The sequence below is a fragment of the Moraxella marmotae genome (assembly GCF_042219885.1).
Taxonomy (GTDB): Bacteria; Pseudomonadota; Gammaproteobacteria; order Pseudomonadales; family Moraxellaceae; genus Moraxella; species Moraxella marmotae.
The window spans coordinates 1-57671 of the sequence record NZ_JBHJHR010000002.1; the positions used below are offsets into that span (position 1 = coordinate 1).

The 57671-nt window shown below is 44.9% G+C and carries 51 protein-coding genes and 2 riboswitches (1 of these 53 running past the window's edge); of the genes, 28 read left to right on the plus strand and 23 right to left on the minus strand.

Annotation, left to right across the window (positions count from 1 at the left end):
• On the plus strand, window positions 1-689 hold a 689-nt coding region (locus tag ACFBZI_RS00275), incomplete at its 5' end, for an LLM class flavin-dependent oxidoreductase (RefSeq protein ID WP_375714483.1).
• 293 nt (window positions 690-982) lie between these two features.
• On the plus strand, window positions 983-2077 hold the full coding sequence (truD, locus tag ACFBZI_RS00280) for a tRNA pseudouridine(13) synthase TruD (RefSeq protein WP_375714484.1): 1095 nt from the start codon (window positions 983-985) through the stop codon (window positions 2075-2077).
• A gap of 331 nt (window positions 2078-2408) precedes the next feature.
• On the opposite strand, the gene ACFBZI_RS00285 is transcribed toward truD, so the two are convergent.
• The 7 genes from ACFBZI_RS00285 to ACFBZI_RS00315 form a co-directional block, all read right to left on the minus strand.
• On the minus strand, window positions 2409-2987 hold the full coding sequence (locus ACFBZI_RS00285; RefSeq protein WP_375714485.1) for a DUF4126 domain-containing protein: 579 nt from the start codon (window positions 2985-2987) through the stop codon (window positions 2409-2411).
• A gap of 207 nt (window positions 2988-3194) precedes the next feature.
• Entirely contained in the window at window positions 3195-3491 is a 297-nt protein-coding gene (locus tag ACFBZI_RS00290) for a polyhydroxyalkanoic acid system family protein (RefSeq protein ID WP_375714486.1), read from the minus strand.
• A 330-nt stretch (window positions 3492-3821) separates the two neighbouring features.
• Window positions 3822-4397 carry a dCTP deaminase gene (gene dcd, locus ACFBZI_RS00295; protein ID WP_375714487.1) on the minus strand — a complete coding sequence of 192 codons (576 nt, stop codon included), beginning with the start codon at window positions 4395-4397 and terminating at the stop codon, window positions 3822-3824.
• Window positions 4398-4545: 148 nt separating this feature from the next.
• Window positions 4546-6111, minus strand: a complete 1566-nt coding sequence (locus tag ACFBZI_RS00300; protein WP_375714488.1) for a Na/Pi cotransporter family protein — start codon at window positions 6109-6111, stop codon at window positions 4546-4548.
• 354 nt (window positions 6112-6465) lie between these two features.
• Window positions 6466-7200: an LrgB family protein gene (locus ACFBZI_RS00305; protein WP_375714489.1), complete on the minus strand. Its 735-nt coding sequence runs from the start codon at window positions 7198-7200 to the stop codon at window positions 6466-6468.
• On the minus strand, window positions 7200-7598 hold the full coding sequence (locus tag ACFBZI_RS00310) for a CidA/LrgA family protein (protein ID WP_375714490.1): 399 nt from the start codon (window positions 7596-7598) through the stop codon (window positions 7200-7202). Before ACFBZI_RS00310 ends, ACFBZI_RS00305 begins: the two co-directional genes overlap by 1 nt.
• A gap of 79 nt (window positions 7599-7677) precedes the next feature.
• On the minus strand, window positions 7678-8979 hold the full coding sequence (locus ACFBZI_RS00315) for an FAD-dependent monooxygenase (protein WP_375714491.1): 1302 nt from the start codon (window positions 8977-8979) through the stop codon (window positions 7678-7680).
• Between the two features lie 435 nt (window positions 8980-9414).
• On the opposite strand from ACFBZI_RS00315, the gene ACFBZI_RS00320 reads away from it, so the two are divergent.
• Window positions 9415-10533, plus strand: coding sequence for an MFS transporter (locus ACFBZI_RS00320; RefSeq protein ID WP_375716271.1), 1119 nt, complete (start codon window positions 9415-9417; stop codon window positions 10531-10533).
• A 218-nt stretch (window positions 10534-10751) separates the two neighbouring features.
• Here ACFBZI_RS00320 and ACFBZI_RS00325 read toward each other — a convergent pair whose 3' ends face one another.
• Complete coding sequence (locus tag ACFBZI_RS00325) at window positions 10752-12797, minus strand: UvrD-helicase domain-containing protein (protein WP_375714492.1); 2046 nt, start codon at window positions 12795-12797, stop codon at window positions 10752-10754.
• Between the two features lie 380 nt (window positions 12798-13177).
• On the opposite strand from ACFBZI_RS00325, the gene rsgA reads away from it, so the two are divergent.
• The 6 genes from rsgA (at window position 13178) to argB (ending at window position 17610) form a co-directional block, all read left to right on the plus strand.
• The gene (gene rsgA, locus ACFBZI_RS00330; protein ID WP_375714493.1) at window positions 13178-14296 is read left to right on the plus strand and encodes a ribosome small subunit-dependent GTPase A; all 1119 of its coding nucleotides are present in this window, start codon (window positions 13178-13180) and stop codon (window positions 14294-14296) included.
• Window positions 14297-14432: 136 nt separating this feature from the next.
• Window positions 14433-14846, plus strand: coding sequence for a rhodanese-like domain-containing protein (locus ACFBZI_RS00335; RefSeq protein ID WP_375714494.1), 414 nt, complete (start codon window positions 14433-14435; stop codon window positions 14844-14846).
• A gap of 266 nt (window positions 14847-15112) precedes the next feature.
• Window positions 15113-15370: a glutaredoxin 3 gene (gene grxC, locus ACFBZI_RS00340; protein ID WP_375714495.1), complete on the plus strand. Its 258-nt coding sequence runs from the start codon at window positions 15113-15115 to the stop codon at window positions 15368-15370.
• A gap of 39 nt (window positions 15371-15409) precedes the next feature.
• Window positions 15410-15865: a protein-export chaperone SecB gene (secB, locus tag ACFBZI_RS00345; protein WP_375714496.1), complete on the plus strand. Its 456-nt coding sequence runs from the start codon at window positions 15410-15412 to the stop codon at window positions 15863-15865.
• A 323-nt stretch (window positions 15866-16188) separates the two neighbouring features.
• The gene (gene dut / locus ACFBZI_RS00350; RefSeq protein WP_375714497.1) at window positions 16189-16653 is read left to right on the plus strand and encodes a dUTP diphosphatase; all 465 of its coding nucleotides are present in this window, start codon (window positions 16189-16191) and stop codon (window positions 16651-16653) included.
• 60 nt (window positions 16654-16713) lie between these two features.
• A complete protein-coding gene (gene argB / locus ACFBZI_RS00355; RefSeq protein ID WP_375714498.1) occupies window positions 16714-17610 on the plus strand; it encodes an acetylglutamate kinase in 897 nt (298 codons plus the stop codon).
• A gap of 205 nt (window positions 17611-17815) precedes the next feature.
• Here argB and ACFBZI_RS00360 read toward each other — a convergent pair whose 3' ends face one another.
• The 3 genes from ACFBZI_RS00360 to ACFBZI_RS00370 form a co-directional block, all read right to left on the minus strand.
• Window positions 17816-18532, minus strand: a complete 717-nt coding sequence (locus ACFBZI_RS00360; RefSeq protein ID WP_375714499.1) for a rhomboid family intramembrane serine protease — start codon at window positions 18530-18532, stop codon at window positions 17816-17818.
• Between the two features lie 48 nt (window positions 18533-18580).
• A complete protein-coding gene (locus ACFBZI_RS00365; RefSeq protein ID WP_375714500.1) occupies window positions 18581-19408 on the minus strand; it encodes an ion transporter in 828 nt (275 codons plus the stop codon).
• A 149-nt stretch (window positions 19409-19557) separates the two neighbouring features.
• Entirely contained in the window at window positions 19558-20103 is a 546-nt protein-coding gene (locus tag ACFBZI_RS00370; protein ID WP_375714501.1) for an NADPH-dependent FMN reductase, read from the minus strand.
• Window positions 20104-20518: 415 nt separating this feature from the next.
• Between ACFBZI_RS00370 and ACFBZI_RS00375 the strand changes: the two genes are divergently transcribed.
• Window positions 20519-21403 carry a LysR family transcriptional regulator gene (locus ACFBZI_RS00375; protein WP_375714502.1) on the plus strand — a complete coding sequence of 295 codons (885 nt, stop codon included), beginning with the start codon at window positions 20519-20521 and terminating at the stop codon, window positions 21401-21403.
• Between the two features lie 142 nt (window positions 21404-21545).
• On the opposite strand, the gene ACFBZI_RS00380 is transcribed toward ACFBZI_RS00375, so the two are convergent.
• The 6 genes from ACFBZI_RS00380 to ACFBZI_RS00405 all read right to left on the minus strand — a co-directional run bounded on the left by ACFBZI_RS00380 (window position 21546) and on the right by ACFBZI_RS00405 (window position 25189).
• Window positions 21546-22469, minus strand: a complete 924-nt coding sequence (locus ACFBZI_RS00380; RefSeq protein ID WP_375714503.1) for a DUF4377 domain-containing protein — start codon at window positions 22467-22469, stop codon at window positions 21546-21548.
• Window positions 22470-22785: 316 nt separating this feature from the next.
• On the minus strand, window positions 22786-23262 hold the full coding sequence (gene rplI / locus ACFBZI_RS00385) for a 50S ribosomal protein L9 (RefSeq protein WP_375714504.1): 477 nt from the start codon (window positions 23260-23262) through the stop codon (window positions 22786-22788).
• A 16-nt stretch (window positions 23263-23278) separates the two neighbouring features.
• Complete coding sequence (gene rpsR, locus ACFBZI_RS00390) at window positions 23279-23506, minus strand: 30S ribosomal protein S18 (protein ID WP_076556033.1); 228 nt, start codon at window positions 23504-23506, stop codon at window positions 23279-23281.
• Window positions 23507-23522: 16 nt separating this feature from the next.
• Window positions 23523-23924 (minus strand): 30S ribosomal protein S6, encoded by a 402-nt coding sequence (gene rpsF / locus ACFBZI_RS00395; RefSeq protein ID WP_375714505.1) that lies wholly within the window; start codon window positions 23922-23924, stop codon window positions 23523-23525.
• A 214-nt stretch (window positions 23925-24138) separates the two neighbouring features.
• On the minus strand, window positions 24139-24633 hold the full coding sequence (locus ACFBZI_RS00400) for a hypothetical protein (RefSeq protein WP_375714506.1): 495 nt from the start codon (window positions 24631-24633) through the stop codon (window positions 24139-24141).
• 235 nt (window positions 24634-24868) lie between these two features.
• Entirely contained in the window at window positions 24869-25189 is a 321-nt protein-coding gene (locus ACFBZI_RS00405; RefSeq protein WP_375714507.1) for a YcgL domain-containing protein, read from the minus strand.
• Window positions 25190-25587: 398 nt separating this feature from the next.
• A riboswitch (glycine riboswitch) is annotated at window positions 25588-25759 on the plus strand.
• 47 nt (window positions 25760-25806) lie between these two features.
• Window positions 25807-25928: riboswitch (glycine riboswitch) on the plus strand.
• A 79-nt stretch (window positions 25929-26007) separates the two neighbouring features.
• Between ACFBZI_RS00405 and gcvT the strand changes: the two genes are divergently transcribed.
• The 4 genes from gcvT (at window position 26008) to gcvP (ending at window position 31419) form a co-directional block, all read left to right on the plus strand.
• Window positions 26008-27111, plus strand: a complete 1104-nt coding sequence (gcvT, locus tag ACFBZI_RS00410; protein WP_375714508.1) for a glycine cleavage system aminomethyltransferase GcvT — start codon at window positions 26008-26010, stop codon at window positions 27109-27111.
• A 281-nt stretch (window positions 27112-27392) separates the two neighbouring features.
• Window positions 27393-27971 carry a hypothetical protein gene (locus ACFBZI_RS00415; protein WP_375714509.1) on the plus strand — a complete coding sequence of 193 codons (579 nt, stop codon included), beginning with the start codon at window positions 27393-27395 and terminating at the stop codon, window positions 27969-27971.
• 35 nt (window positions 27972-28006) lie between these two features.
• Entirely contained in the window at window positions 28007-28387 is a 381-nt protein-coding gene (gene gcvH, locus ACFBZI_RS00420) for a glycine cleavage system protein GcvH (RefSeq protein WP_375714510.1), read from the plus strand.
• A gap of 173 nt (window positions 28388-28560) precedes the next feature.
• Window positions 28561-31419, plus strand: coding sequence for an aminomethyl-transferring glycine dehydrogenase (gene gcvP / locus ACFBZI_RS00425; protein ID WP_375714511.1), 2859 nt, complete (start codon window positions 28561-28563; stop codon window positions 31417-31419).
• Between the two features lie 167 nt (window positions 31420-31586).
• On the opposite strand, the gene ACFBZI_RS00430 is transcribed toward gcvP, so the two are convergent.
• Window positions 31587-32789, minus strand: coding sequence for an Mrp/NBP35 family ATP-binding protein (locus ACFBZI_RS00430; RefSeq protein WP_375714512.1), 1203 nt, complete (start codon window positions 32787-32789; stop codon window positions 31587-31589).
• Window positions 32790-32979: 190 nt separating this feature from the next.
• Between ACFBZI_RS00430 and queA the strand changes: the two genes are divergently transcribed.
• Window positions 32980-34071, plus strand: coding sequence for a tRNA preQ1(34) S-adenosylmethionine ribosyltransferase-isomerase QueA (queA, locus tag ACFBZI_RS00435; protein ID WP_375714513.1), 1092 nt, complete (start codon window positions 32980-32982; stop codon window positions 34069-34071).
• 238 nt (window positions 34072-34309) lie between these two features.
• The gene (tgt, locus tag ACFBZI_RS00440; RefSeq protein ID WP_375714514.1) at window positions 34310-35458 is read left to right on the plus strand and encodes a tRNA guanosine(34) transglycosylase Tgt; all 1149 of its coding nucleotides are present in this window, start codon (window positions 34310-34312) and stop codon (window positions 35456-35458) included.
• 195 nt (window positions 35459-35653) lie between these two features.
• Here tgt and sodA read toward each other — a convergent pair whose 3' ends face one another.
• A complete protein-coding gene (gene sodA / locus ACFBZI_RS00445) occupies window positions 35654-36271 on the minus strand; it encodes a superoxide dismutase [Mn] (protein ID WP_375714515.1) in 618 nt (205 codons plus the stop codon).
• Window positions 36272-36526: 255 nt separating this feature from the next.
• Between sodA and ACFBZI_RS00450 the strand changes: the two genes are divergently transcribed.
• The 5 genes from ACFBZI_RS00450 to ACFBZI_RS00470 all read left to right on the plus strand — a co-directional run bounded on the left by ACFBZI_RS00450 (window position 36527) and on the right by ACFBZI_RS00470 (window position 41442).
• Window positions 36527-37249, plus strand: coding sequence for an FFLEELY motif protein (locus ACFBZI_RS00450; RefSeq protein WP_375714516.1), 723 nt, complete (start codon window positions 36527-36529; stop codon window positions 37247-37249).
• 228 nt (window positions 37250-37477) lie between these two features.
• Window positions 37478-38323, plus strand: coding sequence for a bifunctional demethylmenaquinone methyltransferase/2-methoxy-6-polyprenyl-1,4-benzoquinol methylase UbiE (gene ubiE / locus ACFBZI_RS00455; RefSeq protein ID WP_375714517.1), 846 nt, complete (start codon window positions 37478-37480; stop codon window positions 38321-38323).
• Entirely contained in the window at window positions 38323-39033 is a 711-nt protein-coding gene (locus ACFBZI_RS00460; protein ID WP_375714518.1) for an SCP2 sterol-binding domain-containing protein, read from the plus strand. The genes ubiE and ACFBZI_RS00460 overlap by 1 nt, the downstream gene beginning before the upstream one ends.
• Before the next feature lie 64 nt (window positions 39034-39097).
• On the plus strand, window positions 39098-40738 hold the full coding sequence (locus ACFBZI_RS00465; RefSeq protein WP_375714519.1) for an ABC1 kinase family protein: 1641 nt from the start codon (window positions 39098-39100) through the stop codon (window positions 40736-40738).
• A 197-nt stretch (window positions 40739-40935) separates the two neighbouring features.
• A complete protein-coding gene (locus tag ACFBZI_RS00470) occupies window positions 40936-41442 on the plus strand; it encodes an adenine phosphoribosyltransferase (protein ID WP_375714520.1) in 507 nt (168 codons plus the stop codon).
• A 174-nt stretch (window positions 41443-41616) separates the two neighbouring features.
• Here the strand turns inward: ACFBZI_RS00470 and ACFBZI_RS00475 are convergent, their stop codons facing one another.
• Together ACFBZI_RS00475 and ACFBZI_RS00480 are read right to left on the minus strand one after the other, a co-directional pair.
• Window positions 41617-41907, minus strand: coding sequence for a YeaC family protein (locus tag ACFBZI_RS00475; RefSeq protein ID WP_375714521.1), 291 nt, complete (start codon window positions 41905-41907; stop codon window positions 41617-41619).
• A 15-nt stretch (window positions 41908-41922) separates the two neighbouring features.
• Complete coding sequence (locus tag ACFBZI_RS00480) at window positions 41923-42897, minus strand: NAD(+) kinase (RefSeq protein ID WP_375714522.1); 975 nt, start codon at window positions 42895-42897, stop codon at window positions 41923-41925.
• 328 nt (window positions 42898-43225) lie between these two features.
• Between ACFBZI_RS00480 and ACFBZI_RS00485 the strand changes: the two genes are divergently transcribed.
• A complete protein-coding gene (locus tag ACFBZI_RS00485) occupies window positions 43226-43948 on the plus strand; it encodes a Bax inhibitor-1/YccA family protein (RefSeq protein ID WP_375714523.1) in 723 nt (240 codons plus the stop codon).
• A gap of 338 nt (window positions 43949-44286) precedes the next feature.
• Here ACFBZI_RS00485 and ACFBZI_RS00490 read toward each other — a convergent pair whose 3' ends face one another.
• A complete protein-coding gene (locus ACFBZI_RS00490) occupies window positions 44287-46917 on the minus strand; it encodes a heavy metal translocating P-type ATPase (RefSeq protein ID WP_375714524.1) in 2631 nt (876 codons plus the stop codon).
• A 502-nt stretch (window positions 46918-47419) separates the two neighbouring features.
• On the opposite strand from ACFBZI_RS00490, the gene mrcB reads away from it, so the two are divergent.
• From mrcB to purH, 4 genes are all read left to right on the plus strand, one after another.
• Complete coding sequence (gene mrcB, locus ACFBZI_RS00495) at window positions 47420-49807, plus strand: penicillin-binding protein 1B (RefSeq protein WP_375714525.1); 2388 nt, start codon at window positions 47420-47422, stop codon at window positions 49805-49807.
• Window positions 49808-50055: 248 nt separating this feature from the next.
• Complete coding sequence (prmA, locus tag ACFBZI_RS00500) at window positions 50056-50979, plus strand: 50S ribosomal protein L11 methyltransferase (RefSeq protein ID WP_375714526.1); 924 nt, start codon at window positions 50056-50058, stop codon at window positions 50977-50979.
• Between the two features lie 391 nt (window positions 50980-51370).
• Window positions 51371-51625 carry a DNA-binding transcriptional regulator Fis gene (gene fis, locus ACFBZI_RS00505; RefSeq protein WP_375714527.1) on the plus strand — a complete coding sequence of 85 codons (255 nt, stop codon included), beginning with the start codon at window positions 51371-51373 and terminating at the stop codon, window positions 51623-51625.
• A 312-nt stretch (window positions 51626-51937) separates the two neighbouring features.
• Window positions 51938-53539 (plus strand): bifunctional phosphoribosylaminoimidazolecarboxamide formyltransferase/IMP cyclohydrolase, encoded by a 1602-nt coding sequence (purH, locus tag ACFBZI_RS00510; protein ID WP_375714528.1) that lies wholly within the window; start codon window positions 51938-51940, stop codon window positions 53537-53539.
• Window positions 53540-53778: 239 nt separating this feature from the next.
• Here purH and ACFBZI_RS00515 read toward each other — a convergent pair whose 3' ends face one another.
• Entirely contained in the window at window positions 53779-54579 is an 801-nt protein-coding gene (locus ACFBZI_RS00515) for a TatD family hydrolase (protein WP_375714529.1), read from the minus strand.
• Between the two features lie 427 nt (window positions 54580-55006).
• On the opposite strand from ACFBZI_RS00515, the gene ACFBZI_RS00520 reads away from it, so the two are divergent.
• A complete protein-coding gene (locus ACFBZI_RS00520; RefSeq protein WP_375714530.1) occupies window positions 55007-56878 on the plus strand; it encodes a TonB-dependent receptor plug domain-containing protein in 1872 nt (623 codons plus the stop codon).
• Between the two features lie 235 nt (window positions 56879-57113).
• Window positions 57114-57671: the 5' portion of an adenosylhomocysteinase gene (gene ahcY / locus ACFBZI_RS00525; protein WP_375714531.1), read on the plus strand. The gene runs 816 nt beyond the window's last position; 558 of the gene's 1374 nt are visible here — the first part of the coding sequence; the start codon lies at window positions 57114-57116; the stop codon falls past the right edge of the window.

A 57671-nucleotide genomic window follows, 5' to 3' on the forward strand; every position in this document is an offset into this window, starting at 1 on the left:
ACGGTGATTTTAGGCAAGAAATTGCCGAACTGCGGAGCTATTTTGATGGCACGGCAGAGGTTAATGCCTATCCAGCCAAAAACGTAGCTGTGCCGTTTTATATTCTTGGCTCAAGCACCGAAAGTGCCTATTTGGCGGCAGAACTCGGTTTGCCTTACGCTTTTGCCTCGCATTTTGCCCCGGCGATGTTGGTTGATGCGGTGAACATTTACCGTCAGCATTTCAAACCCAGCCAATATCTTGCCAAGCCTTATGTGATCGTGGGGGTGAATGCGATTGTCGCCGACAGCGATGAAGAAGCCGAGAGTCTGGCAACCACGCAAAGCCAGTTTTATTTGAATGTGGTTACTAACGCCCAAAATAAACTGCAACCGCCGGCAAAATCCGATGATGCCTTGTGGGACGAGATCATTAGCTCCAACCGTTCCATTCATTTTGGCCCTGTGGATATTAGCGAGCTGAGCCAGCATAACAGTTATCGCCGTTTGGTGGATAAAATGACTGGCTATACGCTCAAAGGCACAAAGGAGAGCGTTAAAGCCCAGCTACACGCCCTGCAAACCAAAGTGGAATTTGACGAAATCATCGCCCAAAGTTTTATCTTTGATGAAGGTAAACAGGCTTATTCTTATACTTTGTTAAAAGAAGTGGTGGATGAGATAAGTCAAGGGTGTGGAGAGGAAGTGTAGATTTTTTGTAAATGCCGTCTGAAAACCTAAAAATCCGATTTTCAGACGGCGTTTTTATTTTTTTTCTTATAAAATTCTTTCAAAAACACAATTATTTATTTTTTAACAAACAAAGCAGTCAAAAAACCACAAACTCTACCAAAATATCATCTAAATTTACCTTTGGCAGTGCTTGTAATTTTAGCAATTTTAAACCAATAATAATATGCTAAAATACCAACCAAACCACCCGCTTTAATGATATTAAATATTATTTTAATATTCAGATTAATAAAATTTACCCATGGATTTTTATGAAATTATTACAACCAAACGCTCGTCCGATTCACTGTGCTGTGTTTAAACATGAGCCGGCGGATTTTGTCGTTACCGAAATCATGCCAATTGAACAGACGGGCACAGGCGAACATCTGTGGCTTTATCTTACTAAGACCAACCTAAACACCGCCTATGTCGCACGCCTGCTGGCGGATTGGGCGGGCGTGTCGGTGCGTGATGTCGGCTACTCTGGGCTAAAAGATCGCCATGCCATCACCCATCAATGGTTTAGCGTGCGTCTGCCCAGTCAGACACCGCCTGCGGTTGATTTTGCTACATTTGCTGCCGCCCATCTGGCGGATAATGAATCACTGACAGTAACCAAAAGCATCTGGCATAACCGCAAATTAAACCGTGGCACACACAAACAAAACGCCTTTGGCATTCGCCTGCGTACCATCAAAGGCGAGCGTGATGCCATCGAGCGGACGCTGACACACATCGCTCAGCATGGTGTGGCGAATTATTTTGGCGAGCAGCGATTTGGGCGTGATGCCAATAACATCGCCAAGGCTCAAGCGTTTTTTGATAAACTGCTCACCAGTAACAAGCCCTACCGCCCCAACAAAAAATTTGCCGAGCGTGATGGCTTGATGATTTCGGTGGCACGCAGTGTTTTGTTTAATGCCATGCTCACGCAGCGTGTGGCTGATGGCACTTGGGATACCGCCATCGCAGGCGATGTGTTCAATCTTGATGGCACAGGCTCGATATTTACCGACAGCATCACAGATGATATCCGCTTGCGTGTCCGTGCTTGCGACATTCACCCCACCGCCCCATTGTATGGCATCGGCACACGCCGTGACTGCGACACAGCACAGCAGTGCTATGATACGGTGCTAAATCAGGCAGAATTGGCGACTTTTCGCCATGGACTGGCACACATTCAAGCCAAATTGAGCTATCGCCCATTGCGGCTGATGGTGCAGGATTTGACTTGGTGCGATGATGGCGATGATTTGCTGATAAATTTTTGTTTACCAAAAGGGTCATTTGCCACCGTCGTACTGGACGCACTGGTAGAAAATCTGATTAGCAACCACCATGACACCGCCGATGATTCGTGATGATTGGCTTTGGGCTGTGTCTTGATTGATTTGACTGATTGTTTTGGCTGGTTTGTTTAATTGGCGAATTTGGCTGATATATTTAGCTTAGACTGATTTTTGGTTTTATTGTTAAAATTGACTAAAATCAATTAAGTTAAATGGTGGCTAACAGGCTAACACTTGGGTTTGTTTGATTGGTTATTTAAAAAATATTCAATACAGTATTTACAAAAATGCTTATAAAAATATCCAATGACTTGTTTTTATAAATCATTGGATAAAAATTTGATTATTTAGATTATTTAAAACCGCTTGATGATCAAATGGCTTGATAACATGCCCCAAAGTGCTACTTGGCAAATCGACGCTTGGCACGCAGCATCAGCCAAATCATCACCCCAGCGATACCAAGTAAAGCAAGCAGTACGCCCAGCACAGGAAACATCAGCGACGCCAGCGACAGCCCAATTGCCGCACCTGTCTCACCGATGCCGATGATGGGATTGGCGGTGCCTGCGGTGGTGGCAGTTGAGATGGCTCGAGTGGCAGCGGTTGTGCCTTTGATGGTTGTCGCCGCTCCACCACCAGCGACAATGGCTATCGCCCAAGTCATCGCTGGGCTAAAATCCGCCAAAGTACTTGCCATCACCAAAGTGCCTGCCACGCCTGCCAATGGCACAGCGATGCTATCAAGCAAATTGTCCACCACGGGTACCAAATAGCCCAGCGACTCAGTGGCACTTGCCACGCCCAAAATCACCAAAGCCGACAAACTGCCGACCCATTGCCAGCTGTCATTGAGCGGTACAAAGCCAAAATACGCCGCCAGCGATAGTCCAAACAGCGGCACAAAAACACGAAAGCCAGTGCTTGCCGCCAAGCCAATGCCCAGACAGATACTTATGATCATTTCGGTGCTAATCATCATGATAACGACCTTTTTGTGCTTTTGGTGGAGTGATGGGTTGTTGAGCTGATTTTGAGCATAACGCAATCACACATCATGCTGTTATGCTCATTAATCATGGTAAGAAGCTGGCAATTTGATCACTTATCTTTGATAAGATAAATTTAACAAAATCAGCAGCCAAATCTTTGATATTTGATATTTAACTTTGGACATTGGGCATTAAATTTAGGCTTTGGTGACAAAATATTTGTCCAAACCTTCCAAAATACCAGCACTGATTGCCCCTTTAAGCGGCTTGGCAAAAAAGCCCAAATCCGCTTCAAAAACAATTTTTTCGGCCGTCAAAGACGCTTTGGCATCCACGCCTGCCTTGCTGATGCTGGCAGTGTCCACGCCATCGCCTTCGACATAATTGATATCCAGCCCAAACCGCTCTTTGACATCGCCAAGCCATTGTTTGGCATAACTGCGTGCCGTCTGAAAATCAAAACTGTGCGTTCTTTCAAAATAAATATCGCTCATGGCTTTATCCTGTCTGTAATTTTGGTTAAAAAATAAACCAAAATGGTTAATAAACTCAAAAAGAAATTAAAATCAATGATTTTAAATAAAAATTAAATAAAAAAAATAAACAGCCAAACCGCAGTTTGGTATCCATGCTGATATTTTATAAAAAATCATCACTTATCGCATACCGGCATTGTCATGCTTTTGGTGTAGTTTTGTAATTTTGGCAACGGCAATGTATCGCTCATGCCTAAAATTATGCAAAAAATTGACCAAAAGCATAAATCAAACGAAAAAGCCCTTACCAATCACAACAAGGGCTAAAAGATTAAAACAACGAATGGCTTAGGTTTTAGGCAAGGTAACGCCAGTTTGACCTTGGTATTTGCCGCCACGATCTTTGTACGATGTTTGGCAAACATCATCAGCTGCCGACTGAAAAAACAGCATCTGAGCCACGCCTTCGCCAGCATAGATGCGCGCAGGCAGGTTGGTGGTGTTACTAAATTCTAGAGTAACATGCCCTTCCCACTCAGGCTCTAGCGGCGTTACATTGACGATAATCCCACAGCGAGCGTAGGTGGACTTGCCCAAGCAAATCGTCAGCACATCTCGGGGAATGCGAAAATACTCAACCGTGCGTGCCAAAGCAAAGGAATTGGGCGGAATGATACACTCATCACCGACAATGTCAATAAAGCTGCGTTCGTCAAAGTTTTTGGGATCGACGATGGCAGAATGCACATTGGTAAATACTTTAAATTCATTGGCACAACGCACATCATAGCCATAACTTGATGTGCCATAGCTGACCAATTTTTCGCCTTGGGCATTAAAACGCACTTGGCTCGGCTCAAATGGCTCAATCATGCCGTGCTGCTCGGCCATCTGACGAATCCAACGATCTGATTTGATAGACATTTTCTACTCTTTTTGATAATTTGGCTTATTATAAGGCATTTGGGCGAAATTTTGTAGCACCAAAATAAAAATCCGCCCAAGTTTGCTGTTGGCATTTATTGGTGATTTTATAACAATGATTTGAATTTTGACAAAGCCAATTTACCAATCATTTGCCCAATAGCATCACCATTTTGGCGGTGTGCTTGACCACTCGATCCAGCCAGCGGCGAGCGACAATCATCGCCAGAGCGTCGGACGCATGGTACTGCGTGTATGCCGAATGCTCAATAATCGATAGGCGAACATCGGTTTTTTGGGCTTTCATATCATCGCCAAATGATAAGAAACTCTCAACAAACTGACTGGGCAGATGCTGCGGCATATCCAACAAAAATGCCGTCAATTCTTCGTATTGATCGACCACACGAGACAGGTTTTCGTCAAAATCAGAATGCAGCACATCAATGTATGAACTGTTTAGCAAGTCTTCACGAATTACTCGGATATAAACCACCAGTTGCAACAGTGCCATCAGGCGTTCTTGGTCGGATTGGGCTTGTGGCACGGGCATTTTTTGCAAATACGCATCGACCTTTGCCAAGCAATCATCGAGAGCGGCGACGCTGATTTGACTGCCCATGATATGCCCACGGCAGGCTTGGATAAATTGCACAAAAGTGTCCGCTGTCGTCTGGCACAGGGCCTGTCTTGCCGCACCAATCGCCACCGCTGGCATCGAAAACAAACTTTCGTCCAAAAAATGCGTATTGTCAGCGTCCAGACGCTCAGGAATCAGCCGCTCAAGCATTTTTTGTAATTGGCGAGTAAACGGCATAAACAGCATCGCCCCCATCACACTAAATGCCGTATGAAAAAAGGCAATTACCAATACATTGTCCCAATCTGCCAAAAAAGACACCTGTACCAACCACAAAGTCAAAGGCATCAGTACAAAAAATGCAGCAACGGCGGTCAGCACATTAAACACCACATGCACCGCTGCGGTACGCTTGGCACTGACTGTCGCACCGATGGCTGCCAGCACCGCCGTGGCGACCGTGCCGATATTTTGACCGATGACCAATGCCAACGCTTGCGGCATATTAATCGCCCCACTTGCCAATGCTGCCAAAGTCGCCGTAATCGCCGCTGTCGATGACTGCAATAAAATGGTCATCACAATGCCAATCAGCACCAGCACAAAGCGAGTTGCCAAATCATCACTTGCCCAGCGGCTAAAATCCACCTGCCCTGCCACGCCTGCCATCGCCGATTGCAAAAAATCGATACTGATAAATAGCAAGCCAAAACCTGCCAACGCCAGCCCAACCAGTGCCACGGTGTTTTTGCCAAGCAATTTCATCATCGCACCGATGCAAACCATCGGCAATGCCACCATCGAAACCGAGAATTTTAGCCCAAGCAAAGCCACCAGCCAGCCTGTGCTGGTCGTGCCGATATTTGCCCCAATAATCACGCCAATCGCCTGCACAAAAGACAGCACGCCTGCACTGACAAAGCCAATGGTTGCCAAGGTTGTTGCTGTCGATGACTGCACAATCAGCGTAAACGCAATGCCAGAGAGCATTGCCTTGGTTGGTGAGCCAGTAAAGCGACCCAGCCACTGGTGCAAACTTTCGCCTGCCATCGCCTTTAGGCTGTCGGTCATCAGGCTCATGCCAAGCAAAAATAAGCCGATACCGCCCACCATTTGTATAATCATTTGTTGCATGATGTGTTGAGTTTATCTAAAAAAAATTGACAAGTTTTGGTTGATAAAATTGGATAAAAACAAAAAAAGTAAAAATTGCATCTGTCGCACAATGTATAACACAATGTATAAACTGGATAAATTATGCAAAATAAACTGCTCAAAACAAATCGCACAAATTACATCAATTGTACGAAATTTGCTCCAAGTTTGGCAAATTTTAACCCAAAAAATGAGATTTTTCTAGCAATTGACTTAAATAATAAGTAAATAATACGAATGATTTTATCTAACAAATCTAAAATCATTCATTGATAATTGATAATTGATGATTAATAATTAATCAATATTAATTAAAAAGCAAAATACAAGCAATTATCCAATCAACATCGGCACTAAAATCGGTGCTAAAAATGCGGTGATGACACCATTTAAAATCAGCCCCAAGGACGCATACGCCACAAAGCGTGAACCCAATTGCATGGAGCGTGCCGTACCCAGTGCGTGCGATGCCGAGCCAAGCGACAAGCCCACGCCCATCGGCAGCCGCAGCCTGCAAGCGTAAAGCACCCCCACACCGACAATCTGCCCCACCACGCCTGCAATCAGCACAGTCGCTGCCGTGATGCCAATCACGCCGTTCAAAGCGGCGGTTACTTCGATGGCAATCGGCATGGTGATGGACTTGACCGCAGCGGCGATGATACTGCCCTGACTGCCGCCCAACAATCGCACAATCATCGCACCGCTGACGATGCCAACCGTGCTGGCGATGATTTGCGATAATAAAATCGGCAACCACTGGGCACGGATTTTTTGCCACTGAATATACAGCGGCACGGCCAAACAGACCACCACAGGCTGCAGCCAAAAAGTGATGTAATTGCTGGCTTTTTCAAAGGTTTGCCAATCAATCTTGGCAAATTTTAGAATGCCAATCACCACGATGGTGGTGATTAAAGTCGGATTGATCAGCGGCTGATTGCTGCGAGCTCTTAGCCAAACAGTCAATTCAAACACGCCAATCAATAGCATCAGCAGCAAAAATGGGCTGGTCAGTAGCGTCTGATACCGCTGATAAACATCGTCAAACTGCCATGCATCAATCATCACACGCCCCTATGCTTGTCAGACAAATTTGCCGAGTTTGCCAAGCTGTGCCGAGATTTTTGTTGTCGTCTTAGCCAAGTGTACGAACCTGCCGACGATAACAGCACCAAAATGGTACTGACCGCCACCGCCACCAACAAAATCCAAAAATCATCACGGATAATGTGCAAATATTGCATGATAGAAATGCACGCAGGAATGACCAGTAGCACCAAATAATCCAGCAGTACTTTGGCAAATGTTTCAATCGTGGCAAGTTTGACCCAGCCCAATTGCAAGGCAACAAACAACACAATCAAGCCGATGATGCTGGGCGGCAGTGGCAAACCAGTTACTGCAATCACCACTTGCCCAACAAACAAACACGCAAAAACAATCAATATCGCCTTTAGAGCCATCGTGATACCTTTGGGGTTTTATTTTTAAGATTTTGTTTTTGAAATTTTGTTTCTAAAATTCTGTTTTTGGTATTTTGCGTTAGGATTTTAGCCCCATGGCATAGCTGGCAACCAAAGGCTTAATACCCGGAATTTTATCAAATGCCACCAAGCCAACATTGCGTGCAAATCGCATCACAGGATTTGGGTGGCAAAAACTGCCAACCACCGTATCACAAAACTTAATCACTCGTTTTTGGTCTTTTTGGCGGCGTTTTTCGTATTGTGCCAAGCGGTCATATTGCCCAAAATCCACCAAAGCATCTTCGTTTTGTGCTGCCGACAGCATATTGGCAAGCGTATAAGCATCACGCAAGCATAAGTTAAAACCTTGCCCTGCCACAGGGTGTAGCGTGTGTGCTGCATTGCCCATAATCACAAATCTGCCAGCCACTTGGCGATGTGCCAGCACTTTGGTCAAAGGATATGCCCCACGCTTGCCTGTGGCGACAAACTTACCCGCCTGCGTGCCAAAAACCTGCTGCAAAGTTGCCAAATAATATGCATCATCTTGCAAATAGCGATTTTCTTCACCTTTTGGGCAAATAAACACCACCGAACGGCGAAACCCTGCCGTCTGATCCGTGCCGCCATCGCCAATGCCATCGGTCAAGGGCAGCACCGCCAATGGCCCTGCCGAGCTAAACCGCTCAATGGCGATGTGCTGGTGTGGCTTGTCCGTCTGCACCACGCCCACGATGCCCACCTGCTGATAATCGTGGCTATCCACGCCGATATTCAAAAGCTGTCTGACCTTAGAATGCTGACCGTCGCACGCCACCACCAAGGCGGCACTTAGCACTTGGGTGGTGTCGCCTGACTGTATGGTAATGCTGGCAGTTTTATCATCTTGGGCGATGTCAATCACGCTTGTCCCATCGTGCAAGCTGATGAGTGCATTGTCCTTGACCGCCAATAGCAGCTGTCTGCCCAAATGAGCGTTTTCGATTACTTGCCCAAAACTCTCCACGCCTTCTTCGTCTTTTTTTAGCATGGCTTTACCAAAGCTGCCAAGCTCGCTGATCTGCACGGCATCAATCTGGCAGGCGTGGCTTTGTAATCGCTGCCACAGTCCAATCTCTTGATAAATCTGCACCGTGCGGCGTGATAAGGCGGTATTGCGACTGTCCAAATATTGGGTGCGTGCGTGATCTTCGTCAGGATCAATCACAGGATAACGCTGATGCTCAATCAAGGTGCTTTTTATCCCATGATGTGCTAGTAGCAAAGCAAAAGACAAGCCGACATTACCGCCGCCGACAATCAGCACGCCGTCACAAAACTGAGTGGCGGTTTGTTGGATAGCAGTTTGGGCGGTTTGTTGGTTTTGTGTTGTGTTCATTGTCATCATTTTCCCCAGATTGTGCATTTTAATCGCCCAATTTTAGCATTTTTTGGGGTGGTTTTGGGCATTTTGACAAACTTTGATGAAATTTGATGAAGTTTGGTGAAATTTGACGCATTTTGGCAAAAGCTGGTCAATGATTGAGCTGTTTATTTGGCGAATATTGCCCAATTTGTGGATAAGTTTGGATAAATTTGGCGTTTTTTTTGTTCAAATTTTTTTTCAAATTATCAAAATAGAGATAACCATCAAATCAACAACCGCCGATTACCCCATCGGTCATTGCCCGGCATGGCTTTGGGTGTGGCAGTGCTGTGGCAATCGTGCTACAATGTTACAACTTATCTTATTCCCAAAATTCAACAACTTATGAGCATAACCACGACAAACATCGCCAAAACGCCCAGTATTGGCGAAAAAATCACCGTTGCCATGATTGGCTTTTTTGCCTTTTTGCAAGTGTATTCGGTGCAGGCAATTTTGCCAGTACTGATAAAAGAGCTGTCCGCCACCGAAGTGCAAGCTGGTATGGCAGTTGGTGCAACGGTGCTGGCGATTGCTCTGATTTCGCCTTTTATGGGCATGCTGTCCGATGCTTTTGGGCGTAAGCCGTTTATTGTCGGCTCGCTGGTGCTGCTTGCCATTCCCACTGGTCTGATTGGCATTGCCGATGGTATCCATGAAGTGATGTTTTGGCGGTTTTTGCAAGGCATGAGTGTGCCGGGCATCACGGTGGTGCTGCTTGCCTATATCAGCGAAGAGTACAACCAAAAACTTGCCGAGATGATGTCGCTGTATGTCTCAGGCACGGTGCTTGGCGGCTTTAGTGGGCGGTTTTTGTCAGGGCATTTGGAGCATTGGATTGGCTGGCGGCATGGCTATCTTGTGATGGCGATTTGTACGCTGGCTGGGGCGATTTGGGTACTAAAAATGCTACCAAAATCACAAAATTTCAGCGTCAGCGAGAATTTTAAAACCGCCTTTGCCACCTTGTTTTTGCACGCCAAAAATCCGCATGTCATCAGCAGTGGCATCTTAGGAGCGTGTGTGCTGTGCAGTCTTGTAGGCTGTTTTACTTTTATCAATTTGCATCTGTCCCAGTCGCCCTATGAGCTGTCGCCTGCCAATCTTGCCAATATTTTTACCATCTATCTGATTGGCATGGTGATTACGCCGCTGTCTGCCAAATTGGTAACACGCTTTGGCATGATTCGTGCCATCTGTGCAGCGGTGCTGGTTTCGGTGGTGGGTATGCTACTGACGCTATGCTCACCGCTTTGGCTGATTATCACTGGGCTGACGCTGATGTCATCTGGCGTGTTTATCACCCAGTCAGCCACCATCAGCTATATGACCAGCCATGTCAGCCACGGCCGCTCGCTGGCATCAGGGCTGTATTATATGAGCTACTACGGCGGCGGCTTTGTCGGTGCGTGGGCGTGTGCCATTGCTTATGCTCATGGTCAATGGCTATGGACAGTGGGGCTGATTTTATTGGTGCAAATCATCGGTCTTGGCGTGGTGCTGGGCTTTATGCGGCGGCATGATTAGCGGTTGATTTTCTTGATTAAATTTGTGAAATAATTAGATTAATTTGATAATTTTTTTTTAAAATTTTATTAATTTGATTTGATACATTAAATTGATAGTTATTTTGAAATAAAAAGCCGTATCTTTATTAAGACACGGCTTTTATTTCAACAATGTTAAATGAAAAGTTTTTAAAATTTACCAAACAATCATCTGCCCAGCAATGATTTGCCCAGCAATCACGAACCGCCTTTTTTGGCAGCAAGCATGGCTTGGATATTTGCCAGATAATTTTCGGCGACTTTTTTGGGGTCTTGCGGCTTACCTTGGCGACCTTCTGCTTTTGGATAATTGATATGCTCCACAGGCAATTCGTCCAAAAACCGAGAAGGCGACACTTGGCGAAACTCACTGCCAGCACGGCGTTGTTTGGCATAGACCAAAGTCAGCTCAATTCTGGCACGAGTGATGCCGACATACATGAGCCGCCGCTCTTCTTCGATATTATCGGTTGTAATCGAATTGTGATGCGGCAACAAATTCTCTTCGCAGCCGATGATATACACATAATCAAACTCCAGCCCCTTGGCGGCGTGCAGGGTCATCAGATTGACCTTGTTGGTATTTTCTTCTTCTTGTTGCTGCTCAAGCATATCCAGTAGCACCAGCTTACGAATCACCGCTTCGATGGTCTTGTCGTCTTCGTCGTCGGCACGATTAATCAAAGCGGTAATGCTAGAGTATAACGCTTCGATGTTGTCCAATCGCCCCCGCTCTTGCTGCGGATTTTTTGAATCTTCTTTGATATAATCAATGTAGCCAGTCTCAACAATCATCTGACGCACCAACGGCATCGGATCGCTGTTATCAAACAACGCCTTGGTATATCGCTCGATAAATTCGCCAAACTCTTGCAAAGTGTTGCCCGCTTTATTGCCGACCGCTTCTTTGATGCCTGTGCGAGTGCAGGCGGTCAGCAGTGATACGCCACAATGCTGGGCAAATAGCCCCAGTTTTTCAAGCGTTGCCGAACCCATGCCACGCTTGGGCGTGTTAATCACTCGCAAAAACGCCGCATCGTCATCTGGATTGATGATAATTCGCAAATAACTCATCAAATCCTTAATCTCCGTGCGAGCAAAAAACGAAGTGCCACCAGAGATTTTATAAGGAATTTCTAATTGACGCAGCTGCGTTTCTAAGGCTCTGGCCTGAAAATTGCTGCGATATAGCACCGCATAGCGATCCCAAGTGTTGGAATTTCTGATGCGATGAGTCAAAATTGCTTTGGCGACACACTCAGCTTCATGAAAATCATTAGCACAAGTCATCACTTCAATCAGATTGCCATGCCCTTTGTCCGACCACAAAGCCTTTTCAAAAATATGCTCGTTATTGGCAATCACCGCATTGGCAGCACTTAAAATACGGTTGGTTGAGCGGTAATTTTGCTCAAGTTTTACCACAGTCAAAGTCGGAAAATCCTGCTTTAACAACGCCATATTTTCAGGCTTAGCACCCCGCCAAGTGTAGATTGATTGGTCGTCATCACCCACCACCGTAAAGCGAGCATTGACACCAACAAGCAGCTTAATCAGCTCATATTGGGCGGTATTGGTGTCTTGGTATTCGTCCACGAGCAGATAGCGAATGCGGTTTTGCCATTTGTCACGCACTTCTTTGTTTTCGGACAAAATTCGCACAGGCATCACAATCAAATCGTCAAAATCCACCGCATTATACGCTCGCAAATTTCGCTCATACATGGCGTACAGATGGGCAAACATCATTTTTTTGGGGTCGTCCAGTGTCTCTGCTGCCGCTTCTGGGTCGATTAAGTCGTTTTTCCAATCCGAAATCATCTTAATCGCCTTGCCGACCAGCTCACGACTCTCAGCACCGCTCATGTTATCACGCATCATCAATTCCATCAAAAGACGCTTGCAATCATCAGCGTCCAAGATAGAAAAATTGGATTTTAGCGGCGTGTGCTTAAGCTCAAATCGCAAAAATTGCAACCCAAACTGGTGAAAAGTCGATACCGTCAAGCCCCGTGCTTTTTCGCTTGGCAGCAGCTTTTGTACACGAGCCTTCATTTCACGAGCCGCCTTATTGGTAAAGGTCATGGCGGTGATGCGATCGGCAGGGATTCGACTTTCTTGGATCAGATAGGCGATTTTACGAGTAATCACCGAAGTTTTGCCAGAGCCAGCACCTGCCAGCACCAATAGCGGCCCTTGGGTGTGAATCATGGCTTCGTGTTGTCGTGGGTTAAGTTGGCTCATGGATACCTTATGATAAGTGTGATAAATTTGATAAGTACAATGAATGGCGAAGTTGCAAGATTGCCCAAAAGGCTATTATAAGAGATTTTGCCAACTTTCGCCAATGCTTAGGCATAATTTGCCACATTTACCACCATCACCTGCCGATGACGCTTGATTGGGGTGTTTTATTTGCCCATTTTTTTAGTTTTTATTTTTTTTATCAAATGAACAATCGCCCCCTTCTTTTTTTAAAAACCACAACAAGCCAGCCAATCATTGGCTAAATTTGCCGTTATCGTGCTTTTGTGTTACAGTGGCAGTTTTTATGCACTGTTGTGCTTGGGTTTACCTTTTAAATATCAAACTTAAATATCAAATTAAATCAAATCAGATAAATCATGTCTTTAATTCGCCGCCGCAAATTAACCAAACGCCAAGCTCGCCAAATCCAAGAAAATCAAAATAAAGATTTTGACGATGGCACGCTTGCCACAGGTGTTATCATCTCGCATTTTGGTAAGCAACTTGATGTGCAAATCACCACCTTGCCACAAATCATGGCGACAACTACCGATGATGATGCCAACAATCACGCCAGCAACCCTGCGGATAATCCTACCAAAACTTCAGCGATTGGTATTGGGCAAATTTGGCGATGTCATGCACGCACCAACCTACCCATGCTTGCCACAGGCGATGCGGTCAAATTTAGCCTAGACACCACCACAGGACTTGGGCGGATTGAGCAACTGATGGCTCGCAAACAGCTGATTACTCGCCCTGACCGCTACCACAAAGTCAAGCCAGTGGCGGCAAATGTCGATATTTTGGCAATTATTTTTGCCCCACTGCCAAAACCTGCGGTCAATCTCATCGATCGCTATTTGCTCATCGCTCGGCTAAATGGCATTGTGCCGCTTTTGGTACTAAACAAATCCGACCTGCTGGATACACACCCAGAAGCGGTGCAAATTGTCCAAGAATATCAAGCACTTGGGCAAAAATACGACTTTGAAGTCATCACCACATCGTCCGTCCAGCAAGCAGGTTTAAAGACGCTATCGGCTCACATTGCTGGCAAATTGTCCATCTTTGCAGGGCAATCTGGCGTCGGTAAGTCCAGTTTGATTAACGCCCTACTGCCTGATGCCGAGCAGTCCACCAATGTCATCTCGGCAAACTCACAACTGGGGCAACACACCACGACCACCAGTCGGCTACTGGCTTATGACCCTTGCCATCTGGATAAAGGCGGCATCATCGACACGCCGGGGATTCGTGAATACGGCATTTGGCATCTGTCGGCAGATGATATTTTGGCAGGATTTGACGAGTTGCACGATTTGCAAGGTCAGTGCCAATTTCGAGATTGCAACCACCACCAAAACGCCAAAGGCTGTGCGTTTTGGGCGGCAGCTCATCGTGGCGAAGTTCTGCCACGGCGGATTGAGAGTCTGATTGCTCTGATTGATGAAGCCAAAAACGGTCAAAGTGCGGTCAAACCTTCGGCAAAATAGTCGATTTTTACCATGATTTGGTCAATTTATCGGTCAGATTTGAAAATTAAGTGTAATTGGCAGGATTTTCAGTTATAATAATTTGACAATTTTTTGAGATAATTTTTGAGATTTTTTTATAAAAACGGAGTCTGTTTTGGAACGTTGGTTTGATTTTATGGGCAATCACCCTATTTTGTTCGGTCTGCTGATTCTGCTGGCGATTGCATTTTTTGCCATCGAAGGCAAACGCAGTGGGCGTAAAGTGCCACCAAGCGAGCTGGGCTTATTGGTCAATAATCAAAATGCGCGCATCATTGACATTCGCCCTGCCAATAAATTTGCCGCAGGTCATATCACTGGCAGCCAAAACATTCCTTTTAGCGACATCAAAAACCGCTTGGCAGAGCTACAAGGCATCGAAGTGCCAGTCATTGTCGTCTGTGATATCGGTATGCAAGCAGGTGCTGCCGTGCAGCTGATTAACCGACCCAATTTCATGCGTCTAGAAGGCGGCATTCAGGGTTATCAAGCGGCTGGTTTGCCATTGGTTAGTCCCAAGAAAAAATAAATTTGCTGGTTTTTAATTACTGTATTACAATTTTTAAATATTGATTAAATCTTAATTATAAATTGATTAAAAACAATCCAAATCATCAACTGGCTACCAACTGACTTGAAATTTCGATTGCTTGCCCTTACCTAAGTGATTGGTCAATGTTTGAATAAGTTTGGTTAATTTTTAAACTTTAAACATTGCAATGAGTGCTTAGATTTTAATTTAAGATTTAGATTGATATAAAATACCAAAATTGTATTTAAAAACTGGGATAATTTATGAAAACGGTTACCATTTATACCAAACCCACTTGTCCGTATTGTATTGCTGCCAAGCAGCTGCTGAACAACAAATCGGTCGCTTTTGACGAAATTAGCGTGTATGATATTTCACAAGAAACACGCCAAGAACTGTCGGTCAAAACCAACGGCTACCGCACTGTACCACAGATTTTTATCGGTGAGACTTTTATCGGTGGTTTTGACCAACTGAATAAACTCAACAACGACGGCAAACTTGACGAACTGTTGGCTTGATTTGCTCCATCGTTTAATTTTAAGTTTAAGGAAATGATTATGTCAGACGAACTAAACCAACCACAACTTGCTCTTGAGCGTATTTATACCAAAGACATTTCTTTTGAAGTGCCAAACAGCAGTGCTTTCACCAAACAATGGCAGCCAGAAACCGACATCAGCATCGCCACCAATGTCAATGATTTGGACGAAGATTACAAAGAAGTCGTGCTAACTGTCAGCATCACCACCAAACTAGAAGGCAGTGTGGCGTTCATCGCCGAAGTGCAGCAAGCTGGGATTTTCTTGCTAAAAAATATCCCAGAAACCGACTTGCCACATCTGCTACAAGCCTACTGCCCAAATATCTTGTTCCCATACGCTCGTGAAGCAATCAGCGACATCGTTACTCGTGGTAGCTTCCCACAGTTGCTATTGGCACCCGTGAATTTTGAGCAGGCTTACCTACAAAGCCAACTGGAAGCCGAAGCTGGTAATGAAGAAGGCAATGCCTAATCGTTAAGCTCAATAGCAAAAGCTCGATAAATTTGTCGGGCTTTTTTAATATCAAGGTTTTGGTTATTGGCGGTTTAATTTACACTCCAAATGCAATCTAAATACAATCCAAAAATTTAATTTGGCTTTTATCAAAAAGGCTTAGAAAAATTTGCATAAATGCCCCAATAATGATAAGTTTAGGGGTAAAATTTTAGGCTGCTTTTTTATTATCATTTGACGAACCATATTTGAAAAATTCTATTGATAAACGACATTTGATAAACTATATTTTATCTGTGGTTGATTGTTGTTTTAATTTAAATTTATAAGGCATAGGATTTATGAACAGCGTACAAGTTAAAATCTTAAACCCAAAAATCGGCACTGATGCCAATTTCCCCCTACCGACACGAGCCACTGACGGCTCAGCAGGCATTGATTTGCGTGCTTGCATTGATGAGCCGCTGACCATCGGTGCTGGTGAGACCAAACTTATCGGTACAGGCTTGGCGATTTATATCAGCGACCCAAATTTTGCTGGGCTGATTTTGCCACGCTCAGGGCTTGGGCATAAGCACGGCATCGTGCTTGGTAATTTGGTTGGCTTAATTGATGCCGATTACCAAGGTGAGCTGATGGTATCCATTTGGAATCGCAGCAATCAAGATTTTGTGCTAAATCCTGCCGAACGCATGGCACAATATGTCGTCGTGCCTGTGGCTCGCCCAAGTTTTGAGATTGTTGATGAATTTGGCGATGTCAGTGAGCGTGGTGCTGGCGGCTTTGGCTCATCAGGTCGCCACTAAAAGCAAAGCTGGGTCAAATTTGCCATAATGCCCAAAATTTACCAAAATAAGGAATGTATCATGTCTTTAAGCCTAGAAGATGCCAAACTGACCGCCGAAGTCATCACCACCGCCCTGCCCTATATCCAAAAGTATAAAGACAAGCTCATTGTCGTCAAATACGGTGGCAATGCCATGACTGATCCTGTGCTTGAAAGCTCATTTGCTCGTGATATTGTTCTACTAAAAACAGTGGGCATTCACCCTGTGGTGGTGCATGGCGGTGGCCCACAAGTGGACAATCTGCTGTCAGAGCTTGGCCGTGAGAGCGAACGCATCGACGGCATGCGAGTTACCGACAAAGACACCATGGAAGTGGTCGAGATGGTGCTGGGCGGTCAGGTTAATAAATCCATCGTTAGCCTGATTAATAAGCATGGCGGTCAAGCCATCGGCATGACTGGCAAAGACGCCAATCTGATTCGTGCCAAAAAGCTATACATGCAAAAAATCGATGACGAAGGTCGTCCGCAGGCAGTGGATTTGGGCTTTGTGGGTGAAGTTGAGTCGGTCAATAAAGATGTCATTGATATGCTGATTGCCAGTGATTTTATCCCTGTGATTGCCCCTTTGGGTGTGGACGCACACGGCAACACTTATAACATCAATGCCGACTTGGTCGCCAGTCGTGTGGCGGAGTTTTTGCACGCCGAACGCCTGCTACTCTTGACCAATATCAAAGGCGTGCTGGATAAAAGCGGCAATGTACTCACCCACCTAACCGCTCAAGATGTGGACAATCTGATTGCCGATGGGACAATCTCTGGTGGCATGATTCCAAAAATCGCTGGGGCATTAGATGCGGTTAAAGCTGGACTACAAAGTGCCACCATCGTTGATGGTCGAGTGCCGCATGCTTGCTTGCTTGAGATTTTTACCGAAGAAGGTGTTGGTACGCAGATTTTGCGTAATCATTGATAGATTGGGCTTGACGAATAATTCCACCCAAATTAATCTACATCTCATCAATTCAGACGATTTGTGTACAGATTTTTTTTGGGTGAATTTTCAGAGATATTCATGCCAATTTTATCAATATGGCAATTGGATATTGTTTTAATAAACCAAAAATTAGGCAATTGGCAATCTGGCTTTAAGATTGGTTTAAATTTTAGTTTTAATTTTACGCCATACCAATCACCGCCAAGATTTGCCAATGCAGCACATACCACAACAACCCAAACCCAGCTGCCACCACCAAAGATACACCCATCAGCCATCGACCTGCTGCTTGTTGTTTGTTTAGTGTATAAGCATGGACTCCGCCGAGCAGCAATCCCACCAAAAACCCACCAATATGCCCAGCATTATCAATGCCATCAATGGCAAAACCCATGGTTAGATTAACCGCCATCACGATTGCCAAACCTTTGGTGTTTAGCGGCACAGGTGTCGGCGAGCGAAACACCGCCAGCACCAACAAAAACGCCCCCATGCCAATAATGCCGCCAGATGCCCCTGCACTCACAGCTGGCATATTATCCACCAGCACCGCCTGCCAAGCCAGATAATTGCTCAAAAGATTACCACCAGCCACCGCAAGCACAAAAACCAACAAACTTTGTACCGAACCTACGATGACTTCAACCACTTGCCCAAAATAATACATCGCAAAGCCATTAAACAGCAAATGCAAGATGCCAATGTGCAAAAACCCTGCACTGACAAGCCGCCACGGTTCATCAAACATCGAGCGTGGCAAAAAATTGGCACCAAATGCCAACAAATCGGCCGTGCTTGGATTATCAATATTGACGCCCATCAGCCATTGAATAACGGCAAGCAGCACAAAACAAACAATCAGCCCCAAGGTCGCTGGCGTCAAACGCCACAATGTCATCAAATTCATCTTTTGTATTTGTGTTTTATATTTTTGGTATCTTATGTTTTAGATGTGCAAATCATGCCCACAACGGTCGCAGCATTTGGCATTGGTGGCGTGTCCAAATTTACCGCAATTTGGGCAAGCGATTGGTTGCAGCTGCGGTCGCATCGTGCGTGTCAATTCTGCGGTAAAAATCCCAGTCGGCACAGCAATAATCGCATAACCGGTAATCATCACCATGCTCGCTATCGCCTGCCCCATCGGCGTTTTTGGCGAAACATCACCATAACCGACCGTTGTCAAAGTAACCACCGCCCAATAAATCGACAAAGGAATGCTGGTAAAGCCATTTTCTGGACCTTCGACCACATACAGCACCGCCCCAAAGATGGTAACCAACAAAAGCAGCGACAAGAAAAAGACCGTGATTTTATATTGACTGGTCTTAAATGCCGCTGCCAAAAAGCCCGCTTGTTGCAGATAGGATTTTAGGCGAAAAACACGGAAAATCCGCAAAATCCGCAAAATCCGCACCACCAACAAATAATGCGTACCCACAAAAAACAGACTCAAATAAGTCGGCAACAACGCCAACAAATCCACCACGCCAAAAAAACTGGTCGCATAATGGCGACGGTTCGGCGATGAATACAGCCGCAAAATGTATTCAACGGTAAATAAAGCCGTAAAAATCCATTCGGCAGTAAAAAACAATCGACCATATTGCAAACGCACCGACTGTACACTGTCAAGCATAATAATCAGCACGCTGACGGCAATCGCCAACAAAATCAAAATATCAAACAGCTTGCCAGCAGGCGTGTCTGTTCCTTCGATAAGAATGTGAATTTTGTGTTTAAAAGAAGTTTTTTGAGAATTTGGCACTGGCATGACAACAAAAAGCTTTTTATATAAAGTTACATCTATTTTAGCCGAAATTACGCCAAATAGATAGCACCGCTTTGTAAAACAAAACAACCACCCTAAAAAGAGTGGTTGTTTTGTGATTGATTCGTGTTTTGTGAATGTGGTAGTACAAATTAGAATCGCTCAATAAACTTAGCAAAGTCATGGATAAAGCTGTTCAAGGTGTTTTTGGCTGGCTCAGACACCAGCTCGCCCTGTTCATCAAATGCCCCTGCAAAAATATCACCAATGTGTGCCGCAAAAGGCAAAGTTGGCATGTTTAACGCAGGGCCTGTGGCGACCACTCGCAGCTGGTCAGTAACACGAGCCGTCCCACGAGCATTGACACTGATAAGTCCCAATGGCTTGCCAGTCCAGACACTCTGCCCCACTGGGCGTGATGCCACATCGATGGCATTTTTTAGCATGGCGGACGGTGCACCATTATGCTCAGGGCTAATCCACAGCACCGCATCAGCAGCTTTGATGGCTGCACGCAGGCGAGTGTAAGCTGGCACATCTTGCTCGTCCAAATCACGGTCATACAGCGGCAAATCGTCAATTTGCACCAAATTCAACTGCAATGACGCTGGAGCGACTTTTTGCAAGTATCTGAATGCCCATTGATTGACGGAAGTTTTGCTGGCACTGCCAATGAGTACCGCCACTTGTTTTGTCATAAAAAACTCCAAAGCTGACTTTGGTTATTTTAATTAAAATAGCCAATCAGTTGTCTAATTTATTATTTAAATTATTTAAATTATTTAATTTTATTATCTAATTTTAAAGATATAAACAGATTAGCACCCAAATTAATCGCAATCAGCATCATCTTTATGCACACAGTATATCAAAAAATTCGTCATCAACAAGCTCATTTTAGCAAAATCATTTTGCAAATTTGCAAAGATAAATGATAAATTTTACTTGACAAAATAACAAAAATTATCTATTTTTTAAATCATTGTGGTTAATTTGGCCAAAAGTATTACCTATTTGATTGATAATCATTCGATTAAATAATAGCTCATGATTTGCTTTTTATGCGTTGAATGATTAAAATACTGTCAATCACACTTATTTTTGCAAAATATCATGTCAAATCAGCCCAGTTTAGATGACATTCGCCTTTTTGTGTCCGTGGTGCAGGCAGGCAGCCTGAGTCTGGCAGCGGACTTGACTGGCGTTTCGGTTTCACGCTTAAGCCGCCACCTGACCCAACTTGAAAAATCGCTCGGCACACAGCTGGTTAATCGTGGCAAAAAAGGCATCAGCCTAAACGAGTTGGGTGAGCGGTTTTTTGGCCATGCTCAAAATATGCTCAAGCAAGCCGATTATGCCATCAGCAGTGTCCATGAAGTGCTTGACCAGCCTGAAGGGTTGCTACGCATTTCGGTTGCCAGCGATGTTGGGCATTATTATCTACTGCCGCACATTGAGCAGTATCTGACCGCCCACCCCAAGGTTTCACTGGATATTAATCTGAATCAAAATAAAGTCAATATGATTCAAGACGGCATTGACATTGCCATTCGTGTGGGTATGATTAATAATGACAATGTAGTTGCCAGACCCATCACTTCGGTGGAATTTGGCATTTATGCGACGCCAGAATATCTGATGCAACACGGTACGCCAACAACGCCTGACGATCTGCATCGGCACAAAATCATCGCCCAAACGCTGAGTCTGCCTTGGTGGTTTTTCCAAGACAACCATGAAGTTAGGCACGAAGTTAAGATAGCACCGCCAGTTTATCTTGGCTGTAATGATTTTTTGATGGTCAATGAACTTATCGTTAAAGGTCTGGGTATCGGCAAAATGCCAAAGGTCGGTGCCGAGCAATGCGATAATTTGGTGCAAGTGCTGACCGATTGGCAAATACAACCCAGTACTATCTCTGCGGTTTATTATAAAAATCGTGGTGCAATCCCAGCGGTGCAAAGTTTTGTCAAATGGATAACGGCGATTTATCAGTGATTGAGTCGCACCATAATTAGACTGCGTTATCAAAATACACAAAAAAAACACCATAAGCCCAAGCTGATGGTGTTTTGTTTTATCTCAAAACAAGCTTTAAAATTTAAAAATTTTACCGAATTTAGCAATTGTTGGCTGAGTGTTATTTGGCAATATCCAATAAGTGTGCTTCAACCACCATGTCAAAGACATAATACGGATTTTCTTTACCGTCTGGGTTGTTATAGGCATTTAGGCGGATAATTTGGCGTTGGTCTTGCTGATGCTCAAAACCATGAATCTCACCATAAAAAGTACGCCACGCTCCTGAGCCAACTTTGATGCCCTTATCGTCATAATTGACATTACGCACTCTTAAGCATTGCTTATCATGCCCTGCCTTGTCCACGCAGTCAATCATCTCCGAATCAATTTCCCAAAACAGACGCACTGGCTCACCAAAACGCACATCATTTTTCATCATGCCATGGTAAGTGAGCATCTCCGCCCCTTTTTGTTGCACCAATATTGCGGTGTAATCATCAGGATTGGTTAGAATTTGCAAGCTTGCATCACCAAGTGTGGTGGTAAATTTGGCTTCAACTTCATTCAAATCAGGACTGTCGTCCATCGCAGGACAGCCCATCAGTGTTGAAATGCCGTTATTGGTCAGTTTGATGACGCCATTTTGGATTTGATAATTAACACGATGATGATTACAGCCCAAAGTATAAGACAGTGATGATTCACCAAAGCTCAAATATGCAGTGTGATTAGTAATCACCGCTTCATAACGCTGAATTGCTGCCCCTTGCACTTCTGCCGAAACCAACTGCCAATTGTAGTTGGCAAGCACTTCGGCAGTGGCTGGCTGATACGGCTTATCATCTGCTGTCATATTGGCATACATGCCTTGTGCAAGCAGTGTTTTTGGTGATTTCTCGCCCTGCTGTCCTTTCATGTCATGCACCGCACCATTGACCGCATCACCAACATTATAGCAGGCGGTAAAAGCAATACTGGTAGCAAAAACACCAAAAATGGCAAACAAGGTTGTAAATCTGGACTGAAACACTGGCAATTTCATAATCGTTATCTTATCGGTTGGCGTATCATTCGTGCGTTGGCTGTAAAATTAAATTAAAATAAAAATCAAGCAAAAATTCAGTAAATAAAACTGATATCTACATAATAATATTTCTTGATTATAGCATTTTTTGTTAGGATATTTTTCTGCGTTTTGTACTGATTTATGAAATAAGTTGTAGCTTTTTGTAAACTTAGTGAACAATAATTCACAAAAAATTGATTTTTATTCAGGTTGCTTGATTCGCTTTATAAAATGAGAAAAACAAACAAACCCCCAAAACCTTCGTCTTAGGGGTTTGTTGATAAGCCAACGATTACTCTTCGTCTGCTTCTGCTGCTTGAGCGTCTTCTGATAGGATAGTTACCAAAATCTCAGCACTGATATCATGGTGTAGCTGGATAGTAACTTTGTACTCGCCCACTTGACGGAAAGCACCTTCTGGCATTTTCACTTCAGAGCGATCAACTTCTAGACCAGACTTGGTCAAGGCATCAGCGATATCACGAGCACCGATAGAGCCGAATAGCTTGCCTTCATCACCAGACTTAGCACGCATGATTACATTAACATCAGCCAATGCTTCAGCACGCTTGTTGGCAGCTGCCAATTCTTCAGCTTCCAAAGCTTCAAGCTCAGCACGGCGAGCTTCAAATTTTGCAATGTTTGCTTCAGTTGCAGGCAGTGCTTTGCCTTGCGGGATTAGGTAGTTACGACCGTAACCAGCTTTTACATCAACCGTTTCACCAAGCTTACCAAGATTAACGACACGCTGTAATAGAATAACTTGCATGATTTATCTCCGTTAATTACTTGTGGTTGTCAGTGTATGGCAATAGTGCCAAATAACGAGCTTGCTTAATCGCAACTGCCAATTGACGCTGATACTTGTTAGAAGTACCAGTAATACGGCTAGGAACGATTTTGCCATTTTCGCTGATGTATTGTTTTAGCAATTCTACATCTTTGTAATCAATGTGAGAGATACCTTCAGCGGTAAAACGGCAGAACTTACGACGACGATAAAAACGTGCCATGATGAAATCTCCTTAATTAGTTATCGCTGTCAGCGTCGCTCTCACCTTGTTCGGTGCGAACGTCGTTACGACGGTTAGCTTTGCGAGTACGCTTATCTTCTGCTTCTTTCGCTAGTGGCGATTGTTCAGTGATAGCAGCTTCACGACGGATAACTAGGCTACGAATGATTGCATCGTTGTATTTAAACAGTTCTTCTAACTGAGCTAGAGTCTCTTCATTACATTCGATGTTTAGTAGCACATAGTGTGCCTTGTGGATTTTGTTAATTGGGTATGCCAATTGACGACGACCCCAATCTTCCAAACGATGGTTTGCACCACCATTGTCTTCTACGATAGAACGGTACTTGGTTACCATATCGGCAACTTGGTTGCTTTGGTCTGGGTGAACCAGTAGCACCACTTCATAATGTCTCATACGGACTCCCTACGGATTAAAACAGCCACCGCCAGACCAAATACCTAGCAGCAGCAAGGAGATTGAAAAGTAGGCTTGCCTAACAATTGACTGTGCGACACACGCAATAATCATCAACCAAGCCCATTTAACAAAGTGCGTATTATACGCCTATTTTTACCCAAAGGCAAGTAAAATTTAGCCATCGCCGCCATTTTGGCGATAAAGCATTGATTTACGGTTGTTTTGACTTTTGTTGTTCAGCCAAATAACGCTGTCTTTGCTCTTGGATTCGTTGGGTTTCTAGGGCTTTTTCGGCATTGCCTGCCATAATGCCACAAGCCAATTGCCAAACCGCACCAACCACCAACAATGCCGCCACAACCGCAAAAATCGGCACAGACGCCGACAACGCACCCACAAAGTCCTTCATCAAAATCGCATGAAATACACCAAGCATCGCTGGGGCGACTTCACCCGTGCCACCTGCTGCCTGACCGGGGGCAAACATCACCGCCGCCAGCATCACCCAGCTGATACCCTTTAATGGGCGTGGAATCAGACGCATTACCAACAGCCAAAGCAGCAGCACCAAAGCACAACAAATCACATAAACAATCAACGGCAACTGCCCTGCTGGCACGCCATCGGTAATACGCCCCCAAAAGCTAAAAAAGCCAACCAAGGCATCGCTGATTTTTTCAAGCGGTAAATCTTTTAACCAATTCATTCAAACCGACCAAAATTAAAAATTATCTTATTTTAACACGCTTTTTAAAAAATATCGCAATAAAAAGTTGTTAAAATTGGCAATTTCAAAAAATATCAATATTTATCAATGAGTTATAGATATGTTATCAATGGCTTAACAAACAACAAATCAACAAATACAGTAAATCGGCTCAATCCTGCGTTAAAATTAACCATTTTGTCAATTTCATCAATATTTAGTCTTTAGTTAAACTTTAGTCAAATTGCTTATCTTGGGCATCACGCACACGGTTCAATGCTTGAGCAGCCAGCATCTCTGACGGCGGTACTTGCACATAATAGCCTTGTTCATTAAGTTTGGCTTTGACCTGCTCAATGTCAGCTTGGGCAAGTTTATCACGAGCCGCCAAATCCAGATGCATCACAAACTGCCCCAAGCCAAGTTTGGCACGCATTGCCGCTGGCAACACACCCAGCCAATCGGTCAAAATTTCGGTATCATTGGGATAATTTGGGCGTGCGATATACACATACCAGCCTTCGTTTTTGGGGAATTTATAAACATCGCAATGCATAAAACGCTCCGTAATTTAAGTCAATTCAGTTTATTCAATTTGCTCAACATTCATTCAAAATTCATGCAAATTAGTATTTATTTAAATTTTTGGTAAATTTTGACAATACCTTTGATAATAAATTTTAATAGCAAATTTAGTAGTAGGTTTTAAAACATTCTTTCATTTATTCCAAAAATCAAGCCCTGAGTGTCATTTTTGGTCACATGCCCAATACGCAATTTTGTTGCAATTTTATCATGAGCTTAACAAAATTTTAATAAATTTTAGACAAACTTTATTGAATTTTTGATAAAAATGTCTCAACTTGAGCTGAATGATTTTAAATTTTGAGAATTATTTTTAAAAAATTCAAAATTTTACTTGTAAATTGTAGCATTATTTTTCATAATAAAGGCGTCTGATTTTCAGGAGAGTGTATTTGGTAATCATTTGATAGCTGCATCGCCAGATTATTTGGCATTGGCGACTATTTTACCAAAATACCACCGAAGGCGTAAACCGTGTTTTGTTGCATTTGTTCAAACACATTCCCCATAATCGCTCAGGTAAAAGGACTGAAAATCTCGGCATCGTGTAGCTTGGCGATTGATTGATAAAATTGTCCGCTTGTGATGCCAACACAATCTGGAGAGTGGTAGTTGGCTACCCACCGAAGGGAAGAAAATGGCAAAGCGTGCAGGTGAAATTACTCGCTCATGCCATTGAAAATCTCAGGTCAAAGGACAGATGGGGTGCTTATTTATAAGGTATTGTTTTGCAAAATTGGCAACAATACTGTTTGTGATTTTGCACCAAATCTTAACAAGGAATTTATCATGACCGCTCCACAACGCACCCCTTTATATGATGCTCACCTATCTTTTAACGGCAAACTGATCGACTTTGGCGGCTGGGAATTGCCTGTCAATTATGGCTCACAAATTGCCGAGCATGAAGCGGTACGCACCGATGCTGGCATGTTTGATGTGTCGCACATGCTGGTTACTGATGTGACAGGCGACAATGCCAAGGCGTTTTTTCGCAAGCTGATTGCCAATGATGTTGCCAAGCTGTCTTTTGTTGGTAAAGCATTGTACTCTGCAATGCTAAATGACAATGGCGGCGTGATTGATGACTTGATTGTCTATCGCACCAATGAAGATGAAACAAAATACCGCATCGTCTCAAACGGTGCTACTCGTGAAAAAGACTCAGCACAATTTGCCAAAATCGGTGCAGAATTTGGCATCACTCTAACCCCGCGCTACGATGTGGCGATGATTGCTATCCAAGGCCCAAAAGCGATCGAAAAACTACTCAGTATCAAGCCTGACTGGGCAGATACTGTCAATGCACTTAAGCCATTTGTTGGTGCAGATTTGGGCAATGACTGGTTTGTCGCTCGTACTGGCTACACTGGCGAAGATGGCGTGGAAGTTATCCTACCTGCCACCGAAGCTGGCAATTTCTTTACACAACTGGCCAATGCTGGCGTGCAGCCATGCGGTCTGGGTGCAAGAGATACCCTGCGTATGGAAGCTGGCATGAACCTATACGGCAACGACATGACCGATGATATCAGCCCACTAGAAGCAGGCATGGCGTGGACGGTAGATCTAAAAGATGAAAATCGTGACTTTGTCGGTAAAACCGCCCTACTTGCCCTAAAAAATGACGGCGTCAAAGTCAAACAAGTTGGCCTACTACAAACAGGCAAAGGCGGCGTACTGCGTGATGGCATGGAAGTGGTTACCGAAAATGGCAACGGCATCACCACCAGTGGTGTGTTTAGCCCAAGCCTAAAACAAGCCATCGCCATCGCTCGTGTGCCTGCCGACTTTAGTGGTGAGACTGCCAAAGTCATCATGCGTGGCAAAGAAGTTGATGTGCGTGTGCTAAAACTGCCATTTGTTAGAAATGGTAAAAAGCAATTTGACTAAATAAAACAGGCTCAAAAGTGCCAAACGGTGCTTTTGAGCCGATGGTTTGTTATTTTGGTTGTTTTGGATAACTTTGGAAAATTTGACAATGCGATATTTTTGTGTTGGTATGCTTGCCTTATGGCTTATCGGCTGCGGTGCCAAAGACGAATGTCTAGACGCAGGCGGTCATTATAACGATATCACCAAACAATGCGAAATGTGAAAATAGATTTTCGGCTTAAATTAGCAATCTTAAATTTTACAAATTTAAACAAAACTTAAAAATTAAAAGGTGATGTGTGAAAAAATTAGCAATCGGTTTGGCGTTGGGTGCATTGCCCCTATCAGCTTTTGCTGGCTCAAATACCGATTGGACACCATTTTTTAAAACTTGGGAAAATGGCTGCGATAATACACAAAACACCAGCAGACTGTTTGATAGCTTATTACCTGATTATGAACACTGGGGTCGTGTTTATGTATCTCAAAAAAGAAATGAATACAAACCCCAACACTTAGTATTACCACAAAAATATCGATCTGCTGTAACACAGGGAATTAGAATTGTCTATAATGGTCGAGAATTTAATTACACTTGGCATGAAAATCTATTTCAAAGCAAGATAAAAGTTATTGGCAAGTATTATGGAATGCCAATGGAAGAAATTGGTATTTTTAGCGTGATGGAAACAGGTATCTATATGCCTTATTTTATTATAAACACTCCTTATAATAAAGCCAAATCTATACTCAAGCAAAAAGCCAAGATTAAGAAAGGTTATAGCGAATTTGGCGATAACCCATATCCAGAAATGGAGATTTTTAAACATCCAAAACTGAGCAGCAAAACCGTTGTTATGTGCGATACATCTAACTAATTTTTAATCTTCAACCCACTCACTAGGAGAATCCCATGAGTAATATCCCAAGCGATCTAAAATATGTCGCAAGCCACGAATGGCTAAAACTGGAAGATGACGGTATCATCACCGTTGGTATCACTGACCACGCCCAAGATTTGCTTGGTGATGTGGTATTTGTCGAGCTGCCTGAAGTTGGTCGCAATGTGGCTGCTGACGAAGAAGTTGCCGTTGTCGAATCAGTCAAAGCAGCATCTGATGTCTATGCACCAATCTCAGGTGAAATCGTAGAAATCAACGAAGAATTGGTTGATAACCCAGAACTTGCCAACGAAGACCCATACGGCAAAGCATGGTTCTTTAAGGTTAAGCCTGCCAACCCTGCTGATTATGACAGCTTGATGACTGCCGAAGAGTACGAAGGCTCGCTGTAATAAAGCACCCATTTTGGTAGGGATAAGTATTTTATCCCTACTGTACGATTTATCCGCCATTAACTTTTTTAGATAATTTATCAAAACTTACAAAACAGAATTAATTGCCGATAAATTTTGCTCGGTATTTTACTAATGGTCGCAGCTTGCGATTTTGACAATAAGGACCACTTATGACGCAATTTAACACCTTTTCTGACCTATTTTATGAAAATGCCTTTGTGCATCGTCATCTTGGCAAAAATGAAAATGAGCAACAAGCCTTACTAAAAGCAGTTGGCTTTAATGATATGGACAGCTTTATTGATGCTGTCGTGCCAAAAGCCGTCCGTCTGAACAAAGCACTGGATTTGCCCAAAGCCATGAGCGAGCATAACGCTCTTGCCAAATTGCGTAAAATGGCGGACAAAATCACCGTTACCAAAAGCTACATCGGTCAAGGTTATAGCCCAACTCGCCTGCCTGCGGTCATCTTGCGTAATGTGCTAGAAAATCCGGGCTGGTACACCGCTTATACCCCTTATCAAGCCGAAATTGCCCAAGGCCGCCTTGAAGCTTTGCTAAACTTTCAGCAAGTGTGCATTGACTTGACTGGTATGGATTTGGCTGGGGCAAGTTTGCTTGACGAAGCGACCGCTGCCGCCGAAGCCATGGCGATGGCAAAGCGTGTGAGCAAATCAAAATCCAATCAATTTTTTGTGGACAGCCGCACCTACGCCCAGACGCTTGATGTGATTCGCACTCGTGCCAAATACTTTGGTTTTGAAGTTGTGGTTGGTGATTTTGACACTGCCAAAAATGGCGATTTCTTTGGTGCGTATTTCCAATATGTCGGCAAAGAAGGCGATGTTGTTGATTTGACAGACATTATCGCCAAAGTCAAAGAAAATGGGGCTTATGCGATTGTTGCAAGCGATATCATGAGCTTGGTGCTGCTAAAATCACCCGCCCAAATGGGTGCGGACATTGCCCTAGGTAGCACACAGCGTTTTGGTATTCCAATGGGCTTTGGTGGCCCACACGCCGCTTATTTTGCCTTTAAAGACAAAGACAAACGCTCTGCCCCCGGCCGCATCATTGGCGTATCAAAAGACGCCCAAGGCAACACCGCTCTACGCATGGCACTACAAACTCGTGAGCAACACATTCGCCGTGAAAAAGCCAACTCAAACATCTGCACATCGCAGGTTTTACTTGCCAACCTAGCAGGCATGTATGCCGTTTATCACGGCCCTGTTGGACTAAAACGCATCGCCACTCGCATTCACGCCTTGGCGGTTGCCTTTGGCGAAGCCGTTGCCGCCAAATTCACCGTTGCACACGCTGCTTTTTTTGACACCGTATTGGTTGATGTTAAAGATGCCGCCACTGCCGATGGCATTATGAATGCCGCCAAAGCTGCTGGTTACAGCCTATGGCGAGCTGACGAAAATCGCATTTTGGTTGCCTTTAATGAGCTGACCGATGAAGCTGAATTTGCTGAACTTTGCCAATTCTTTGGCGTTGAAGGCAAATTGGACGCTGTCAAATCAGTTTTGGGCGACTTGGTGCGTACTGATGACATCTTAACTCACCCTGTGTTTAACAGCCATCACACCGAGCATCAGATGCTTCGCTACCTAAAATCGCTGGAAGATAAAGATTTGGCGATGAACCGCTCGATGATTTCGCTAGGCTCATGCACCATGAAGCTAAACGCCACCAGCGAAATGTTGCCAATCACTTGGAATGAATTTGCCAATATGCACCCATTTGCTCCAAGAGATGAAGCTGAAGGCTATATTGAGATGATCGACAGCCTACAAACTCAGCTTAAAGCCATCACAGGTTTTGATGAAATCTCCATGCAGCCAAACTCTGGTGCATCAGGTGAATACGCTGGCCTGCTTGCCATTCGTCGCTATCACGAAAGCCAAGGTCAAGCTGACCGCAATGTCTGCCTAATCCCCCGCTCAGCTCACGGCACTAACCCTGCCACCGCTCAAATGATGGGCATGAAAGTTGTGGTTGTGGCAACTGATGACAACGGCAATGTGGACATTGATGATCTAAAAGCCAAATGCCAAGAACACAGCGACAACTTGGGTGCTTTGATGATTACCTATCCATCAACGCATGGCGTGTTTGAAGAAGGTATTCGTGATATTTGCGATATGATTCACGCTCATGGCGGTCAGGTTTATATGGACGGTGCGAACATGAACGCACAAGTTGCCATCATGCAACCTGCCGATGTCGGTGCTGATGTGCTGCACATGAACCTGCACAAAACTTTCTGTATCCCACACGGCGGCGGCGGCCCTGGCATGGGCCCAATCGGTCTGAAAAAACACCTAGCACCGTTCATTGCCAGCCACAGCGTCGCCCCTGTGCATAATGCCGTGGCAGGACAATCGGCGGTATCTGCTGCACCGTATGGCTCAGCAAGCATCTTGCCAATTTCGTGGATGTATATCACCATGATGGGTCATGATGGCCTGTTGGCAGCCACCAAGCAAGCCTTGCTAAACGCCAACTATGTGGCAAGCCAACTGTCTGCCGATTATCCTGTGCTATACACCGGCAAAAACGGCCGTGTAGCACACGAATGTATCATTGACATTCGCCCACTAAAAGCAGAAACAGGCATTACCGAAACTGACATCGCCAAGCGATTGATGGATTATGGTTTCCACGCACCGACCATGTCGTTCCCTGTGGCTGGCACTTTGATGATTGAGCCAACTGAATCAGAGAGCAAAGACGAGCTTGACCGCTTTATTGCTGCCCTAAAACAAATCAAGCAAGAAGCCCTAAAAGTCAAAGCAGGTACAGACGGCTGGACAGCTGACAATAATCCACTGGTCAATGCACCGCACACCCAAGCGGTCATCACTGGCGAATGGGATCGCCCATACAGCCGTGAAGTGGCAGCCTTCCCATTGGATTATATCAAGGCACATAAATTCTGGCCAACGGTCGGTCGCGTCGATGATGTGTATGGCGATAAGCATTTGATTTGCTCATGCCCAAGCATCGAAAATTACGAATAATCCACAGTGGCTAATTTAGCCCAACTTTAGCCCAACCAAAAATGCCCATCTGAGTGATGGGCATTTTTAGCTTTAATTATTTGATAAAATTACTTAAATTCAGTTTGCTTAATAAATTTGGTGCAATTTAAGCAATCGATTGGTTAATTCATTAATTCATTAATTCATCAAAAAAATCGGTCGGTGGTTTTTTTGGCAAAGCGTCCCACGCTGGCGTCAATTTTTTTGGCAATCTCTTGGTAATGCACAGCAAAATTGGCTTGATTAAGCTGCTCTACCGCTCCGCTGTCCATGGATTGGCGAATCTTGGCATCTAGTGGCAGCTGACCCAGTAGCGGCACGCCATAAGTTTGGGCAATCTGATCGCCACCGCCAGTACCAAAAACCGCTTCGGTATGTCCACAGTTGCTGCAAGTATGCAGTGCCATATTTTCAACAATGCCCAGTACAGGAATGCTGGTTTTGTTAAACATCTCCACGCCTTTTTTGGCATCAAGCAAGGCAATGTGCTGCGGCGTGGTAACCACCACCGCCCCTGTGACAGGGATACGCTGTGCCAGTGTCAGCTGAATATCGCCTGTCCCCGGTGGCATATCAATCAGCAAATAATCCAACTGCGGCCAGTTGGTTTGCCCATACAGCTGCATCAATGCCCCCGTTGCCTTAATGCCACGCCATGCAATCGGCACATCGTCAGATTCTATCAGATTACCAATGGATAGCACCGCCAAACCGTTGGCATCAATCGGCACAAATTGATCATTTTCTACCACAGGCTTAATACCTGCCACGCCCAGCATGGTCGGTATCGACGGCCCATAAATGTCCGCATCTAGCACACCAACACGCTTGCCCAATTTTTGTAATGCCAACGCCAAATTTACCGTGGTCGTTGATTTGCCGACGCCACCTTTGCCAGATGCCACGACGATGATATTGGCAATGCGTGGGTGAGCTAATAGCTCAGACTGCTTGGGGGCAGGCTTACTTGGTGCGGCATCTTTGCCATCATCGGTGGGAATGGTGTTTTTTGGTGGTTCATATGATTGCACGGCATTGGTTTTGGCGTGATTGTGGGCGGTTTTGGGAGAATTATCCGCTTGAACATCATTGTCTGCTACCACGGTAACATGGATATTCACTTCTTCAATGCCCATCGGATATAGCGTCTGCTGCAACTGATGATATTCACGCTCAAGCTCGGCAGTGTCGTCCGTTTGCCCAATTTTCATTTGCAAATCTAAAGTCGTCTCGGTCAAAGACAGCTTTTCAACATAAGTCATAAATGGCTGATGATACAGCGTCATGCCATCAAGCACTGCTTGCACTTGTTCGTTTTTTGATTTTTTCTTTTTAAATAAATTAAACATAAGCACCTGATATTGCCAAATGTATTTGTTCGTCAATTTTAGCACAAAATTTGCCATAAAATGGTTTTTAAATGCAACTTTTTGGTAGTACTTGGCGGTCAGTTATTTGCAGAGATTCATGGAGAATTGATGGAGAAATTGGCGTATTTTTGTTAAATTTGTTAAAATGGTTTTATTTTGAGCCAAAAATATGACTTCAACCGCCCAACCTTTATTGACTAGTGATTACGATTACCACTTGCCTGAGAATCTGATTGCTCGCCGCCCTTTGGATAAGCGTAGCAGCTCTCGCCTGCTTTATGTTGCCGATGGCGAATGCCAAGATTTGCAATTTACCGACCTGCTGGATTTGTTGCACGCTGGTGATTTGCTGGTGCTAAACGACACCAAGGTGATGAAGGCGCGCCTACACGGTCAAAAAGCCACAGGCGGTGCGGTTGAAGTGTTGGTTGAGCGGATTTTGCCCAGCACCGCTGATACGCCTGCCAATCGTGCCTTGTGCCATGTCCGCTCCAGCCGCTCGCCTAAGGCAGGTCAGATGCTAAGTCTGGCAGACGGACAAATCACCGCCGAAGTTTTGGGGCGGCAGGACAATTTATTTATCCTAAGTTTTGCCAAGCCGATTTTGGCAGACTTGGACAAATACGGGCAAATGCCCATTCCGCCTTATTTTGAGCGTGATGCTGACAGTATGGACGATGAGCGTTACCAGACTGTTTTTCATAACCCCACCAAAAGTGCCAGCGTCGCTGCACCGACAGCCAGCTTACATTTTGATCAATCGCTACTTGATAAACTTCGTGATAAAGGGGTAAAAATCGCTTTTGTAACCCTGCATGTCGGTGCAGGGACTTTTGCCCCAGTCAAGACGGACAATTTATCCGAGCATATCATGCACGCCGAATACGCCCATCTGCCTGCTGGCACCGCCGCCGCCATCAACCAAACCAAAGCCGCTGGCGGGCGTGTCATCGCTGTCGGCACGACGGTTACTCGCACGCTTGAGACGGCACATTTGCACCGCATTGATGGGCAACTTAGTGAATTTGCTGGCGATACACAAATTTTTATCTATCCGCCTTATGAGTTTGGCGTGGTGGATTGTTTGCTGACCAATTTTCATTTGCCAAAATCCACCTTGTTGATGCTGGTTTCGGCATTTGCTGGCGTCGATACCATCAAAGATGCCTATGCTCATGCCATCGCCCAGCAGTACCGCTTTTTTAGCTATGGCGATGCGATGTTTTTAAAATGCCAAAAAAAATGCTTAATCGTCAATTGATTGATAAAATTGCTAAATAAAATTGTCAATAAAAAAAACGCTTGATTGATTTATCAAGCGTTTTTGTTTATTTTTTATTTTTATACATAGTGAAATTTATAAAATCATTTATAAAATCACTTATAAAATAATAAACAAGCAAATCAGCCAGCCAAAAACAAAACCAACTTGCCATTTTATCACACCATAATTTTATGCTAAAATAGGCGGTTTGATTAATGATTGGTTTGGGATAATTATGAAATTCACTCTGCACAACACCGATGGCGGCAACAACCGAGCCCGCCGTGGCACAGTCAGCCTAGCTCATGGCGATGTCCAAACGCCTGCGTTTATGCCAGTGGGGACTTATGGCACGGTCAAGGGCATGCTACCCCGTGATATTCACGGCATCGGTGCTGACATCATTCTTGGCAATACTTTTCATTTGTGGCTACGCCCCGGCATGGAGATTATCCGTGAATTTGGCGGACTGCATGATTTTATCCATTGGGATAAGCCGATTTTGACCGACTCGGGTGGATTTCAGGTGTTTAGTCTGGGTGCGATGCGTAAAATCAGCGAAGATGGTGTGGCGTTTCGCTCGCCTGTTGATGGTGCGAAGGTGTTTTTGTCGCCAGAAAAATCCATGCAAATTCAGAATGATTTAAATTCTGATATTGTGATGCAATTTGACGAATGCACGCCCTATCCTGCCACGCACGAAGAAGCTCAAAAATCGCTTGAGCTGTCGCTACGCTGGGGGCAAAGATGCCTTGATGAGCATCACAAGCTGGGCAATAAAAACGCCCTATTTGGCATTATCCAAGGCAGTATGTACCAAGATTTGCGAATGCAGTCGCTGGACGGCTTGCTTAAGATGCCATTTAATGGCTATGCCATTGGTGGCCTGTCGGTTGGCGAACCCAAAGAAGAGATGATTAAAGTGCTGGATTATCTGCCAAAAGCCATGCCAGATGACAAACCCCGCTATCTGATGGGCGTGGGCAAGCCTGCCGATATTGTCGAATCGGTGCGTCGTGGCGTGGATATGTTTGACTGTGTGATGCCGACTCGCAACGCACGCAATGGGCATTATTTTGTTACTGGCAATGCCGAAAATAAAGGCATCGTCCGCATCAAAAACAGCCAATACCGCACGGACAAAGCACCACTTGATGAGCATTGCGATTGTTATACTTGCCAAAACTTTAGCCGTGCTTATTTGTATCATTTGCACAAATGCAAAGAAATGCTCTCAGCACAGCTTGCCACCATTCACAATCTGCGTTACTATCAACGACTGATGGCTGACATTCGCCACGCCATCGAAAATCATCAATTTGACCAATTTGTTGAAAATTTCTACGCCAATTGGGGCATGGCAGTGCCTGAATTGAAAGATTGAGATGGCCAGATGATTGCTAAATAATTGCCAAATGATTGATAAATTATCAATAGATGATTAATCATCAATGAATAAATCACCCAAAACAAAACCCCAACGGTCAAACATTGGGGTTTTGTTTTAAATTTAATTATCGTTTTGGCAATCGCTTTGATTTCACCAAAATTCAATCAAATTTTTATAATAATTTAAAAATTATTGTGCTGAATCAAAGCGTTTTTGAGCTTCGTCCCAGTTTACCACTTGCCAGAAGGCTTTGATATAGTCTGGGCGTTTGTTTTGGTATTTTAGGTAGTAAGCATGCTCCCAAACATCTAGGCCGATGATAGGGAAACCTTGGCAACCTGCCACCGCTGTACCCATCAATGGACTGTCTTGGTTGGCAGTGCTGACCACTTTTAGTGAGCTGCCATCAAGCACTAGCCACGCCCAGCCTGAACCAAAGCGAGTTGCTGCTGCTTTTTCAAATTGCTCTTGGAATGCTTCAACAGAACCAAAATCACGCACGATGGCATCTTTTAGCGAGCCGCCAAGCGTTGTGCCAGTTTTTAGAATTGTCCAAAATAGGCTGTGGTTAGCATGACCACCTGCGTTGTTACGCACGCCAGTTTGTTTGTCAGCTGGTAGCTTGTCTAGGTTGGCGATCACTTCTTCGGCCGATTTGTCCGCCCATTCGCTACCTTCTAACAGACCATTGGCGTTATTGATGTAGGCTTGATGGTGGCGTGAATGGTGGATTTCCATTGTTTCTTTGTCAAAATGTGGCTCAAGTGCGTCGTAGCTATAACCCAGCTCTGGTAATGTATATGCCATGAGAATTTCCTTCTTTTGGATTTTGGTAAATTGTCAATATCGTGTTAGGTTTAAGTTTTAGACAAAAAGATAAAACCTATCCCTTGTAACAATATAAGGTTATCAGGCGATAAATTCAAGCACATTCAAGCAAAAATCGTAAATTTTCGCAAAAACTGCTACAATAAGACCGTCCAAAGCCATTTTGTTAAACAAAATTTATCCACAGTTATCCATAAAATTTATCCATCAAAGTTATTTATAAAGCAGCCTATCATGTCGCAAATTCAAACGCTCGTCAATTATCTGCATCGCTATTACGCCCTGCCACATCATGGCGACAAGGCACTGTCGGCAGCATTGGACGCTATCCAATCTTGGCAGCGGCAGCGGATTCACCGAGAAAATCTGGCTTTATTTCATCAGCCAAACACCGCCCCTTTGGCACATTTTTTGATTGATCGCATTTATAATCACGCCACTTTTGACATCATCGCCGAACAGCTACTCACCGCTGGCAATAACGCTTTGGGCGGCTCTGGCAAACTTGAAAAACTCGTCCCAAAAAACGCCCTGTCGGCAGGACTGATCAGCGTCTTGGCGGCAATCAACGCCATCGAGCTGGATTTGGCATTGGCACAGCATTATATTGCCAATTTTGCCAATGACCACGCAGACGATGGCAGCCAAGCCATCGATACCATCGATGATGCACTGATGATTCACCTGTACCGAGCGGTTGATGCCAAAGATGCCAGAATTGAGCAAATCGCCCACATCGGTGAAGTGTGCCGCACTTGCTATCAGAGCTTTAATTCGTTTTTGTTGTACAAAGCCTTTGGACTTGCCAAAAAGACCGCTTATCATAATGGCTATCAGCCGCTGTACGACTTTATCCACGATGGGCTACATGCCATCAAGTGCATTGATAATATTGAAGATTTTACCGTGCCGTTTATCCGAACCGAGACTGCCATCATTCGCCAAATTCATGGCTAATTTGTTAAATTTATCAAAATTTATCAAATTGCCAAAAACCACCCCAATTTTGACAATAGTTTATGTCAAATATCGGCATGATTTTATGATAAAAAACTTAAGATTGGCGGTGCGTGATAATACTTTTGGTGGTGTTTTGGCGAAATTTTCTTTGGTAAAATTTCCCAAAAAATCATCAAAATGGTGTATCATTAACCTTTAATTTATTTGTATCATTAGGCATTCATTATGACGACCGAAAACCAATTTACCAACCCAAATATCCTGCCCACAGGCACGCCACAAGGTCAAAGTCAGCTACAACACTCACCAGATGACGAATCTGGCAGCGAAGAGACCACGCATTTTGGTTATCAAACTGTCCGCAAATCGGAAAAGCAAGCCAAAGTTGCCGAAGTGTTCACTTCAGTGGCTCGCAAATATGACATCATGAATGATTTGATGAGTTTTGGCATTCACCGCTTGTGGAAACGCTATGCCATCAGCCTAACTGGTGTGCGTAGCGGTCAATCGGTGCTGGATATCGCTGGCGGTACGGGTGATTTGGCAAAAGTTTTTAGCCGTGAAGTTGGCCGCTCAGGTAAAGTGGTACTGTCAGATATCAATGAAGCAATGCTGGAAGTTGGCCGCACACGCTTGATTAATGCTGGCTGTAATAATGTGGATTTTGTGCTTGCCAATGCCGAGACGCTAGAGCCATTTGCCGACAACTCTTTTGATTTGGTAACCATCAGCTTTGGACTGCGTAATGTTACCGACAAAGACAAAGCCCTAGCCGCCATGCATCGTGTGCTAAAACCCGGCGGACGCTTATTGGTACTTGAGTTTTCTAAGCCAGTTTTTGAGCCACTGTCAAAGGCTTATGATTTGTATTCATTCACCGCTTTGCCGATGATGGGTAAGATTGTCGCAGGCGATGCCGACAGCTACCAATATTTGGCAGAGTCTATCCGTATGCACCCTGACCAACAGACGCTAAAAAGCATGATGGAAAATGTCGGCTTTGTCAATTGCGATTATCACAATCTGACAGGTGGCATCGTGGCGGTGCATCGTGGATTTAAGGCACGCTAATGAGTATGATTAGCGTAATGGCACTGGCAATGTGCGAAAAACTGATCAATGCTGCCATCAAAACAGACAACCTCACCCAAGAATCGTTGGCGGCACTCAGCGGCAAAACCCTGCGTGTCGCCATGCACTCGCCCAAGCTGTGCGTTGATGTGCTGTTTTTGGACAATCATGTCCGCTTTGAGCCAGTGGCGTCAATGATTTTTGAGCCACAAGGCGGAACAAGTCCGACGCCAGATTGCACCTTAAGCGTGAACAATCCCAAGCATCTGCTGTCCTTAATCCAAAATCCTACTGGCAATTTGCCGATTCGTGGCGATTATCAAGTACTGATGCACGCCAAGGCGATTTTTGAGCAATTTGAGCCAGATGTTTGGGGCAGCTGTGAGCAGATACTCGGTCAGCAAGCAACCAGCCACCTGTACGCCATCGGCAAAGAAATCTCGCCGTTAATCACGCCTGTCACAGAGCTTATCGGCAGCTGTGTCAATCAAGCCCTGCAAACAGCGGTAAATTTTGGCGATGACGGTCAGCTTGACCAAAGTATTTTGGACAAAAAACAAGAATTGCTCCGCCTACAAAGCGAAATTGAACGCCAGCAAGCCAAACTTGCCAAAGTACAAAATCAGCTCCAAAATCATCTGACAAAAAATTCTCCACCGACAAATCGCCCAGCAAGCGGTGATGACTCGGTGGATACTCAGTCCATTTAACCCATTGATTTAGTCCGTTTATTTAACCCATTTACCAAGCCAAACCCAGCCCAAACGACACACCATGCTTATTACTCACCGCAAACGCCTGCTATCGCTGTATCGTATCGCCGCCAAATACCGCCTTGATACGCATTTTTCTGATGTCCCAGAATTTGCTCCCATCGCCCGGTTGATACGCTTGCACCCTGCCAGTATCGGCAAATCGCATCAGCCTTTGGGCATAAAATTGGCGTTTGAAGAAATGGGGACGCTGTTTTTAAAACTTGGTCAGTTGCTCTCCACTCGCTCGGATTTGTTGCCGCCACAGATTATTGAGCAATTATCACTGCTACAAGACAAAGTCGCCCCCTTTGACAGTGCCACCGCCATCGCCATCATCGAAGATGGCAAAACTGGCTTGGGTCAGCCGATTGATACGCTGTTTGCACGCTTTGATAAAAAACCGCTTGCTGCCGCCAGTGTCGCACAGGTGCATACAGCCGCCTTGCACGATGGGCGTGAAGTGGTGGTCAAAGTGGTGCGTCCACAGATTCGTGATGGCATCATTGCCGATTTTGAGCTACTCAGACAACTGGCAGCGTGGGCATGCGCTCGCATTGAAGCGGCTCGTGCCGTGCGTTTGAGCGATATTGTCGAAGATTATCGACAAATTATGCTAAACGAGCTGGATTTGACGCTCGAAGCCGCCAACAGCACCAAAATGCGACAAAATTTCACTGGCTCAAAGCTCATCTATGTGCCAGAAGTGTATCACGCCACCAAGCAAGTGATGGTCAGCGAACGCATTTTTGGCATACCGATTTCTCATACCGAAGTTTTTGATAAGCTGGGTTACGATCGGGCAGTGCTGGCAGAAAAAGGCTTGACCATCTTTTTTACCCAAGTATTTCGTGATAACTTTTTCCATGCCGATATGCACCCGGGCAATATCTTTGTTGAGACCTTGCCAAATGGTGAAGCCGTCAGTCAGCCACGCTATATCGGTCTGGACTGTGCCATCATGGGTGAGTTGTCCAAAGACGATCAGCTGACTGTTGCTCGCATGCTGCTGTCGGTGATGAACGGCAATTATAGCACGCTGGTTGATATCATCTCGCACGCAGGCTGGATACCGCCTTCTGCCGACAAGCACGCACTGATTCGTGATATGGGGCGTACGGTGTCGCCGATGGTGCTAAAACCGATTGATGAGATTGATTTTGCTGGGGTGCTGTTTGAGATATTAACCATCGCTCGCCGCCATCGCATGAGCATTCCGCCGCAGCTGATGCTGCTATTAAAGACTTTGGTGCATGTCGAAGGCTTGGGTCGAGAGCTGTATCCAGAGCTTGACATTTGGTCGCTTGCCAAGCCAATTCTCACCGCTTGGGTCAAAGATCAGCTTGACCCTGTCAAAAACTTGCAAGACATCAAAAACCAGCTGCCAGAGATTTTATTATCATCAACCGATTTACCAAAACTGCTCAATCAAAGCATTCAAAGCATGGCAAGTTTGGGAGCGAGTCAAGATGCCACCTTAAGACAGCTGCAAGCCATGCGAGCCGATACACTCAACGAACGCCGCCATGATTGGATTTGTGCTGCAGGCTTTGTGCTGATGATGGGTATGGCGTGGTGGTCAGCTCTGGCGATTCATTTGTATGTTGCACCGTTGTTTTTTGTGTTGGCATTTGGCTTTGTGTTGTGGCGAATTTTAAAATAATTTGAAAGCGACTTGGATTATTTGGAATGCTTTGGTTGGGGTGATTTAAGCCAAACGAATTTGAACCAAGCTAACCAAAAGCACTTGAGCAAAAACCAGTACCCATTAACCCAAGCGGTATCATTTGCCAATATCAATTCATAAAAATTAACACACTTTATCTTTTGTTTATAGTTATTTATGCGATAGGTTTTATTATGACGCATCATTTATGGCATCATGTTCGTGTTGTGCCTGATTTTCCCAAAGCAGGCATTGAGTTTTATGACATCAGTCCGCTGTTGCATCAGCACAATCAAGCCCTGATTTCTGCTTTGGTCGCCGCTGTGCCTAGCGATTTGCTCGCATCGGTGGACGCTTTGGTGGCAGTGGAATCTCGGGGGTTTATTTTGGCAAGTCTGCTGGCTGCTCATCTGAACAAGGGGTTAATTTTGGTGCGTAAAGCTGGCAAACTGCCGCCGCCTGTCCACCGCCAAAGTTATGGGCTAGAATATGGCAACGATACCCTAGAAATCAGTGCCGAGCTTGAGCCTGCCAATGTGCTGATTATCGATGATGTGCTGGCCACAGGCGGTACGCTGACAGCGACCCATCAGCTGTGCCAAAAGGCCAATTTAAATGCACTGGGTGCTTTGGTGCTGCTGGATTTGCCTGCTTTGCATGGCGATTTGACTTTGCCGTATTGGACGGTGTTTCATCGCTAAACTGGATAATTTTTAATCCACCAAATTTGTGCAAATAGTTTTGTACGGATAGTTTTATGCAAATAACAACAAAACCCCCAAAGACTTGCTTTGTCTTTGGGGGGCTTTCTTTGGAGTTGTCTGTGTGGTTGTTTTTGGGAATTTTAAAGTTTTATTTATTGATTTTAATTAAATTCAGTGCTTAAACTGCACCACTTGCTCGGCGTTCGGATAATGATGGTCATGCTCGATGTCGCACTCTTCGCCAATGACCGTGCCGTCTTCTTTGACAGGACGGTGAATGTAGCCTGTCCGCTCGGTGATTGGTAGGTATTCGTGTTCCCACACCATCACCGCCTGCATACAGGTAATACGCTGGGCATCGGTCAGTTTTTCGCCATTTTCCCAGCGACCAATTTCGATGGCGGTGCGAAATTTTTCCACAATCTCTGGTGTTAGATTTTCTAAAATATCTTGCTTATTCATAAGGTGTCCTTAGGCTTATTTATCTAGCGAAAATTCTTCGCTGTATAAGTTCCAATTTAGCTTGGTTCGGCAAGCTTCAAAAAAACTGTAATTGTCAGGGTGCAGCAGCAATAAGGTCTTATCGTGCTTGGCGATAACCAAAGTCTGGTCATTTTCAAGCGGTGCCGATGCCTTGCCATCCGCCCCTACCATCGGCTGCGTGCGGTTATCGTTGTGGATATTGATGACGATATGACTACTGCCCGGCACGACCAATGGGCGACTTGATAGCGTGTGTGGGTGCATCGGCACTAGGCAAATGGCGTCCAGCGTCGGGTGAATAATCGGCCCACCAGCGGACAAAGCATAAGCAGTCGAACCTGTCGGTGTGGCGACAATCAAGCCGTCAGCATGCTGGCGATAAACATCGTTATTGTTAATTTTTAGTTTAAAATCAATCGTGTGAACGGACTTGCCTGCGTGCAGCACAATGTCATTTAACGCCACATCTTCATGGATCACCAAATCGCTTGGCTTGCCATCGGCGTCATTTTGCACGATTTGAAATTTTAATAAAAACCGCTCAACCAGCCAATACTGCCCATCAAGCACTTGCTTGACCTTCTCAATCAGCTCATCTGGATTGACATCTGCCAAAAACCCCAAACGGCCACGATTGATGCCCAGCACTGGCACATCTGTCCCTGCCATCACCGATGCCGCTTGTAGCATCGAGCCATCGCCGCCAACCACAATGACCAAATCGCAATGATCGCCCATTTTTTGGCGTGGGACGATTTTTAGCTTGACGCCATCAATTTGATCAAAATCAATCGACATGCCTTCGATGGCGGCAGTTTCGGTATCGATTACAATGGACAAGGCACGAGTTTGTAGCAGCCCAATCAATTCGTTGAGCGTCTCAATGATGCTTGCTTTGCCAGCTCGTCCCATGACACCGATACGGCGAAATGGGGCTCGTTTTGGGTGATTGTTGATAAAATTTGGCATGGGTTGTGTTTGACGGTAAATAATGCGTATCATATCAAAAAATCACCACACAACACAACCAAAGCACTGGTTTTTGGTCGCTTTTTTACCAATTTGGCTCATCTTTGCCCCATCTTTTGCCATCATGCTGCCAGCGGCAATCTTAATAAAATCATAGAACTTTACGACAATCCCTTGCAATTGGGTCTTATAGACATTATATTATCCTTAAATATGGTTAATTTTTGACCGATATGAATTTTACTGATATGATGTATTTGATTGAATTTGATTAAATGCGATTAAAAACTTCATTGATTTATAAAATTAAACAACCTAAGGAAAATTTATGGCAAATCCAATTATCAGCCGCACCACTTTGATGACTGGTGCGGTAGCAATGAGCATTCGTGGCGTCATTGCCAAAAGTGCGTTTTTGCTCACTTTGGCAGCGGTGGCAGGCTTTGGCGTGTTCTTTTATGCGTTGAGCGTCGGCGTCTCATCATCGATGCTGCACATCATGGCAGTGGTGGCGGTTTTTGCTGGCATGGGGCTGGGACTTGCCAGTACGCTAAAACCCAATCTTGCCAAAACGCTTGCCGTGCCTTATGCACTGACCGAAGGCGTGCTGCTTGGCTCGTTTAGCTTGATTATGTACCGCTTTTATCCGACCGTACCGCTGTCGGCATTGTCGGCGACTTTTATCACGGCGGCGGTGATGCTGACGCTTTATACCACTGGCATGATTAAAGTTAGCGAAAAATTCCGCTCCATCATCACTTCAGCAATTATCGCCATCGGCATTTTGTACTTGGTGCAGCTGGGTTTTAGACTGTTTGGCTCAAGCCTGCCACTGTTGTTTGATGGTGGTTTGGTGGCGATTGGCTTTAGCGTTTTTGTCACTTTGATTGCGTCATTTAGTCTGCTGCTTGATTTTGATAATATCGAAAAAGGTGCAGCGTTTGGCGTGGCTCGTGAGTACGAATGGGTGTACAGCATTGGCATTTTGTCCACGCTGGTTTGGATGTACATTGAGTTTTTACGCCTGATTGGTTATCTACAAAGCGAATGATTGGCTCATTTTGCCAATTTCGGTCTAAACCAATTTAAGTTTAGTAAATTTAAATTCAAAAAAAAAAATAAAATTGACCCATGGCTTAGTGCGATGGGTCAATTTTTTAGTAGGCTGTTTTTGAATAACAATTAAAATGGTTTTAAGCGGTTTTGTCAAACTGCTTTGGTATTTTTAAATCAATCAGCCCGATTAATCAGTTTCATTAATCAAGTTATCAATCCATTTGGTCAACCAGTTTGGCAACATCATTGGGCAAATTGCCGATATTTTGGGCAATTTTACAAGCAAATTATCTGCAATCAAGCTATCCACAAGCCAATTGTCCACATTCACAATCAAGCAGCGACACGCTTGATGCGTATGGCGTTCATCACCACGCCAAGGCTTGACAGCGACATACCAATCGCCGCCAGCCAAGGCGGTACATAGCCCAATGCCGCTGGTATCAAAATGGACGAATTGTAAATCAATGCCCAACGCAAATTTTGGCGAATGATGGCTTGGGTACGAATCGATATGCCAATGGCTTGGGGAATCGCCGACAATTTACCGCCCAAAAGCACACTATCGCTTGACACCTGTGCCAAATCCGCTGCCCCAGCGATTGCCGTTGAGACATTTGCCGCTGCCAAAACAGGGGCGTCATTAATCCCATCACCAACCATCAGCACCACTTTATCATCTGCTTGTAGCTGCTTGATATGCCAGACTTTTTGTTCTGGTGTCAAGCCATAATATGCCGCTTCAATGCCCAGATGCTCGGCGACTTTTAGGGCATTTGGGTTGGGGTCGCCTGTGAGCATCAGCGGTGTGATGCCCTGTGCTTGTAGCCGAGCAATCATCGCCTTGGCATCGCTACGAATGGCATCATTAAAATAAAACCGTGCCAAAATCTGCCAGCGATTGTCCTGCCATGCCGACAACAGAACCGACATATTTGCCTGATATTCGTCCAGCTGTTCACGATATTGCCCAAAATCAAAATCTACCGCTCCATCGCTCACAAAACTGCCATGGCCGATGCGGTATCGCACACCATCAATCACCCCTTCGATGCCGCCTGCCGTGTGATGCTCAATCTGGCTAACACTGGGTAAATGCAGACCGTGAGCGGCAGTTAATAGCGCCTTGGCGACTGGGTGGCGGCTGCCGATTTCTAGACTGGCCGCCAATGCCAAAGCTGACTTTGGCGGCATATCGCTCACAGTCGCCAAAAGGTTCGCCTGCCCTGTGGTCAGCGTGCCTGTCTTGTCAAATGCCACATGGCTGACACTTGCCAAAGTCTGTACCGTATGCCCCCGTGTTGATAAAAATCCCAAACCAGCCAGTCGGTTTGTTGCAACTGTCAAAGCGATGGGCGTCGCCAAGGACAAAGCACATGGGCAAGTTGCCACCAACACTGCCACCGTCGCCCACAGTGCATGGCTCTTGTCAATCAGATACCACACCGAAAACACGAGCAGCGACAACACCAACACCCGAGCCACGAACCAACGAGCCATGCGGTCGGCATCTTGGGCAATTTTGGGTTTTTCGCTCATGGCACGATTCATCAGGCGATCAATCAGGGCAATTTGGCTATTATCCACATCACTGGTAACGAGCATCAACAGCGGCTGGCTGTCGTTTTGTGAGCCACCGACCAGCACATCACCACGCTCTTTGACAATCAAATCACTCTCACCTGTCAAAAGACTCTGCGATACCGTCGCCACAGCCGATAACAGCACGCCATCAGCCACGATTTGCGAACCTGCTTCGATGCTCACCACATCGCCCACTTTGACGCTTTGGGCAAGGATTTTGTCATCATGGCCAGTTGATTGAAAATCTTTGCTCGGCGTGGCTTGTGCTTGCCAGCTTGCCCCACTCTCCAGCCACTGGGCAATATCATCTTGGCTTAGGTCATTGTTATGAAATTTGGCAATCAAATCAGGCGCTTGGGCGATTTTTTTGACCAAAATTGGCTCAATCACCACCAAATCCGATGCCATGTTTGATGCTTTTAGACGAGCATTTTGTTCGATGTATCGCCCTGCCAACAAAAAGAAAATAAACATCGCCACTGAGTCAAAATAAGTCTCGCCTGCACCGATGAGCGTGGCGTATAAACTGGCAAAAAAACTCAAAATCAGGGCAATCGATACAGGCACGTCCATGTTAATTTGCTTAGCACGCAACGCATGATATGCCGACATAAAAAACGGCACGCCTGAATAAAAAAACACCGGAATGCTCACAAACAACGACACATAGCGTAAAAAATCTCGATGCTCAACAAGCATGCCGCTGTACGCCCCAAAATACATGCCAATGGAGAACATCATCGCCTGCATCGCTCCCAAGGCGGCAATGCCCAAGCGTATCAGCATTTGCTTATTTTGGCGTTTTAGCATCGCTTCGTGCGTGTCTTGGCGATAGGGTTTGGCATCATAGCCCACCGAATGCACCGCCTTTAAAATCTCAGCAATCGACAAAATCTCATCATTCCAATTCACTCGCATTCTTTGCTGGGTGAGATTGACCTGACAATCTTGCACGCCGTCCAACGCTCTAAGCCGTGTCTCAATCAGCCAAGTGCAAGCCGAACATTTTAGATTGGCCACCGACAGCTCGGCTGTGCTGCCGCCATTTTCGGCATAGACGAACTGTTTTTTGATGTCTTGATGGTCATAAGCATCAAAATTGATGGCACTGGGTAGGCTTGCCGTTGGGCTGATTTCACGGCGATCTAGATAATACTGGGACAAGCCTGCTTCCACAATGCTCTGTGCCGCCAACTGACAGCCTAAGCAGCACATCGCTCGTGGCTTATCAAAAACCACGGTAAAAAACGGCTCTTTTGGCAAAATCTCGCCACAATGAAAGCAGCTGCCTTCAGGTGGTAAAATCAAACTTTGCTCAAGGGTGTCAAATTGGCTGGCTGATGGGTCTTGATTGTCGGTGCGAAGGTCAGATTGGCTCATAAGCGTATCATTTTGAGAAATTTTTACTAAATTTATCACAAATAGTCATCATTCATCGCAGTTAAAATTTATTTAGCATTTGTTTATCATTTATTTAAAAACCATCATCATTTTTAAATACATCTATTTAAATTCATTAAATAAATCATTGGCATGATATTTAACTGCGAATCGTCTTTTTGCACACAAAACAGGCACAAAAACCATGCCATTATAACACAAAGCCAACAAACCAAGCACGCTAACGCCAGCTTTTGGTTTATTTGCTCTTATTTTGGCTTACAGCAGCTATTTTTGTGGCTTATTTAGATTTGCTTGGACTTGCTTTCATCGCAAAATTTCTCCAAAATCCGCCAACCACGACAAAAATCGTCGCCATACCCAAAAATTACACAAAAATTGTACAGTTTAGCAATGTTATCCATAAATAATTGGCTGATTTTGCTTGAAAAATGGGTCATTTTAGGCGATATTATAGCGGATTTAGCTTTGGGGTTTTGTTGTGTCAAAATCTATTCCACGCCCAGCACCACATCGTCAGTCAGGTTTTGCCATTGGCAGTTTTTTGCTGATGCTTATTTTTGTGGCATTGATTGCTTTTGTTTTGTATGCCATATATCTAAACGCCAAAGTCATCAGCAAATTTGAAAGTCGCAAATGGGACATTCCTGCCACGCTGTATTCACGCCCATTGAGCCTATATCAAGGGGCAACGCTGTCGCCTGATGAGCTAGAATCTTGGCTCAAACTGCTACATTATAGCAATGCAAGCCTAGACAAAACTGGTCATTATCAAAAAAACAATCACACCTACACCATCTATACACGGGGCTTTCATTATGGTGATAATGACATCGAATCCCAGCAAATCATCGAAGTGCAATTTGCCAATAAGCAAATCAAAAGCCTAAAAAGCACCACACCAAACACCAGCGGCGTCGTGCGACTTGAGCCTGTCAATATCGGCGGCATCTATCCTGAAAATAACGAAGATCGCCAGCTGATCACTCGTGAGCAAATGCCAAAACCACTCATTGACGCACTGATTGCTACCGAAGATCGGCATTATTACGAACATCACGGCATCTCGCTGCGTGGTATCACTCGTGCGTTGGTTGCCAATCTGAGTGGCAAGCAAGTCCAAGGTGGCTCAACCATTACCCAGCAGCTGATTAAGAATTTTTATCTCAACTCCGATCGCACCTTTAAGCGAAAAGCCAACGAAGCGATTATGGCACTGATCCTAGAAGCTCATTATGATAAAGATGAGATTTTGTTGGCATATTTAAATGAAATCAATCTGGGACAAAACGGCAACCGCTCGGTCAATGGCTTTGGCATCGCATCGCAGTTTTATTTTAATAAACCGCTGAATGAATTGAGCCTTGACCAATACGCCCTGCTGGTGGGGCTTGCCAAAGGCCCAAGCCATTACAACCCACGCAAAAACCCACAGCAAGCCCTAGATCGGCGTAATACCGTACTGCACAATATGCTCATCACAGGCAAAATTGACGAAGCCACCTATCGCCAAGCCAGCCAGCAACCGCTGGGCGTGGTCAAAACCCCTGCCATCGCCAAACCCAAATTTCCAGACTTTTTGGACGCTGTGCAGCGTGAGCTAAAGGCTTATTATCGCCAAGAAGATTTACAAAATCGTGGGCTGCGTATCATCTCCACCCTAGACCCTTTGGCACAGCAAGCCGCCGACATCGCAATGGCCAATAAACTTAGCGAATTACGCAAAAAAAGCAACGCCACCAAGACGCTGCAAGGTGCGTTGGTTAGTGCCAACCCAAGCACAGGCGAGCTGGTCGCCTTGGTCGGTAGTGGCGATGAATTTACTGGCTTTAACCGTGCCATCGATGCCAAGCGGCAAGTGGGTTCGTTATTAAAACCTGTCATCTATTTGACTGCCTTTCAATCTGGCAAATACAACCTGACCACGCCAGTCAATGACAATCAAATCAGCTACAAAGTCGGCGGACGCACTTGGACACCCAAAAACTACGGCGGCACTTCGCACGGCACAGTACCGCTGTTACACGCACTTGCCAACTCTTATAACCAAGCGGCGGTCAATGTCGGCATCGGACTTGGTATGAATGCCTTTAAGGCACAGATGGGCAATTTATCCATCACCAGTGAAATTCCGCCCTATCCGTCCGCCATGCTGGGGGCGATTGATTTATCGCCGATGCAGGTGCTGGGCATGTATCAGATTTTTGCCAATGGCGGTGCTTATACGCCAATTCATACCATTCGCACGGTGATTGATGATAAAGGTCGCATTTTGCAGCGGACACAAGTGCAGCACCAATTTCGTGCACCACCGCAAGCGGTCTATCTACTAAACCGTGGCTTGCAAGAAGTAATCCGTTCAGGTACTGCCAAAAATGCCAGCAGCATCAGCGGCAATCTGGGCTTGGCAGGCAAAACAGGCACAACCAACAACAGCCGTGATGCGTGGTTTTCTGGTTATAGCGGTAATTATGTCAGCGTCGTTTGGGTCGGTCGTGATGATAACAAATCCATCGGACTGACAGGCGGCACAGGGGCTTTGCCGATTTGGATGGATTATATGAAACGCCTAAATCTGACGGCGGTCAATCTGCCCCAGCCTGCTGGCGTTACTTGGCAATGGATAGATGGATATTCTGGCTTACCTACTTTACAAGGCTGTCCTAATGCCGTCTGGCTGCCTGTGATTGATATTTATCGACCAAGCCAATTAAGCGACTGTGCTGCCCAAGCCACCTACCAAAGCCAAGTGCAGCAGTACAGTCAGCAGGCGGACAGTTATCTGGTGGACACGGACGAAAATTACATCGAAGAGTCGAACGACTATCGAGACTATGCCGAGCCTTATGATGACAGTTACAGTTATTGATGGTAAAGATGATAAATTTGATATAACAACTATGGTGAATGTGGCAAAATAGCATTCACCAAGCAGCAAATCACACTGCCAAAATAGCACCAAAACCCAACAAAAGCACAGATAAAAATACAATCCGCCCTACTTCTTATCAGGATAATTTGCTATAATGGCGATAATTTGACAAAATTTGTATTTTTCGTCTTTAATTTGTTTTATCTTAACTGTATTTTTATATTTATCTAATCTAGGAAAATTTCATGGCTTGGCAACAACTTCACCTACAATGCCCAAAATCAGCGGTCGAATTGGCCGAAGCGTTATTTTATGAATCCAACGCCGTTTCTATCCTGCTTGAAGACGCTGGCGATGAGCCACTGTTTGAGCCGATGCCGGGTGAAGAGCCGCTGTGGTCAGATGTGGTCATCACCGCCATTTTTGACACCAACAGCGATGATAGCCTAAGTGGTACGGACTTTGAGTCTTTGGCATCAACCATCGCCGCCGAAGTCGGTGCTAGCCGTTTTTGGCTGACGCATTTGGACGATAAAGACTGGACTCGAGAATGGATGACTTATTATCAGCCAATTAAATGTGCTGGCAACTTATGGATTGTCCCTGAATGGCTGGACGCACCTGATCCGTCCGCCACCAACCTAATCCTAGATCCCGGTCTTGCCTTTGGTACGGGCTATCATGCCACCACTCGCCTGTGCCTTGACTGGCTGTCTGAGCAGGATTTGACAGACAAACTGGTGATTGACTACGGCTGCGGCTCAGGCATTTTGGGCGTGGCGGCGTTATTGCTGGGAGCCAAGCAAGTGCTGGCAGTAGATATCGACCCACAAGCGGTGCTTGCCACTCGCCAAAATGCCGCCCTAAATGGCGTGGCGGATAAACTTATCGCCTTTTTGCCCCAAGAATTTGAAGAATATCGTCGCACGCACCCAGAGCTTGCCGATGTCATTACTGCCAATATTTTGGCAAAACCGCTGATTTATTTTGCACCGACCTTTGAGACACTGCTAAAATCTGGCGGCCGCATCGTGCTGGCAGGCTTAATCCAAAGCCAAACCCAAGATGTGATTGCAGCATATGAGCCATTTTTTGAGCTGGACGCTGCTTATCATTATGACAATGCTGATGATCATCATTGGCATCGCTTGAGCGGTATTAAAAAATAATTCACACACGACAACAATCGTGATAACCATCATAACAAAAACCACCCAACATTTACCGCATCAGATGATGATTTGATGCGGTAAGTGCGGTAATTGTTATTGATGATTTTAAAAGCTGATTGAAAATTAATTCATTAAACTTATCCATTAAGAATATTGATTAAAATTACTCAATTAAAATCATTAAAAATTCTAGCGATTTATCCAAAAATAATCAAAAAAAATCTATCATAAAAGTGAAAAATCGCCGCATAACATATATTTTATAAGAAACTTTACAAAATTGTTACACGCCATCACACAAAAGTTACAACCAAGCACGGGGGAATTTGGTAATATTTCGCCGAAAATTTGTACAGTTTATGATTTTTGATGAGATGCGAGTAACAACATGACAACCACAGCACACCCAACCGATGACACCCCTTTACACATTCATGTCGAAAATGCCGTACAGCGTTATTTTGATGCCCTAGACGGTGCTGATGTGAATAATTTATACGATGTATTTTTGGCAGAGCTTGAAAGACCTTTACTCATCACCACTCTAAAGCACGCCCGTGGCAACCAATCCAAAACCGCCCAAATTCTTGGGCTAAATCGTGGTACGCTACGCACCAAGCTAAAAACTTATGGATTGCTATAATCCATAATCCGATACCAACCCAAGAGCCATCTCTTGGGTTATTTTTTTGGCTGTATTTTGGATTTGCTTTGGCTGTGTTAAAGTCTGCTTAAAATCTGTTATCAATCCATTTTGGCTTGATTTTTAATCCGCTTTGGCTTGGTTTTGGCAAAATCATCACAAATCGCATTAATTTTGTTTTATTTTGTCTTGTTTTGCTTTATAAATTTTGTAATCAATGGTATCATTTTGTGCTGAAATTGTTAATTGTCCGCTTGGGTCTGCATATGGGCATTTGACAAGATATTCAAACAAATCAATTTAGGGTGATTTATGAATCCAAAAAGCTTTGCTTTATTGTCCGTGTCCGATAAGACAGGGATTGTTGAATTTGCCAAAGGTCTGGTCGATGCAGGTTTTGGTATCTTATCCACTGGCGGCACATTCAAACTGCTCAAAGACAGCGGCATCGATGCCATCGAAGTCTCAGCACACACTGGTTTTAGCGAAATGATGGACGGTCGTGTCAAGACCTTGCACCCAAAAATTCACGGCGGTATCCTAGGTCGCCGTGGCGTCGATGATGTGATCATGGCAGAGCATGGCATCGATCGCATTGACATTGTGGCGGTCAATCTGTACCCATTTGCCGCTACGGTCGCCAAGCCTGATGTCAGCATGAGCGATGCCATCGAAAATATCGACATCGGCGGCCCTGCTATGGTGCGTTCGGCAGCCAAAAACCACGCCCATGTCGGCATCATCACCAGCCCTGCCGACTATGACAAAGTACTGGGCGAGCTTGGTAGCCATGGTAGCCTAAGCTATGCCACTCGCTTTGATTTGGCGGTCAAGGCATTTGAGCATACCGCCGCTTATGACGGCATGATCGCCAGCTGGTTGGGGGCTCGCCTGCCAGAGAGCAGCGATGCCATCGCCAGTGATGATGCCACTGCCAAAACGCCATTTGCTCGCACCTTTAATAGCCAATTTATCAAAGCTCAAGATTTACGCTATGGCGAAAATCCGCACCAATCGGCAGCGTTTTATGTTGAAGCACACGCCAAAGAAGCGTCCGTTGCCACCGCCAAACAATTGCAAGGCAAAGAGCTGTCTTATAATAACATCGCCGATACTGACGCTGCCTTAGAATGCGTCAAATCCTTTGCCAAGCCTGCTTGTGTGATTGTCAAGCACGCCAACCCATGCGGCGTGGCAGTCTCCCAAGATGGCATCTTGGCAGCCTACGACTTGGCTTATGCCACTGATCCAGAATCGGCATTTGGTGGTATCATCGCCTTTAACCGACAGCTTGATGTCGCCACCGCTCAAGCCATCGTCGAACGCCAGTTTGTCGAAGTCATCATCGCTCCAAGCATTGCCGATGGCGTGCTGGAAGTTACTGCTGCCAAGAAAAATGTGCGTGTACTGGTCTGCGGCGAGCTGCCTGCCATCACCGAGCGAGCCACGCAGCTGGACTTTAAGCGAGTCAATGGCGGTCTGCTAATCCAAGATCAAGATTTGGGCATGATTGACAAAGCAGACCTTCAAGTCGTTACCGAACGCACGCCAAGCGACAGCGAATTGGACGATTTGATTTTTGCTTGGAAAGTTGCCAAATATGTCAAATCCAACGCCATCGTCTATGCCAAAAACCGTCAAACCATCGGCGTGGGTGCAGGTCAGATGAGCCGTGTCAATTCAGCACGCATCGCAGCGATCAAGGCAGAACACGCAGGCTTGGTGGTCGAAGGTGCAGTGATGGCATCGGACGCCTTTTTCCCATTCCGTGATGGCATCGATAACGCCGCCGCCGCTGGCATCAAGTGCATCATTCAGCCCGGTGGCTCAATGCGTGACGAAGAAGTCATCGCCGCCGCCAACGAGCATGGCATTGCCATGGTGTTTACTGGTATGCGTCATTTCCGCCATTGATTGGCTTGGCGTGGATTTTGATTGTGGATTTTGCTGGTATTTGCTGGCAAAACCCACAAAACCAATCAAAAAAGCCAAACAACAAAAACGGCGCATCAATCAAGCACCGTTTTTTTTATTGAGCCAGTGATTTATCCGCCAGATGGTTTAATGATTAAATCATTGACACAGACATTCATTATAAATTAATAAATAATTAATAAAAAGTTTATCAGTTATTAAATAATAAAACAACTTTATCAAATCACCGTTTTGTATTGATTGACCAAATTCACAAAATTACGGCTGGTGATTTCACCAATTTCTTCCACGCTTTTATTATGAATTTTGGCAAGCACTGCCGCCACATAAGGCACAAAAGTTGGCTCATTGTCCTTGCCACGCTTTGGCACAGGTGCCAAATAAGGGCTGTCGGTTTCGATCAAAATCCGATCCAAAGGCAGCTTGGCAGCGACATCTCTTAGCTCTTGGGATTTATTAAAGCTGATAATCCCTGATAGCGAAATGTACAGCCCCATATCCAAAGCCTGCTTGGCAAAGGCATAATCTTCGGTAAAACAGTGGATAATGCCATGCTCACACTTGCCTGCCTGCAGCGTGTCCAAAGTGTCCTGATAGGCACTGCGAGTATGCACGATGATGGGTTTTTTGGCGTGCTGACTGGCGGCTATGTGCGTCAAAAAACTGTGTTTTTGAGCGGCCTTTTTATTGCTATCCCAATGATAATCCAGCCCCGTCTCACCAAACGCCCACACCTTATCACTGTCCAACGCCAAAAGCTCATCAACGCTAATGCCAGCAAGCACCTGCTCATCTTGGCAAGGGTGAATGCCCACACTCATGCCGACATCAGGCAAACTGTCATCGCCTGCCGCCAAATCCACCCAGTCACGAATGGCATCATTTTCGGATAATTGGCACATAATCGCCATGACACGACTAACGCCAGCTTGCTGCATCGCTTGTAGCAGGTTTTTGGGATTGTGGTCGTGATTGTCCAATATCAGATAAGTCAAATGTGCGTGGCTGTCTGTGTACATGATGGTTGTCTCTGAAAGTGTTTCTTAAAATCTGTCGTTTAAAATCTGTCTTTAAAATCTATTGTTTAAAGTTTGTCTTTGACAATCTGTTAGATAATCTCTTGTAAATTATCTTTGGTCGGTCATCTGCCAAATCAGCCCAATATTGTACCATGCTTTGGCTTATCACTGGTATTTTTATCATTTTATCGCCAAGTCTAGTCCTTTATCCATTATCTTAATTTTCCAAAACGCTGCATCTATCCAATCGCCAATTTGTACCAGTGTGTCAGACTGTGCCAAATTGTGCGGATTTTGAATGAATAATATTCAATTTATCATTAAAATATTTCATCTAAAAGTCAGACGGCATCATTGGATTCATGTTATAATAGATAACTTAATTTACAAAACTTAATCATTAGCAACAATTTAGCCAAGGTGAGTTATGTCGTCTCTTACATTACGCCGTGCCATTGTTATGGCATTAGCCCCAACTACACTGCTTTCTACCACTGCCTTTGCCCAGACTGCCGATGAGCAGCCGTCTGTGACACTAGATCCGATTGTCGTGACTGCGACTCGCTCTGATGAAATCGCCAGCCGTATCCCTGCTCGTGTTAGCGTTATCGGTGAGCGTACCATTGAACAAAATCCTGTGCAAAATCTTGCCAAGGCAATCGAGCAGGAAGTGGGTATTGCTATTAAGCAATCAGGCGGTATCGGTCAAATTACTGAGATTTCAACTCGTGGCACCAATGCCAATCATACTTTGGTATTAAAAGACGGTGCACGCCTAAATAGCCAAAATCATGTAGCACCACTGTATCCATCATTCTTTGATTTAACTGATGTTAATCAAGTTGAAATCGTCAAAGGTCCAGCATCTGTACAATATGGTGCTGACGCCGTCAGCGGTGTTGTACAAATGCGTTCTTTGCCACCTAGCAAATCAGGCGTGCAGGTTACTGGCTTGGGTGGTGAAAACAACACCTACAAAGCCGTTGTTAAAGCAGACTTGGTTAGTGATAACGGTGTTTATGCCAGCATTCATGGTCAAAAGCTGGAGTCAGACGGCACTCGTATTTTAAGCAATCAAGGCCGTGATAAAAAGGCAAGCTACGACCAAAAAGGTGCAGGGGCTATTGTTGGTTATGATAAAAATGGCTTGGCTGCCAGCGTACAATTGAGCCAAAACGAAGGTGTTAGCCAGTATTATAATTATAACTCAGGCAAAAATGACGCCACTCGTAGCTTTGAAAATCGCTTGGTTAATGCCAAAACATCATATGATATTAACAATGTTACCGTTTCTGCTCGTTATTCAGATTTTAAAGACACTCAAGTTGTCAAAGATAGCAATCCAAATCACTTTAACACCAAAAACCAAGAAGGTGATTTGAATGCCAAATGGCGATTTAGCCCAAATCAAAACATCTTGGCAGGTGTTAGCTATCTGAATGCCAAATTTTATAGCAACGATGTTAAAGATGGTCAAAAAAGCAATGAGTCTTATGGCTACTATCTACAACATCAATACAACAGCGACAAAGTTAACACACAAGTTGGTGTACGCCTAGAAGATAACGAACGCTTTGGCAATCATACTGTTGGCCAAGGTGCAGTTCGCTATCATTTTACGCCAAATTCAAGCATTTATGCCAATATCGGCTCAGCATTCCGTGCACCTGCTTTGACAGAGCTATATTATTTTAGTCAAAGCACTTGGGGCAATACCTATGGCAACCCAGATCTAAAACCAGAAGAAAGTGTGAATTACGAAATTGGCTTTGATCAATATATTGGCAAAAATACCAAAGCCTATATTTCTGGTTACCGCACAGAAGTGGATAACTTGATTGCCTATCAAAGAGGCTATCCTGACTCCACCTATGTCAATATTGAAAAGGCAACCGCCAAAGGTGGTGAAGTTGGCGTAAAATGGGCTAAAGGTCCTTACTTTGCCAATGCTGAATATGCCTATGTAAAAACCGAAAACAAAAAAACAGGTAAAGAAGTTGCTTATCGCCCAAAACAGAACTTCACATTGAGTGCTGGTGTTGATAATCAATCTTACGGAGCTAATGTTGCTCTAGTGGCTCGCTCTGATGCTTATGCTGACAATAGCGAAACCAAAAAAGTGCCAGGCTATGTAACCGTAGATGTTGGCAGCTACTGGCAAATTAACCCACATGTAAAATTCTTTGCCAATATTGAAAACATTGGTAATGTGGAACATAAGCGTGTTGATAACTTTGGTAATGGCTGGTATGTCAATGGCGGTCGCTTTAGTTCAGCTGGTCTAACTTTCAGCTACTAATCAACCATCATTATAACGCCAAAAAAAACAGCCCCAAGCCCAAACTTTGGGCTGTTTTGTTTTGAGATTTATTCTTAATGGTGTTATAATAATCGGTCAATCACCAAGAGATGTTGCACCCTGTTTTGGCAGGTCAGGCTTGGTTTGATGGATTTGTTTTTGATGATAACTCAAACAGCCATCACAAAACAACGACATCTGCGTTTTTAACTTTTTTAACTGAGTATTTTAAGGAGTGGACGCAGTGTCTACATTTACCGATTATAAAGTCGCCGATATTGGCCTTGCTGAATTTGGCCGCAAAGAAATCCGCCTTGCCGAAACCGAAATGCCAGCCCTAATGGGACTACGCCAACGCTATGCCGCCGCCCAGCCTTTGGCAGGTGCCAAGATTGTCGGCTGTATCCATATGACGATCCAGACCGCCGTGCTTATCGAGACTTTGGTGGCGTTGGGTGCAGAAGTTCGCTGGACTTCGTGCAACATTTTTAGCACCCAAGACCATGCCGCCGCTGCCATCGCTGCTGCTGGCATTCCTGTCTTTGCTTGGAAAGGCGAAACCGAAGAAGAATACGAATGGTGCTTAGAGCAGCAAATTCATAAAGACGGCAAGCTGTGGGACGCCAATCTTATCTTGGACGATGGTGGCGATTTGACCGCTTTGATTCACGCCAAATACCCACAGATGCTAGAGCGTATCCATGGCGTATCCGAAGAGACCACCACAGGCGTGCATCGCTTGCTGGATATGCTGGCTAAGGGTGAGCTAAAAGTCCCTGCCATCAATGTCAAT

Coding starts and splice junctions, on each gene's coding strand:
- truD (WP_375714484.1), top strand. CDS start 983: ATGAAATTATTACAACCAAACGCTCGTCCGATTCACTGTGCTGTGTTT.
- ACFBZI_RS00285 (WP_375714485.1), bottom strand. CDS start 2,987: ATGATGATTAGCACCGAAATGATCATAAGTATCTGTCTGGGCATTGGC.
- ACFBZI_RS00290 (WP_375714486.1), bottom strand. CDS start 3,491: ATGAGCGATATTTATTTTGAAAGAACGCACAGTTTTGATTTTCAGACG.
- dcd (WP_375714487.1), bottom strand. CDS start 4,397: ATGTCTATCAAATCAGATCGTTGGATTCGTCAGATGGCCGAGCAGCAC.
- ACFBZI_RS00300 (WP_375714488.1), bottom strand. CDS start 6,111: ATGCAACAAATGATTATACAAATGGTGGGCGGTATCGGCTTATTTTTG.
- ACFBZI_RS00305 (WP_375714489.1), bottom strand. CDS start 7,200: ATGATTGATGCATGGCAGTTTGACGATGTTTATCAGCGGTATCAGACG.
- ACFBZI_RS00310 (WP_375714490.1), bottom strand. CDS start 7,598: ATGGCTCTAAAGGCGATATTGATTGTTTTTGCGTGTTTGTTTGTTGGG.
- ACFBZI_RS00315 (WP_375714491.1), bottom strand. CDS start 8,979: ATGAACACAACACAAAACCAACAAACCGCCCAAACTGCTATCCAACAA.
- ACFBZI_RS00320 (WP_375716271.1), top strand. CDS start 9,415: ATGATTGGCTTTTTTGCCTTTTTGCAAGTGTATTCGGTGCAGGCAATT.
- ACFBZI_RS00325 (WP_375714492.1), bottom strand. CDS start 12,797: ATGAGCCAACTTAACCCACGACAACACGAAGCCATGATTCACACCCAA.
- rsgA (WP_375714493.1), top strand. CDS start 13,178: ATGTCTTTAATTCGCCGCCGCAAATTAACCAAACGCCAAGCTCGCCAA.
- grxC (WP_375714495.1), top strand. CDS start 15,113: ATGAAAACGGTTACCATTTATACCAAACCCACTTGTCCGTATTGTATT.
- secB (WP_375714496.1), top strand. CDS start 15,410: ATGTCAGACGAACTAAACCAACCACAACTTGCTCTTGAGCGTATTTAT.
- dut (WP_375714497.1), top strand. CDS start 16,189: ATGAACAGCGTACAAGTTAAAATCTTAAACCCAAAAATCGGCACTGAT.
- argB (WP_375714498.1), top strand. CDS start 16,714: ATGTCTTTAAGCCTAGAAGATGCCAAACTGACCGCCGAAGTCATCACC.
- ACFBZI_RS00360 (WP_375714499.1), bottom strand. CDS start 18,532: ATGACATTGTGGCGTTTGACGCCAGCGACCTTGGGGCTGATTGTTTGT.
- ACFBZI_RS00365 (WP_375714500.1), bottom strand. CDS start 19,408: ATGCCAGTGCCAAATTCTCAAAAAACTTCTTTTAAACACAAAATTCAC.
- ACFBZI_RS00370 (WP_375714501.1), bottom strand. CDS start 20,103: ATGACAAAACAAGTGGCGGTACTCATTGGCAGTGCCAGCAAAACTTCC.
- ACFBZI_RS00375 (WP_375714502.1), top strand. CDS start 20,519: ATGTCAAATCAGCCCAGTTTAGATGACATTCGCCTTTTTGTGTCCGTG.
- ACFBZI_RS00380 (WP_375714503.1), bottom strand. CDS start 22,469: ATGAAATTGCCAGTGTTTCAGTCCAGATTTACAACCTTGTTTGCCATT.
- rplI (WP_375714504.1), bottom strand. CDS start 23,262: ATGCAAGTTATTCTATTACAGCGTGTCGTTAATCTTGGTAAGCTTGGT.
- rpsR (WP_076556033.1), bottom strand. CDS start 23,506: ATGGCACGTTTTTATCGTCGTCGTAAGTTCTGCCGTTTTACCGCTGAA.
- rpsF (WP_375714505.1), bottom strand. CDS start 23,924: ATGAGACATTATGAAGTGGTGCTACTGGTTCACCCAGACCAAAGCAAC.
- ACFBZI_RS00400 (WP_375714506.1), bottom strand. CDS start 24,633: ATGAATTGGTTAAAAGATTTACCGCTTGAAAAAATCAGCGATGCCTTG.
- ACFBZI_RS00405 (WP_375714507.1), bottom strand. CDS start 25,189: ATGCATTGCGATGTTTATAAATTCCCCAAAAACGAAGGCTGGTATGTG.
- gcvT (WP_375714508.1), top strand. CDS start 26,008: ATGACCGCTCCACAACGCACCCCTTTATATGATGCTCACCTATCTTTT.
- gcvH (WP_375714510.1), top strand. CDS start 28,007: ATGAGTAATATCCCAAGCGATCTAAAATATGTCGCAAGCCACGAATGG.
- gcvP (WP_375714511.1), top strand. CDS start 28,561: ATGACGCAATTTAACACCTTTTCTGACCTATTTTATGAAAATGCCTTT.
- ACFBZI_RS00430 (WP_375714512.1), bottom strand. CDS start 32,789: ATGTTTAATTTATTTAAAAAGAAAAAATCAAAAAACGAACAAGTGCAA.
- queA (WP_375714513.1), top strand. CDS start 32,980: ATGACTTCAACCGCCCAACCTTTATTGACTAGTGATTACGATTACCAC.
- tgt (WP_375714514.1), top strand. CDS start 34,310: ATGAAATTCACTCTGCACAACACCGATGGCGGCAACAACCGAGCCCGC.
- sodA (WP_375714515.1), bottom strand. CDS start 36,271: ATGGCATATACATTACCAGAGCTGGGTTATAGCTACGACGCACTTGAG.
- ACFBZI_RS00450 (WP_375714516.1), top strand. CDS start 36,527: ATGTCGCAAATTCAAACGCTCGTCAATTATCTGCATCGCTATTACGCC.
- ubiE (WP_375714517.1), top strand. CDS start 37,478: ATGACGACCGAAAACCAATTTACCAACCCAAATATCCTGCCCACAGGC.
- ACFBZI_RS00460 (WP_375714518.1), top strand. CDS start 38,323: ATGAGTATGATTAGCGTAATGGCACTGGCAATGTGCGAAAAACTGATC.
- ACFBZI_RS00465 (WP_375714519.1), top strand. CDS start 39,098: ATGCTTATTACTCACCGCAAACGCCTGCTATCGCTGTATCGTATCGCC.
- ACFBZI_RS00470 (WP_375714520.1), top strand. CDS start 40,936: ATGACGCATCATTTATGGCATCATGTTCGTGTTGTGCCTGATTTTCCC.
- ACFBZI_RS00475 (WP_375714521.1), bottom strand. CDS start 41,907: ATGAATAAGCAAGATATTTTAGAAAATCTAACACCAGAGATTGTGGAA.
- ACFBZI_RS00480 (WP_375714522.1), bottom strand. CDS start 42,897: ATGCCAAATTTTATCAACAATCACCCAAAACGAGCCCCATTTCGCCGT.
- ACFBZI_RS00485 (WP_375714523.1), top strand. CDS start 43,226: ATGGCAAATCCAATTATCAGCCGCACCACTTTGATGACTGGTGCGGTA.
- ACFBZI_RS00490 (WP_375714524.1), bottom strand. CDS start 46,917: ATGAGCCAATCTGACCTTCGCACCGACAATCAAGACCCATCAGCCAGC.
- prmA (WP_375714526.1), top strand. CDS start 50,056: ATGGCTTGGCAACAACTTCACCTACAATGCCCAAAATCAGCGGTCGAA.
- fis (WP_375714527.1), top strand. CDS start 51,371: ATGACAACCACAGCACACCCAACCGATGACACCCCTTTACACATTCAT.
- purH (WP_375714528.1), top strand. CDS start 51,938: ATGAATCCAAAAAGCTTTGCTTTATTGTCCGTGTCCGATAAGACAGGG.
- ACFBZI_RS00515 (WP_375714529.1), bottom strand. CDS start 54,579: ATGTACACAGACAGCCACGCACATTTGACTTATCTGATATTGGACAAT.
- ACFBZI_RS00520 (WP_375714530.1), top strand. CDS start 55,007: ATGTCGTCTCTTACATTACGCCGTGCCATTGTTATGGCATTAGCCCCA.